Origin of the sequence: Minwuia sp. (assembly GCF_048007105.1) — a bacterium.
In the GTDB taxonomy this organism is placed as follows: Bacteria; Pseudomonadota; Alphaproteobacteria; order Minwuiales; family Minwuiaceae; genus Minwuia.
This window is the reverse complement of sequence record NZ_CP180352.1, coordinates 334,355-390,981: the sequence shown is the minus strand read 5'-3', so window position 1 is coordinate 390,981 and position 56,627 is coordinate 334,355. Positions and strand designations below refer to the sequence as shown.

The 56,627-nt window shown below is 65.6% G+C and carries 51 protein-coding genes (2 of these 51 running past the window's edge); 26 read left to right on the top strand and 25 right to left on the bottom strand.

Features of this window, described 5'->3' with window-relative positions; genetic code table 11:
- Positions 1-581 carry the beginning of an acyl-CoA dehydrogenase family protein gene (locus tag ACMVY4_RS01875; protein WP_416898511.1) on the bottom strand. Its footprint begins 658 nt before the window's first position, so only the first 581 of its 1,239 coding nucleotides appear in the window; it begins with the start codon at positions 579-581; its stop codon lies off the left edge, out of view.
- A 216-nt stretch (positions 582-797) separates the two neighbouring features.
- Between ACMVY4_RS01875 and ACMVY4_RS01870 the strand changes: the two genes are divergently transcribed.
- From ACMVY4_RS01870 to ACMVY4_RS01845, 6 genes are all read left to right on the top strand, one after another.
- Positions 798-1,457 (top strand): TetR family transcriptional regulator, encoded by a 660-nt coding sequence (locus ACMVY4_RS01870; RefSeq protein WP_416898510.1) that lies wholly within the window; start codon positions 798-800, stop codon positions 1,455-1,457.
- A gap of 126 nt (positions 1,458-1,583) precedes the next feature.
- Entirely contained in the window at positions 1,584-2,429 is an 846-nt protein-coding gene (gene tauD, locus ACMVY4_RS01865) for a taurine dioxygenase (RefSeq protein ID WP_416898509.1), read from the top strand.
- 16 nt (positions 2,430-2,445) lie between these two features.
- Positions 2,446-4,401, top strand: a complete 1,956-nt coding sequence (locus ACMVY4_RS01860) for a TRAP transporter permease (protein WP_416898508.1) — start codon at positions 2,446-2,448, stop codon at positions 4,399-4,401.
- A 44-nt stretch (positions 4,402-4,445) separates the two neighbouring features.
- On the top strand, positions 4,446-5,471 hold the full coding sequence (locus tag ACMVY4_RS01855; RefSeq protein WP_416898507.1) for a TAXI family TRAP transporter solute-binding subunit: 1,026 nt from the start codon (positions 4,446-4,448) through the stop codon (positions 5,469-5,471).
- Positions 5,472-5,553: 82 nt separating this feature from the next.
- A complete protein-coding gene (locus ACMVY4_RS01850; protein ID WP_416898506.1) occupies positions 5,554-7,653 on the top strand; it encodes an acetate--CoA ligase family protein in 2,100 nt (699 codons plus the stop codon).
- A gap of 1 nt (position 7,654) precedes the next feature.
- Complete coding sequence (locus ACMVY4_RS01845; RefSeq protein WP_416898505.1) at positions 7,655-8,728, top strand: NAD(P)H-dependent flavin oxidoreductase; 1,074 nt, start codon at positions 7,655-7,657, stop codon at positions 8,726-8,728.
- Position 8,729: 1 nt separating this feature from the next.
- Here ACMVY4_RS01845 and ACMVY4_RS01840 read toward each other — a convergent pair whose 3' ends face one another.
- Entirely contained in the window at positions 8,730-9,863 is a 1,134-nt protein-coding gene (locus ACMVY4_RS01840; RefSeq protein WP_416898504.1) for a DUF2336 domain-containing protein, read from the bottom strand.
- A 96-nt stretch (positions 9,864-9,959) separates the two neighbouring features.
- Between ACMVY4_RS01840 and ACMVY4_RS01835 the strand changes: the two genes are divergently transcribed.
- Positions 9,960-10,742, top strand: a complete 783-nt coding sequence (locus ACMVY4_RS01835) for an enoyl-CoA hydratase/isomerase family protein (RefSeq protein WP_416898503.1) — start codon at positions 9,960-9,962, stop codon at positions 10,740-10,742.
- A 6-nt stretch (positions 10,743-10,748) separates the two neighbouring features.
- Here the strand turns inward: ACMVY4_RS01835 and ACMVY4_RS01830 are convergent, their stop codons facing one another.
- Together ACMVY4_RS01830 and ACMVY4_RS01825 are read right to left on the bottom strand one after the other, a co-directional pair.
- On the bottom strand, positions 10,749-11,342 hold the full coding sequence (locus ACMVY4_RS01830) for a histidine phosphatase family protein (RefSeq protein WP_416898502.1): 594 nt from the start codon (positions 11,340-11,342) through the stop codon (positions 10,749-10,751).
- Positions 11,339-12,559, bottom strand: coding sequence for a serine hydrolase domain-containing protein (locus ACMVY4_RS01825; protein ID WP_416898501.1), 1,221 nt, complete (start codon positions 12,557-12,559; stop codon positions 11,339-11,341). The genes ACMVY4_RS01830 and ACMVY4_RS01825 overlap by 4 nt, the downstream gene beginning before the upstream one ends.
- Positions 12,560-12,702: 143 nt before the next feature.
- Here ACMVY4_RS01825 and ACMVY4_RS01820 point away from each other — a divergent pair, with 143 nt between their 5' ends.
- Entirely contained in the window at positions 12,703-14,529 is a 1,827-nt protein-coding gene (locus ACMVY4_RS01820; protein ID WP_416898500.1) for an SLC13 family permease, read from the top strand.
- 14 nt (positions 14,530-14,543) lie between these two features.
- Complete coding sequence (locus ACMVY4_RS01815) at positions 14,544-15,245, top strand: glutamine amidotransferase-related protein (protein ID WP_416898499.1); 702 nt, start codon at positions 14,544-14,546, stop codon at positions 15,243-15,245.
- Here the strand turns inward: ACMVY4_RS01815 and ACMVY4_RS01810 are convergent.
- Positions 15,242-15,802, bottom strand: a complete 561-nt coding sequence (locus ACMVY4_RS01810; protein ID WP_416898498.1) for a TetR/AcrR family transcriptional regulator — start codon at positions 15,800-15,802, stop codon at positions 15,242-15,244. The two genes, ACMVY4_RS01815 and ACMVY4_RS01810, sit on opposite strands and share 4 nt — an antisense overlap.
- A gap of 157 nt (positions 15,803-15,959) precedes the next feature.
- Here ACMVY4_RS01810 and ACMVY4_RS01805 point away from each other — a divergent pair, with 157 nt between their 5' ends.
- Complete coding sequence (locus ACMVY4_RS01805; protein WP_416898497.1) at positions 15,960-16,421, top strand: (2Fe-2S)-binding protein; 462 nt, start codon at positions 15,960-15,962, stop codon at positions 16,419-16,421.
- Positions 16,422-16,423: 2 nt separating this feature from the next.
- Positions 16,424-18,589, top strand: coding sequence for a molybdopterin cofactor-binding domain-containing protein (locus ACMVY4_RS01800; RefSeq protein ID WP_416898496.1), 2,166 nt, complete (start codon positions 16,424-16,426; stop codon positions 18,587-18,589).
- Between the two features lie 144 nt (positions 18,590-18,733).
- Here the strand turns inward: ACMVY4_RS01800 and serB are convergent, their stop codons facing one another.
- A complete protein-coding gene (serB, locus tag ACMVY4_RS01795) occupies positions 18,734-19,597 on the bottom strand; it encodes a phosphoserine phosphatase SerB (RefSeq protein ID WP_416898495.1) in 864 nt (287 codons plus the stop codon).
- Between serB and miaA the strand changes: the two genes are divergently transcribed.
- The 4 genes from miaA to ilvC all read left to right on the top strand — a co-directional run bounded on the left by miaA (position 19,596) and on the right by ilvC (position 24,195).
- On the top strand, positions 19,596-20,564 hold the full coding sequence (miaA, locus tag ACMVY4_RS01790) for a tRNA (adenosine(37)-N6)-dimethylallyltransferase MiaA (protein ID WP_416898494.1): 969 nt from the start codon (positions 19,596-19,598) through the stop codon (positions 20,562-20,564). The two genes, serB and miaA, sit on opposite strands and share 2 nt — an antisense overlap.
- Before the next feature lie 131 nt (positions 20,565-20,695).
- Positions 20,696-22,462 (top strand): acetolactate synthase 3 large subunit, encoded by a 1,767-nt coding sequence (locus ACMVY4_RS01785; RefSeq protein WP_416898493.1) that lies wholly within the window; start codon positions 20,696-20,698, stop codon positions 22,460-22,462.
- Positions 22,463-22,529: 67 nt separating this feature from the next.
- Positions 22,530-23,036 carry an acetolactate synthase small subunit gene (ilvN, locus tag ACMVY4_RS01780; protein WP_416898492.1) on the top strand — a complete coding sequence of 169 codons (507 nt, stop codon included), beginning with the start codon at positions 22,530-22,532 and terminating at the stop codon, positions 23,034-23,036.
- Positions 23,037-23,175: 139 nt separating this feature from the next.
- Positions 23,176-24,195: a ketol-acid reductoisomerase gene (ilvC, locus tag ACMVY4_RS01775; protein ID WP_416898491.1), complete on the top strand. Its 1,020-nt coding sequence runs from the start codon at positions 23,176-23,178 to the stop codon at positions 24,193-24,195.
- Between the two features lie 115 nt (positions 24,196-24,310).
- On the opposite strand, the gene ACMVY4_RS01770 is transcribed toward ilvC, so the two are convergent.
- Positions 24,311-24,886 carry a PAS domain-containing protein gene (locus tag ACMVY4_RS01770; RefSeq protein ID WP_416898490.1) on the bottom strand — a complete coding sequence of 192 codons (576 nt, stop codon included), beginning with the start codon at positions 24,884-24,886 and terminating at the stop codon, positions 24,311-24,313.
- Positions 24,887-25,029: 143 nt separating this feature from the next.
- The gene (locus tag ACMVY4_RS01765) at positions 25,030-25,656 is read right to left on the bottom strand and encodes a PAS domain-containing protein (RefSeq protein WP_416898489.1); all 627 of its coding nucleotides are present in this window, start codon (positions 25,654-25,656) and stop codon (positions 25,030-25,032) included.
- 151 nt (positions 25,657-25,807) lie between these two features.
- On the opposite strand from ACMVY4_RS01765, the gene ACMVY4_RS01760 reads away from it, so the two are divergent.
- A complete protein-coding gene (locus ACMVY4_RS01760) occupies positions 25,808-26,548 on the top strand; it encodes a tetratricopeptide repeat protein (protein WP_416898488.1) in 741 nt (246 codons plus the stop codon).
- Here ACMVY4_RS01760 and uvrC read toward each other — a convergent pair.
- Both uvrC and ACMVY4_RS01750 read right to left on the bottom strand, forming a co-directional pair.
- Complete coding sequence (uvrC, locus tag ACMVY4_RS01755; protein ID WP_416898487.1) at positions 26,545-28,425, bottom strand: excinuclease ABC subunit UvrC; 1,881 nt, start codon at positions 28,423-28,425, stop codon at positions 26,545-26,547. The genes ACMVY4_RS01760 and uvrC overlap by 4 nt on opposite strands.
- Before the next feature lie 177 nt (positions 28,426-28,602).
- Complete coding sequence (locus ACMVY4_RS01750) at positions 28,603-29,742, bottom strand: 2'-deoxycytidine 5'-triphosphate deaminase (protein ID WP_416898486.1); 1,140 nt, start codon at positions 29,740-29,742, stop codon at positions 28,603-28,605.
- A 103-nt stretch (positions 29,743-29,845) separates the two neighbouring features.
- Between ACMVY4_RS01750 and ACMVY4_RS01745 the strand changes: the two genes are divergently transcribed.
- From ACMVY4_RS01745 to ACMVY4_RS01735, 3 genes are all read left to right on the top strand, one after another.
- On the top strand, positions 29,846-30,472 hold the full coding sequence (locus ACMVY4_RS01745) for a hypothetical protein (protein WP_416898485.1): 627 nt from the start codon (positions 29,846-29,848) through the stop codon (positions 30,470-30,472).
- 1 nt (position 30,473) lies between these two features.
- Entirely contained in the window at positions 30,474-31,067 is a 594-nt protein-coding gene (locus ACMVY4_RS01740; protein ID WP_416898484.1) for a hypothetical protein, read from the top strand.
- A 77-nt stretch (positions 31,068-31,144) separates the two neighbouring features.
- The gene (locus ACMVY4_RS01735) at positions 31,145-32,767 is read left to right on the top strand and encodes an acyl-CoA synthetase (RefSeq protein WP_416898483.1); all 1,623 of its coding nucleotides are present in this window, start codon (positions 31,145-31,147) and stop codon (positions 32,765-32,767) included.
- On the opposite strand, the gene ACMVY4_RS01730 is transcribed toward ACMVY4_RS01735, so the two are convergent.
- The 11 genes from ACMVY4_RS01730 to ACMVY4_RS01680 all read right to left on the bottom strand — a co-directional run bounded on the left by ACMVY4_RS01730 (position 32,768) and on the right by ACMVY4_RS01680 (position 44,631).
- A complete protein-coding gene (locus ACMVY4_RS01730) occupies positions 32,768-34,306 on the bottom strand; it encodes a hypothetical protein (RefSeq protein ID WP_416898482.1) in 1,539 nt (512 codons plus the stop codon).
- The gene (locus tag ACMVY4_RS01725) at positions 34,276-35,379 is read right to left on the bottom strand and encodes a hypothetical protein (protein WP_416898481.1); all 1,104 of its coding nucleotides are present in this window, start codon (positions 35,377-35,379) and stop codon (positions 34,276-34,278) included. Before ACMVY4_RS01725 ends, ACMVY4_RS01730 begins: the two co-directional genes overlap by 31 nt.
- Positions 35,380-35,536: 157 nt before the next feature.
- A complete protein-coding gene (locus ACMVY4_RS01720; RefSeq protein WP_416898480.1) occupies positions 35,537-36,973 on the bottom strand; it encodes a glutamine synthetase family protein in 1,437 nt (478 codons plus the stop codon).
- An 11-nt stretch (positions 36,974-36,984) separates the two neighbouring features.
- A complete protein-coding gene (locus tag ACMVY4_RS01715) occupies positions 36,985-38,319 on the bottom strand; it encodes a Rieske 2Fe-2S domain-containing protein (protein ID WP_416898479.1) in 1,335 nt (444 codons plus the stop codon).
- A gap of 73 nt (positions 38,320-38,392) precedes the next feature.
- A complete protein-coding gene (locus ACMVY4_RS01710; RefSeq protein ID WP_416898478.1) occupies positions 38,393-38,755 on the bottom strand; it encodes a DUF1428 domain-containing protein in 363 nt (120 codons plus the stop codon).
- Complete coding sequence (locus ACMVY4_RS01705; protein ID WP_416900237.1) at positions 38,752-39,138, bottom strand: VOC family protein; 387 nt, start codon at positions 39,136-39,138, stop codon at positions 38,752-38,754. The genes ACMVY4_RS01710 and ACMVY4_RS01705 overlap by 4 nt, the downstream gene beginning before the upstream one ends.
- Before the next feature lie 105 nt (positions 39,139-39,243).
- Positions 39,244-39,723 carry an SRPBCC family protein gene (locus tag ACMVY4_RS01700; protein ID WP_416898477.1) on the bottom strand — a complete coding sequence of 160 codons (480 nt, stop codon included), beginning with the start codon at positions 39,721-39,723 and terminating at the stop codon, positions 39,244-39,246.
- On the bottom strand, positions 39,720-40,307 hold the full coding sequence (locus ACMVY4_RS01695) for a TetR/AcrR family transcriptional regulator (RefSeq protein ID WP_416898476.1): 588 nt from the start codon (positions 40,305-40,307) through the stop codon (positions 39,720-39,722). The genes ACMVY4_RS01700 and ACMVY4_RS01695 overlap by 4 nt, the downstream gene beginning before the upstream one ends.
- 262 nt (positions 40,308-40,569) lie before the next feature.
- Entirely contained in the window at positions 40,570-41,922 is a 1,353-nt protein-coding gene (gor, locus tag ACMVY4_RS01690) for a glutathione-disulfide reductase (RefSeq protein WP_416898475.1), read from the bottom strand.
- Positions 41,923-42,018: 96 nt separating this feature from the next.
- Positions 42,019-43,509 (bottom strand): NADP-dependent succinate-semialdehyde dehydrogenase, encoded by a 1,491-nt coding sequence (gabD, locus tag ACMVY4_RS01685; RefSeq protein ID WP_416898474.1) that lies wholly within the window; start codon positions 43,507-43,509, stop codon positions 42,019-42,021.
- Positions 43,510-43,602: 93 nt separating this feature from the next.
- Positions 43,603-44,631, bottom strand: a complete 1,029-nt coding sequence (locus ACMVY4_RS01680) for a TIGR03617 family F420-dependent LLM class oxidoreductase (RefSeq protein WP_416898473.1) — start codon at positions 44,629-44,631, stop codon at positions 43,603-43,605.
- A 128-nt stretch (positions 44,632-44,759) separates the two neighbouring features.
- Here ACMVY4_RS01680 and ACMVY4_RS01675 point away from each other — a divergent pair, with 128 nt between their 5' ends.
- Together ACMVY4_RS01675 and ACMVY4_RS01670 are read left to right on the top strand one after the other, a co-directional pair.
- Positions 44,760-45,761 (top strand): serine hydrolase domain-containing protein, encoded by a 1,002-nt coding sequence (locus tag ACMVY4_RS01675; RefSeq protein WP_416898472.1) that lies wholly within the window; start codon positions 44,760-44,762, stop codon positions 45,759-45,761.
- A gap of 114 nt (positions 45,762-45,875) precedes the next feature.
- Positions 45,876-46,667, top strand: coding sequence for a delta-class carbonic anhydrase (locus tag ACMVY4_RS01670; RefSeq protein WP_416898471.1), 792 nt, complete (start codon positions 45,876-45,878; stop codon positions 46,665-46,667).
- Positions 46,668-46,669: 2 nt separating this feature from the next.
- Here ACMVY4_RS01670 and ACMVY4_RS01665 read toward each other — a convergent pair whose 3' ends face one another.
- The 3 genes from ACMVY4_RS01665 to ACMVY4_RS01655 are packed head-to-tail and all read right to left on the bottom strand — an operon-like array spanning position 46,670 to position 49,582.
- Positions 46,670-48,217, bottom strand: coding sequence for an acyl-CoA carboxylase subunit beta (locus ACMVY4_RS01665; RefSeq protein WP_416898470.1), 1,548 nt, complete (start codon positions 48,215-48,217; stop codon positions 46,670-46,672).
- Between the two features lie 33 nt (positions 48,218-48,250).
- Complete coding sequence (locus tag ACMVY4_RS01660; RefSeq protein ID WP_416898469.1) at positions 48,251-48,547, bottom strand: hypothetical protein; 297 nt, start codon at positions 48,545-48,547, stop codon at positions 48,251-48,253.
- Between the two features lie 48 nt (positions 48,548-48,595).
- On the bottom strand, positions 48,596-49,582 hold the full coding sequence (locus ACMVY4_RS01655) for a DMT family transporter (protein WP_416898468.1): 987 nt from the start codon (positions 49,580-49,582) through the stop codon (positions 48,596-48,598).
- 123 nt (positions 49,583-49,705) lie between these two features.
- Here ACMVY4_RS01655 and ACMVY4_RS01650 point away from each other — a divergent pair, with 123 nt between their 5' ends.
- The 5 genes from ACMVY4_RS01650 (at position 49,706) to ACMVY4_RS01630 (ending at position 54,821) form a co-directional block, all read left to right on the top strand.
- Positions 49,706-50,368, top strand: coding sequence for a TetR/AcrR family transcriptional regulator (locus ACMVY4_RS01650; RefSeq protein WP_416898467.1), 663 nt, complete (start codon positions 49,706-49,708; stop codon positions 50,366-50,368).
- A 78-nt stretch (positions 50,369-50,446) separates the two neighbouring features.
- Positions 50,447-50,896, top strand: a complete 450-nt coding sequence (locus ACMVY4_RS01645; RefSeq protein ID WP_416898466.1) for a (2Fe-2S)-binding protein — start codon at positions 50,447-50,449, stop codon at positions 50,894-50,896.
- Between the two features lie 17 nt (positions 50,897-50,913).
- Positions 50,914-53,184, top strand: a complete 2,271-nt coding sequence (locus ACMVY4_RS01640; protein WP_416898465.1) for a molybdopterin cofactor-binding domain-containing protein — start codon at positions 50,914-50,916, stop codon at positions 53,182-53,184.
- Positions 53,185-53,265: 81 nt separating this feature from the next.
- Positions 53,266-54,405 carry an acyl-CoA dehydrogenase family protein gene (locus tag ACMVY4_RS01635; protein WP_416898464.1) on the top strand — a complete coding sequence of 380 codons (1,140 nt, stop codon included), beginning with the start codon at positions 53,266-53,268 and terminating at the stop codon, positions 54,403-54,405.
- Positions 54,406-54,437: 32 nt separating this feature from the next.
- Positions 54,438-54,821, top strand: a complete 384-nt coding sequence (locus ACMVY4_RS01630) for a hypothetical protein (RefSeq protein ID WP_416898463.1) — start codon at positions 54,438-54,440, stop codon at positions 54,819-54,821.
- Here ACMVY4_RS01630 and ACMVY4_RS01625 read toward each other — a convergent pair.
- Positions 54,818-56,627 carry the 3' portion of an adenylate/guanylate cyclase domain-containing protein gene (locus tag ACMVY4_RS01625; protein ID WP_416898462.1) on the bottom strand. It continues 5 nt past the right edge of the window, so the window shows 1,810 of its 1,815 coding nt (coding positions 6-1,815); its start codon lies beyond the right edge, outside the window — the gene reads right to left on this strand; the stop codon is at positions 54,818-54,820. The two genes, ACMVY4_RS01630 and ACMVY4_RS01625, sit on opposite strands and share 4 nt — an antisense overlap.

Here is a 56,627-nt window from a genome sequence, read left to right as displayed (position 1 = left end):
TTGCCGCGCGGTGCGTCGGGGTCCGTGACGCCGACGACGATCAGGAAGCTGCATCTAGGATTGGCGGCGCCGGTCGCGAACCACTTCCGGCCGTTCAGCACATAGGTGTCGCCCCGCCGCTCGATGCGGGTGGCGATGTTGTTGGCGTCCGACGAGGCCACGTCCGGCTCGGTCATGGCGAAGGACGAGCGGGTCCGGCCGTGGAGCAGGGGCTGCAGATATTCCTCCCGCTGCGCAGGGGTGGCGAACATCTGCAGGATTTCCATGTTCGGCACGTCGGGCGCGTGGCAGTTGAAGACCTCCGACGCCCAGCCGATCCGGCCCAGGATCTCGGCGACGGTGGCGAAGCCCAGATTCGTCATCCGCGTACCCGGCTCGTCATCGGCCAGCCGCGGCAGGGCAAGATTCCAGAGTCCCTCGTCGAAGGCCTGCCGTTTCAGATCGCCCAGAAAGTCGGGCTCCAGATCGCCGCCTTCGACGGCGTCGTTGTACTCGCCGTTCCGCGGCAGGATGTCGTTCTGAAAGATCTGCTCCACGCGGTCCGCGATCTCGCGCACTTGCGCATCCATCCCGAAGTCCATCGGCGGCTCCTCCCCCGTTTGTCGTTGTGCGGATAATTCGCTTGAATTAGCGTCGATGCAAGGGTCCGGCCTTTTCGAAATGCCCCGACAGCATGCGCGCGCCGACAATTCGCATAATTCACGTGAATTAGTTCTTGCGCACATAATACACCTGAATTATTGTCCGCATTAATCCAGCCTGCATGAATGGGCCGGAACGAATTTTGGGAGGGACGGGTGGACACCCGGGAAGCGCTGCTTACCACGGCAGAACGGCTCTATGGCGAACGCGGCATCAACGGCGTCTCGCTCAGGGAGATCGTGCGCGAGGCTGGCCAGCGCAACGCCTCGGCGGCGCACTACCATTTCGGATCCCGGGAAGGCCTGATCGAGGCCATCTTCGCAAAGCGCATGTCGGCGATCGACAAGCGGCGCATGGAGATGCTGGACACGCTGGAAGCAGAGGGCCGCACCGGCGACATCCGGGCGATCGCCGAATGCGTGACCTGGCCGATCGGCGAACTGATGATGAATGACGGCGACGGCGCCAGCTATATCCGCTTCCTCACCCAGATGTTCCTGACCTCCGATTTCGACGTCGAGGATTTCGTCGGCGGGCGCTGGAACCCGGGCATGAAGCGCTGCTTCTCGATGATCGAACAGATCCTGCAGGACATGCCGGCCGCCATCCGTCGCCAGCGCTTCCTGATCGTGATGCATGCGGGCACCTTCTCGCTGGCCGACATCGACACCGCACGCCGCCGGCGCGAGGCGGAGGGCCAACCCTTCGACATGGAGCGGGCGCTCCACAACCTGATCGACACATGGGTCGGCGCCATGACGGCGCCGATCAGCCGGGAGACGGCAGGCAGACTGCGCGGCAGGGCTGCCGCCTGACACACGCGGAACCTGGGGAGGAGACGCGACCATGAGGAGTGACGTGAAGACCGGGCCCCTCGCCGTGGCGGGGATTGAAGATGCGGCGCCGCTGCGGCGGGCCATTTTCGGGGAGGAGACGTGACCATGGGATACGATCTGATCAACGTCCGGCCGATCGCCGGATCCATCGGCGCGGAGATCGAGGGCATCGACATGTCGAAGCCGCTCGGCAACCAGGCCTTCAAGGAAGTTCATGACGCGCTGATGGCGCATCAGGTGATCTTCTTCCGCGATCAGGATATCACGCCGGGCGAGCACGTCGCCTTCGCGCGCCAGTTCGGCACGCTGCATGTGCACCCCTACGCGCCCAGCCACGAGGATCATCCGGAAGTTCTGATCCTGAAGTCGTCGAAGGCCAACCGGTCGTCCGCCAACATCTGGCATTCGGACGTCACCTTCCAGGAAGAGCCGCCGCTCGGTTCGATCCTGCTGGCCCGCGAGGTCCCGGAGGCTGGTGGCGACACGATGTGGGCCAACATGTACGACGCCTATGAGACCCTGTCGGATGCCATGAAGCGGTATCTGGAGGGCATGAAGGCGCTGAACACTTCCGGCCATGCGCGCTTCGAACGGGCCTATGACACGCTTTCCGACGACGAGAAGGAACGCATCCGGTTCGAACGGAAGGCGCAGGAGGGCGTCGAGCATCCGATCGTCCGCACGCATCCGGTGACCGGCCGCAAGGCGCTCTACGTGAACGGCATCTTCACCCAGAAGATCGTCGGCGTCTCCCGGCGGGAGTCCCGCGCGATCCTCGACTACCTGTTCGACCATCTGCACAAGCCGGAATTCACCTGCCGCTTCCGCTGGGAAAAGGGCTCGGTGGCCTTCTGGGACAACCGCTGCACCCAGCACTACGCGGTGGCCGACTACGGCGATGCGACCCGCGAGATGCACCGCGTGACCGTCAACGGCGACCGCCCCTTCTGAGGATCGACAATCCCCGATGAGCATTCCTGCCGATACGCCTGAAGAGGACCGCAAGGCGCCGCTTCTGACAGACCCCTTCTCTCGGGGCCTGCGCATGGTTGGCCTGGCCGCGGCCGCGTTGATCGCCGCCCACGCGATCTACGTGGCTTATGCCGGCCAGTATGTCAGCCCGGAGATGATCCGGGCCGGCGCCATGTTCACCTGCGCCCTGATCGTGGTCTGCACCTCGCCGCTGGCCGCCAATCTTGGCCTGAAGGCGCCGTTGCTGGTCGCGCTCTGCTGGATCGTCGATCTGGCATTGCTGGCCAACCTCGGGTTCTCGTGCTGGAACTTCCTCAAGAAGATCGACGACATCGAGAATCTGGTGGTCCAGTTCTCTTCCTTCGATCAGGCGACGGCGCTGATTGCGGTGCTGACGCTGCTGGAACTGACGCGGCGGTCCTTCGGTCTGGTGCTGGCGAGCGTGGGCCTCATCACGCTGCTCTACTGCCTGTTCGGTGAGAACCTGCCCTGGATCTTCCGTCATTCCGGGTTCAGCCTGGAACTGACCATGGAGATCCTGTGGTTCGGCGTACAGGGCATCTTCGGCGATCCCGCCGGTATCGTGGTGCTGCTGATCTTCATCTTCATCGTATTCGGGGCGCTGCTGGAGGCGACGGGTGCTGGCGCCGTCATGATCCGTATGGCGATCGCGGCGACGGCCGGCACCCGCGGTGGCCCGGGGCATGCGGCGATCATCGCCTCGTCGATCTTCGGCATGTCCTCGGGTTCGGTGGTGGCCAATGTGGTCGGCACCGGCGTCGTCACCATTCCGCTGATCAAGAAGCGCGGCTTCAAGGGGGCCTTCGCCGGTGCGGTCGAGGCTGCGGCGTCGACCGGCGGCCAGATCATGCCGCCGGTCATGGGCGCCGCCGCCTTCCTGATGGTCAGCCTGGCCGGCGTACCCTATCAGTTGATCTGCATCGCCGCCCTGATCCCGGCGCTGCTCTACTACGGTAACCTCTTCGTCTCCGTGGAACTCGAGGCGGCCCGTCTCGGCCTGAAGCCGACGCCGAAGGACCAGCGCCAGAAGCTCGAGCCGGGCGACTGGACCAAGTCGCTGATGTTCTTCGTGCCCATAGGCGCGATCATCGGCACGCTGGTTGCCGGCCGTTCGCCCTCCATGGCCGGATTCTGGGCCGTGATCGCCACCCTGGTCACCGGCTTCGCGCTGAATGCCGGCCTGCGCGGCGATCCGAAGCGGATCCTGAAGGGGCTGGCGTCCGGCGGCGTGGCGGGCGCGCGGATCATGATGGCGGTCGGCACCATCGGCGTGCTGGTCGGCGTCTTCAACCTGACCGGCCTCGGCCTGAAGTTCGCGACCCAGGTGGCCCTGCTGGGCGACCAGTCGCTGTTCATCGCGCTGCTGCTGGCGGCCGGTTCCTGCCTGATCCTGGGCATGGGCATGCCGACCCTGCCGGCCTACCTGATCATCGTGCTGGTGCTCGGCCTCGCGCTCAAGAAGCTGGGCGTCCCGGACCTGTCGATCCACCTGTTCGTCTTCTACTTCGGCGTGCTGTCGGCGGTGACGCCACCGGTGGCGCTGGCCGCGGTCGCGGCGGCGCCCATAGCGGACGCCGAACCCGTGAAGACGGGCATCAATGCCATGAAACTGTCGCTGGTCGGCTTCATCATCCCGTTCGTTTTCATCTTCGAGCCGCAGGTGCTGCTGGTCGTGGAAGAGTTCGACCTGATGGCCTTCCTCTGGATCATGTTCCGGCTGCTGCTGGCGATCTGGTTGCTCGGGACGTCGTTCATCGGCTTCGAGGTCGGCAGGCTCGCGCTGTGGTCGCGGGCGATTCGGCTGGCTGCGGGCTTCGCGATGATCATCAATATCTGGGAACTGCAGGTCGCGGGGGTTGCCGCCGGCATCGCCATGATCCTGTTCGAATCCGTCGCGGCGCGCCGACGGCTGGCCAACGATACGGCCTGATGCGCACCGCACGTCCAAGCGTCAAATTCAGGGAGGAACCATCAATGAAACGACGCTCATTCCTGGCCGCTGCAGCGGTCATCACCACGGCGCTCGCCGTGGGCGGGGCGCATGCCCAGGACAAGAAGTTCATCACGATGGACAGCTTTCCGGCCGGCTCGACCCCGGGCCAGTTCGGCATCGCCTTCACGCAGATCATCCAGAAGCATCTGCCCGTCGAGATCCAGGTCTCGGTCGGCAAGCCGGCGACGAAGTCCGCCGTCGATGCGGCGATGCAGAAGGTCGATCTGTTCCTGACCGCGCCGACGATCAACCAGTTCATGCAGACCAGGACGGCGATGTTCGCCAAGGTCGACAACGCACCGGAGATGAACAGCAATCTCCGCAACATCATGAACTACAACCTGGGCCCGTATCACATCGTCGTCTACGAGGACTCGGGCATCAAGACGCTGGCCGACTTCAAGGGCAAGAAGGTCTTCCTGGGCCCGCCCGCGGGTGCGGCGACCAAGGTCGCGACCCAGATCATGGAAGCGGCGACCGACCTGGTGCCGGGCGAGGACTACGAGGTCATGCGCTATGACTGGCAGTCCGCCGAGACGGCGTTCCTCGACCGACAGATGGACGTCTACATCGCCCCGACCACGCTGCCGAGCCCGTCGGTCCAGCAGTTCGCGCTGGTCTCGCCGATCCGGATCCTCGGCATCCCCGAGCACGCCTGGGACAAGCCGTCGATGAAGGCCGCGCTGGGTCTGCCGGGCCGGACCATCCAGGACATCCCCGTCGGCACCTATGAGAACCAGGTCAACAGCGAGGACGTGAGGACCATCGGCTCCTGGGTCGGTCTCGGCACCAACAAGTGGATGGACGAGGAAACGGTCTACCAGATCACCAAGACGCTCTGGGAGAACATCGCCGATCTGCATGCGACCGCTGCATGGATGAAGGGCATCAACAAGGAAACCGTCTTCTACGAGAGCAACATCCCGCTGCATATCGGCGCCTACCGCTACTACAAGGAAGCGGGCTTCAACGTCCCGGAGGACCAGATTCCGCCGGAGGCCAAGTAAGCGCCTGATTTCCAGTTGGGGGCGCGGCGAGGCCGCGCCCCCCTTTTTTGCCTTTTCCACACAAACCATTGAGTACGCGCCGATGTCCAAGTCCAAACAGAACCTGAAACGCATGTTCGAGGCGAAGTCCGTTGCGGTCATCGGCGCCTCCGGCGATCCGCTGCGCATCGGCGGCCGCCCGGTCGCGATGATCCGGGACATGGGCTACGAAGGCGCGCTCTACCCCATCAATCCGAACCGCGACGAGGTCCAGGGCCTGAAGGCCTATCCCTCCATCGCAGATGTGCCGGGTGAGGTCGATCTGGTGATCTGCGCCGTGCCGGGCGCTCTGGTCGAGGACATGCTGGGCCAGTGCGCGGCCAAGGGTGTCGCCGGCGTCATCGTCTTCGCCGGCGGCTTCGCCGAGGTCGGCGGCGACGGCGTCGAGGCGCAGAAGCGGCTGACGGCCATCGCGCGCGGCGCGGACATGCGCATGATCGGGCCCAACTGCATGGGCTTCGCGAACTTCGCCAACAGCATGCCGGCAAGTTTCCATCCGGCCTTCGCGCGGCCGATGCCGAAGGGCAATATCGGACTGGTCAGCCAGTCGGGCGCCTTCGGCGGCCTGTCGAGCCTGATGGCGATGGACCGCGGCGTCGGTTTCCGCCACGTGCTCACGACCGGCAACGAGGGCGATGTCGGCGTCGCCGATTGCCTCGACTACCTGGTCGACGATCCGGGCACCGAAGTGATCCTGCTCTACATCGAGGGCGTGCGCGACGGTCCGGCCTTCCTGGATGCGCTGGCCAAGGCGCGGCGAGCGAAGAAGCCTGTGGTCTGCGTCAAGCTGGGCCGCACGGAGGCCGGCGCCAAGGCCGCGGCCTCCCACACCTCCGCCCTGGCCGGCGCCGACGCAATCTATGACGCGGTCTTCAGCCAGTTCGGCGTCCACCGCGTGAATTCCATCGAGGAGTTCTTCGACACCGGCGCGGCGATTTCCGTCGGCGGCATGCCGAAGGGCGACAGCATTGCGCTGGTCACCGTCTCCGGCGGCGTCGGCGTGCTGATGGCCGACGATGCGGCGGCGCGCGGCATGACGGTGACCGAACTGCCGCAGTCGACGCAGAAGAAGTTCAAGGAAATCGTCCCCTATGCCGGCGTGAACAATCCGCTCGATGTCACCGGCCAGATCATCAACCAGCCGGAGATCTTCGAGCAGGCGATGCGCCTGGTGCTGGACGAGGGTGACTACGATGCCGTCGTCGGGTTCCAGGGCGCGAGCCTCAACGCGCCCGAGAACGTCGAATCCGGTCTGACGATGTGGAAATCCCTGAAGACCGATTATCCCGACCGCACCTTCGCAGTGGCCAGCCTCATTTCCGCCGAGGGGCAGAAGCGCTTCGAGGCCGCCGGCATTCCCACCTTCCGGGAGGCGACCCACGCCACCCGCGCCATGGCCGCCGGCGCCTATTTCACCCGCTGCTTCACGACGCCTTTCGACTGGAAGCCGGCGGCCGGCAGCGACGCACCGCTGGGCAATGGCACCTTCACCGAGCAGTCGGCGCTGGCGACCCTGTCCGCGGCCGGCGTTCCGGTGATGCCGACGCGTTCGGCGGCTTCGGCCGGCGAGGCGGCAGCGGCGGCCGAGGAACTCGGCTTTCCCGTGGTCATGAAGATCCTGTCGCCCGACATCGTCCACAAGTCGGATGTTGGCGGCGTGAAGCTGAACCTCGCGTCGAAGGCCGACGTCGAGCAGACATTCGGCGAGATGATGACGGCGGTCCGCGCCAAGGCGCCTGACGCCAAGCTGGACGGGGTCCTGCTGGCGCCGATGATCTCCGGCGGCGTCGAGACCATCATCGGCGTGCATTCGGACCCGGTCTTTGGCCCGGCGATCATGTTCGGCCTGGGCGGTGTCTTCGTCGAAGTGCTGAAGGATGTCAGCTTCCGTCTGGCGCCGTTCGACACCGCGGAGGCGCGGCGCATGATCGACGAGATCCGAGGCCGTGCGATTCTGGACGGTGTCCGCGGCGCGCCGGCGGCCGATGTCGATGCTCTTGCCGACGCGCTGGCCAGCCTCTCGCAATTCGCGGCGGCCCACCGCGACCGCCTGCTGTCGGTCGACGTCAATCCGTTCGTGGTGCTGCCGAAGGGGCAGGGTGCGATGGCGCTGGATGCGGTGATCGAACTGAAGGACGACTGACATGATGCGCAACGCCCTGACCGAGCGTTTCGGTCTCAAGTACCCGATCTACGGTTTCGCCCATTCCATTGACGTCGTCTGCGCCCTGGCCGAGGCCGGCTGCATGGGCGTCTGGGGCGCGACCCGCGAGACCCCGGAAGAGATCGAGGCGGGCCTGAAGGAGATCCGCCGCCGCGTCGGTTCGAAGGCCTTCGGCATTGATCTCGTGCTGCCACGCGGCATGCCGAAGACCGCCGACAAAGCGGCCATCGAGGCCGAGCTGCCGGAAGAGCACAAGGACTTCGTCAAGGGCCTCTACGAGAAGTATCAGGTGCCGGCGGCGACGCGGCCGGGCATGCGCTCGCGTTTCCTGCGATCCGACGAGGTTGCCGAACGGCAGGTCGCGGCAGTGCTCGCTTCCGATGTCGATCTCTTCGCCTGCGGCATCGGCGCGCCGGCGGACGCCGTCGCTCATGCCAAGTCCGACGGGAAGGTGACGCTGGCGCTGGTCGGCAGCGCACGACATGCGGAGGCTGCCATCCGCAACGGCGCCGAGATCATCGTGGCGCAGGGTTACGACGCCGGCGCCCATACCGGCCAGATCGGGACCTTCTCCCTGGTACCCCAGGTCGTCGACGTCTGCGGCGACGTACCGGTTCTGGCGGCTGGCGGCGTCGCGACCGGCAGGCATATCGCAGCCTCATTCGCGCTGGGCGCGCAGGGCGTCTGGCTGGGCACGGCCTGGCTGACCACGCACGAGCACGCCCTGGACGAGGTCCTTGTCCGCAAGCTGCTCGCCGCAGGGAGCGAGGACACGGTCATCAGCCGCGCCGATTCCGGCAAGACCCTGCGCCAGATCCGGACGGCCTGGTCAGAGGAGTGGGCCGCGCCCGGCGCGCCGGCGCCGTTGAAGATGCCGTATCAGGACATTCTGGTAGGCGACCTGCTCGGCGCCATCGACGAACACGGCGTCGAGGCGCTGATCCATCATCCGGCGGGCCAGTCGGTCGCCTATTCGACCGAACAGAAATCGGTCGCCGACGTGGTCAGGGATCTGGTCAGGGAAACCGAGGCTGCGATGAAGGGGCTGGGCTGACCTAGAGCCGTTCGGCGGCCTTGCCGCGCAGGCGCGTCAGCACCTGTTCCAGCCCGGCGGGGCTGATGGAGCGGTATTCCTCGGCGATACGTCCGACAACCCGGTCGATGAAGGCTTCCCGGCCGTCATGCTCGCCCTTGCGGGCCTCGATCATCTCGTCGCGCGCCACGCGGAAGGCGTGGAACAGCATCGGCTCCAGCCCGCTCTGTTCGTAGAGCTTCCGGAACGGATCGACGCCGGCCGCCTCGACCGAGCGCACGACACGGTCGCGCTGCCAGCCGGTCAACTGTGCCATCCCGGCGATGAAGAACTGGTAGTCGCCGCCGGCGAGGACGCGGAGCATCAGGCTGGTCGACAGCCGTCCCATGCGGTGCATGCGTTCGGCGAGCTTCTCGATCTCGGTCCAGTCGTCGCTCTGGCGAACCATGTCGACGACGGAACGCTCGCGGCCGTGCACGATCAGGTCCTCGGCCAGCACGGGCGGCAGGTCGTGACGGCGCACCAGGGTCTGCATCATCAGGTCGGAGACTGTCTGGATGCACTCCTCGGCGACGGTCAGCGAGACCAGTCGTTCGGCAATCTCCAGCGGCAGGCCGGGCCGGCTGGCGACGGCGCCCATCACGTCGGTGCTGTCCTGGAAGCGGTCGACGGCGCGGTTCATCGCATTGCCGCTGACTTCCGCACGGTCGTTGCGCATCAGCATGGCGACGGCCGTTTCGCTGGCAGTGTCCGCAAGCTGTTCCGACACCTTCGCCGTGACGTCAGTCCGGGCAGCGATGCCTTCCTGGAAGGCGGCGCCGCGCTCCATCTGCTGCAGAAGGTCGGCTTCGTCGAGCAGGGGCGAGAGCTGCACGATGGGCAAGGCCACCGCGTCCACGTCCGCCAGCAACCGCTCGATCATCGGGCGCGGCAGCATCGGCGATTCGGCAATGTGAGCGGCGAGACCCTTGCGGACGGTCTCGACAGATTGCGCCATCATGGTGTCGATCATCTGCAGCGCGGCCTTGAGCTCGGCCGGCGGCAGCCCGGTGCGCTTCAGCAACTGGCCGAGCTGTGCGCTGACGGCCTCGCGGTGTCCGTCTGACAGGGCGGCGACCAGGTCGCTCACATCGGTATCGGAAATCTGCTTCTGCATCCCAGCCTCCTGTCCGGAGGGTGGCAGATCAGCGTTAATCCGCACTTAACGGGCGCGCCGCCGGATGCTCCAATGCGGCCGTCAGGGGAGGACATGATGAGCTACGAACAGATCACCTACGAGACCGACGGACCGGTGGCGACGCTGACGCTGAACCGCCCGGAAAAGCTGAACGCCTGGACCTACACCATGCGCCGCGAAATGGTGGATGCCATCACCCTCGCCAACGAGGATCCGGCCATCGGCGCGGTGATCGTGACCGGGGCGGGCCGCGGCTTCTGCGCCGGTGCGGATATCGGCGCGACCTTCAACGCGCAGATCAAGGGCGAGAACGTGCGCAGCAAGGATGTCGCCGGCGGCATCGACTGGGTCGCCTTCGTGCGCGAATCGAAGCCGTTGATCGCGGCCGTGAACGGTGCCGCCGTCGGCGTCGGCCTCTCGCAGATTCTTTCCTTCGATGTGATCGTCGCCGCCCGTTCGGCGAAGATGGCGGCGCCCTTCGTCCGCGTCGGCGTGGTGCCGGAACTCGCCAGTTCGCATTTCCTGATCCAGCGCATGGGCTTCGGCCGCGCCAGCGAGTTCGCCCTGACAGCACGCTTCATGGAGGGCGAGGAGGCCGCGGCGACCGGGCTGGTCGACCGGGTGGTGGACGATGCGGCGCTGATGGAGACCGCGCGCGGCATCGCGGCGGCCATCTCGGCCAATCCGGACCGGCAGCTCCGCTGGGCCAAGCAGCTCTTCTCGCAGAACGGTTCCGAGACTGATCTGAAGCTGGTGCAGAAGCGGGAACAGGAACTGCTGGCCGAGGCCTACAAGAGCCCGGAACACAAGGAAGCCGTCGACGCATTCCTGAACAAGCGCAAGCCGGTCTTCCGCTGAGCGGCGTCAGACCGGCAGGTCGACCACCTGCCGGTTGACGTAGTCGATGCGCGCGCCGCCGCCGGCGAAAAGGCTGATACGGGTGACCGACAGCGGCGCGACCTCGAAGGCGATCCCCGATGCCGGCGCCGAAGCAAGCGCGTGCACCAGCGCCGCCCGTATGGGGCCGGCATGGGCGACGATGGCGATGGTGTTGCCCGCATGATCGCCGGCGAGCGCGGCAATGGCGCGTCCTGTCCGGGCGCAGACCTCGGCGAAGCTCTCGCCGCCCGGCGGGCGGAACTGGGCGATGCCGGCCGCGTCCAGGCCTTCCGGCATGGCCGTCTCGCCATGGGGCCGGCCTTCCCATTCCCCGAAGTCCTGCTCCTGCAGCCGGGCCTCGACCGCGATCATCTCGCCCGGAAACAGCGCACCGGCCGTCTGACGCGCACGGGCTGCCGGGCTGCTGACGAAGGTTCCGGCCTCCGCCAGCATGTCCCAGAGCGGCCCGAGCCGTGCCGGTTCGGGCAGTTTCGCCGACACTTCCGTGCGGCCGACATGGCGGCCGGTGACGCCGGTGGGCCCGTGCCGGACCCAGAGAAAGGTCGTCGCTGCGATCAATCCACCAGCGCCTGGTGCACCAGTGCGCGCAGTTCCTTGCGGATGGGGTAGAAGCTCGACGGCATCAGCTGGGTCATGAAGATGACCACCATATCCTCGACCGGATCGACCCAGAAGACGGTGCTGGCCATGCCGCCCCAGCCGAAATCGCCCGGGCTGCCCATGGTTTCCGACTTCGCCGGATTGAGCATCACCGCGAATCCGAGGCCGAAGCCGATACCGGCATAGGAGACTTCCGAGAAGACCGGCTGGCCATTGGCGGCCAGGTCGCCATCCAGGTGGTTGCTGGCCATGAATTCCACTGTTCGCGGACCGAGCAGGCGCTTGCCGTCGGCCGTTTCGCCGCCGCGGCGGAGCATCTCGGCGAATTTCCAGTAGTCGCCGATGGTCGACTGCAGGCCGCCGCCGCCGGACCAGGTCTTCACGCCGGCCTCGCGGTAGACGGACTTCTCGGCCGTGTCGACCAGCTTCAGCGGCGTCGTCTCGTCGGGCGTGTAGAGCTCCGCATAGCGGTCGAGCTTGGCGTCGGGAATGCCGAAGAAGGTGTCTTCCATGCCCAGGGGTCCGAGAATCTTCTCATCCAGATAGCTCTTCAGGTCCTGTCCCGAGATCACCTCGACCAGACGGCCGACCACGTCTGTGGAGACGCCGTAGTTCCAGCGCGAACCGGGCTGGAAGTTCAGCGGCAGGTCGGCAAGCTGCTTCACGCCGGCTTCGAGGCTTTCGCCCTTCGGACCGAAAGCGAGCTTCCGCTCTTCATAGGCCTCGCCCAGCACGCCGCCCTGGAAGCCGTAGGTCAGCCCCGACATGTGGGTCAGCAGATGGCGGACGGTCATGGTCTCGCGGCAGTCCTCGACATCCGAGATCGAGGTGGCGCCAGGGCGTAGCACCTTCAGGTCTGAAAGCTCCGGCAGGAACCTGGCGACCGGGTCATCGAGGTGAAACAGGCCGTGCTCGTAGAGCATCATAAGCGCGACCGAGGTGATCGGCTTGGACATGGAGTATGCGCGGACGATGGTGTCGCCTTCCCACGGCTTGTCGCGGGCGACGTCCCGCCGTCCGGTCCAGTCGCAGAAGGCGAGCTCGCCATGGCGCGCGATCAGTGTCACCGCGCCGGGCAGCCGGCCGCCCTCGACATAGCGCGCCATCCAGGCGTTCAGCCGCTCCAGACGTTCCGGGTCGAAACCCAGATCCGCACCGTTGTTCGTCTTCTCCATGCCCCTCTCCCCCTCTGCCGGACCGGTCCGCCGCTCGTATAACAGGCCGTGGGACGATCCGGAACGGGCCATCGCCGCCCTTGTTGCGGCCGGTTCCCCGGGTCGCCTAGTGTGGTGCCGGATTTCCCCGCCGCGGAGCCTTCATGACGACCGACCAGGTCCTGCTTTTTTCGCTCTTCGCCGTGATTCTGGGGATGCTGCTCTGGGGACGGCTGCGCCATGATCTTGTGGCGGCAGGCGGCCTTCTGATCGGCGTCACGCTGGGGCTCGTGCCGCAGGACGAGGCCTTCAGCGGCTTCTCCAACCCGGCGGTGATCATCGTCGCGCTGGTGCTGATCGCTTCCCGCGCGTTCGAGAATTCCGGTGTGCTCGGCCTGATCGCGCGGCTCGCCATCCGGGAGAGCCGTCCGGCCGGCACGCATATCACCATCTTCGGCGGCATTGCCGCGGCGCTGTCGGCCGTGATCAACAACGTCGCCGCGCTGGCGATGCTGATGCCGCTGGACGTCCAGGCCGCGCGCAAGGCCGGCCGGCCGCCGGGTCAGACCCTGATGCCGCTCTCCTTCGCCACGATCCTTGGCGGCATGGTCACGCTGATCGGCACGCCGCCCAACATCATCGCCTCGTCGATCCGCGAACGGCAGCTGGGCGAGCCCTATTCGATGTTTGACTTCGCCCCGGTCGGCGCAACGGTGGCCGTGGCGGGCATCCTGTTCATCGCCCTGGTCGGCTGGCGGCTGGTGCCAAGGCGGGAGGATCGCGCGGCGGCCATCGACCCGTCCTCCTTCGTGGCCGAGCTGCTGGTGCCGGAGGATTCGAAGCTCGCAGGGCGCGTTGGCGTGGAACTGGACGGCGAGGCCGAGGAGGCCGATGTCCGGCTCGTCGGTCTGATCCGCGACGGCGCGAGGCACCGCGGCGTTGTCCGCGCCATGACGATCCGGGCGGGCGACCGGCTGGTGGTCGAAGGTTCGACCGACGCCATCGCCGCCTTCATCAAGCTTTCCGATCTGCACAAGGCCGAGAAGGAAGAGGAGGACGGAGACCCGGAGGACGCACCGCACACGGAAGAGGTCGAAGGTGCTGACGAGGAGAAGGAAGACAGGCCCGTCGCGCGGGGTCCCGAGGTGATCGAGGCGGTGGTCCGCGCCGACTCGCGTCTCGTCGGGCAGAGCGCGGCGTCCCTCCAGCTTCGCCAGCGCCACGGGATCACCCTGCTGGGCATCGCACGCGCCGGCACGGTGTCGCGGACCGGAATCAGCCGGCGCACCATATCGGCGGGCGACGAGTTGCTGATCACCGGACGCCCGGCCGGATGGACCGTCATCCTGGACCAGCTCGGCCTGGTCGCCGTCAACCGGATCAGCGTTGCCGGGTTCAAGCCGTTCAACGCCGCGCTGGCGGTGGGCCTTTTTGCCGGGGCCATCGCCGTGGCGACGGCCGGACTGCTGTCCTTCACCGTCGCCATCGCCATCGCCGTCGCCGGCTACGCTGCCTTCGGTCTGGTGCCGGCGCGCGAGTTCTACAGCCGGATCGAATGGCCGGTTGTCGTCATGCTCGCCTGCCTGCTGCCTCTCGGCGCCGCCTTCGAGCAGGTCGGCGGCACGGCGCTGATCGCCAACTCCATCGCGGGATGGACGGCGGAGCATTCCGCGGTGGTGGCGCTGGTTGCGATCATGGTCGTGACGCTGACGCTCTCCGACGTGCTCAACAACGTCGCCACCATGGTCATCACCGGGCCGATCGCCATCGACCTGGCGCAACGGCTGGACGCCAATCCCGACACCTTCCTGATGGGCGTCGCGATCTCGGCCTCCTGCGCTTTCCTCACACCCATCGGGCACAAGAACAACACGCTGATCATGGGGCCGGGCGGATTCCGCTTCTCGGACTACTGGCGCATGGGTCTGCCGCTCGAGGCCGTGGTCCTGGCCGTTTCGGTGCCCATGTTGTTGATCGTCTGGCCGTTGTAGGAGAACGAGGCACCATGCAGATCGGCATTCTGGAAACGGGGCTGCTGCCGCCGGGGCTGAAGGACATCCACGGCGATTTCCCGTCCATGTTCCGCAACTGGCTGGCGCCGCACCTGCCGGAGGCAACGTTCCGCACCTGGACGGTGATCGAGGACGACTGGCCGGCAGGGGTGGGGGACGCCGACGCCTGGCTGGTTACCGGCTCCCGCTTCGGCGTCTACGATCCCGAACCCTGGATCGAGTCGCTGAAGGTCTTCATCCGCGAGGCCGCCGAGGCCGGCGTGCCGCAGCTTGGTATCTGCTTCGGGCACCAGATCATGGCCGAGGCGATGGGCGGCAAGGCCGTCAAGTCGCCGAAGGGCTGGGGTGCGGGCATCCACGACTACCGGCTGCAGGCGAACGGTGAGAGCGTGACCTGGCCCATGCTGGTCAGCCACCAGGATCAGGTCGTCGAGGTGCCGCCGGGCGCTCGGGCCATCGGCGGTTCCGACCATTGCCCCTTCGGCGTGATCGAGTACGAGATGCCGCTGCTGACCTGCCAGTTCCATCCCGAGTTCGATCCGGCGCTGTCGGCGGCGATCCTGCGCGAGCGTGCGGGTGTCACAATCCCCGAGGCGGTGGCGTCAAAGGCGCTTGCCTCCCTTGCGACGAGCCCGCGGAACCGGGAGGCTGGCGCCTGGATGGCAACCTGGTTGAAGACGAAGCTCGCGGGCTAGCCGCCGGCGACGCGCAGCACCATCGTCTTCAGGCTGGCCAGCAGGTTTTCCAGATGTTTGCGGTCGTGCGCCTTGTGCTTGAAGGCCTTGACCGAGGTCTGCACCAGATCGGCCAGCGCCCCGACCGTCATGCCGGATGACCTGATGGCGTCGGCCCGGGGCTTGAGGATCTGTTCCAAGGCCACCCGGTACCGGCGGTCGCCCTCGGCGATCTCCTCCATGGCCACATTCATGACGCCGCTGATCACGTCCTCGGCGTCGGGTGACGCATTGATCTGATCGTAGGGACGGAGCGCGAAGTGCTCGAAGGCGATATCCAGCTTGTCGCCCAGCGTCGCCGCGCCGGCCGTTTCGCATTCGACGGCAGCGACGGCGATGTCGGTCAGCCGGCGCATCGCGGCGCGCAGCACCGCCTCCTTGCTGTCATAGACATTGTATAGCGTCTGACGCACCACCCCCGCCGACGACGCGATGTCGTTCATCGTGGTTCGCCGGACGCCGTAGCGCATGAACTGCTCGATGGCGGCGTCGACGATCTTCTGTTCGCGGGGGTCCATGAATCCTTATTGACATATCGTGTCCAACTGTCAATCTGGACAAACGGACATTTTTTGTCGTATTGCACAAATCCATCTGCGTGTTTGGTCCGTATGCATGGGGTAATCGGCGGGCGCCTCCGGACGGGCGGCGCAGCGCCCCGACGGGAGAGGTTTCATGGCCATCAACTTCACACTCAACGGCAAGCCGGTGACGGTCGACGTCCCGGACGACACGCCGCTGCTCTGGACGATCCGTGACGGGGTCGGGCTGACCGGCACCAAGTTCGGCTGCGGCGTCGCCGCCTGCGGCGCCTGCACGGTCCACGTGGACGGCGTCCCCACGCGGTCCTGTCAGACCGCGGCCGGCGATGTCGCCGGCATGAGCGTCACCACCATCGAAGGGCTGGAAGGCAAGGCCGCCGCGGCGGTCCAGTCGGCCTGGCGCGAACTCGACGTGGTCCAGTGCGGCTACTGCCAGTCCGGGCAGATCATGTCCGCGGTCGGCCTGCTGACCGAGACGCCGAAGCCCACCGACGCCGACATCGACGGCTACATGTACGGCAATGCCTGCCGCTGCGCGACCTACCAGCGGATCCGCGCCGCGATCCACCGCGCCAGCGAAATCATGGAGGCCTGATCATGACCGTCCAGACATCCCGCAGAGGGTTCATGAAGGGTGCGATGGCCACCGCCGGCGTGGCGCTGGTCATCGGTTTCAATTCTAAGGGCGCGCTCGCCGCGGGCGGCGCCGACCTGAACCCCTTTGTCCGCATCGACGACGAGGGCCGGGTGACGGTCATCGTCAAGCATTTCGAGATGGGCCAGGGCACGACCACCGGCCTGCCGACGCTGGTGGCCGAAGAGCTCGACGCGAACTGGGAAGACGTGAAGCTGGAATTCGCGCCGGCTGACAACGAGAAGTACAAGAACCTCGCTTTCGGCATGCAGGGCACCGGCGGCTCCACTGCCATCGCAAATTCCTACATGCAGTACCGTCAGGCCGGCGCCGCCGCACGCGACATGCTGGTCCAGGCGGCGGCGAAGCAGTGGGGCGTCTCGCCTTCCGAGATGACGGTGGATGAAGGGCAGCTTTCGGCCGGCAGTCACAATGGCGGCTTTGGCGAGTTCGCGGCCGCTGCGGCGAAGATGACCCCGCCTGCCGAACCGAAGGTGAAGGACCCGTCGGCCTTCAAGCTGATCGGCCAGAACCGGCTGCCGCGTCTCGACAGCTTCGACAAGACCAATGGCCAGGCCCAGTTCGCCATGGACGCGAAGGCCGAGGGCATGGTGGTCGCGGTGATCCTGCGCTCGCCCAAGCCCGGCGGCATGCTGAAGAGCTTCGACGCCTCCGGCGCAGAGGGCATGAGCGGCTTCGTCCGCGCAGCCGGCATGCCGAACAAGGCCGGCGTCGTTGTCTATGGCACGTCGACCTGGAGCGCGATCTCGGCCCGCGACGCCATCACCGCCGAGTGGGACTTCTCGAACGCCGAGACCCGCTCGACCGATACGATGGTGGCCGAGCATCTCGCCCTGCTCGACAAGCCGGCCTACGAAGCAGTCAAGGGCGCCGAGGCGACGAAAGCTGCGATCGACGGCGCCGCGAAGGTCGTCGAGGCGGACTTCGTCATGCCGCAACTGGCCCACGCGCCGATGGAGCCGCTGGTCTGCATGATCGAACCGACCGAGACCGGCGTTCTCGTGACCGATGGTTGCCAGTTCCCGGGCCTGACCCAGCCCTACGTGGCCGGCGTCCTGCAGCTCGACCCGTCGAAGGTCGAAGTGAAGACGGTCTATGCCGGCGGCTCCTTCGGCCGGCGCGCCAACCCGGACAGCGACTATCATGTCGAGGCGGCCATCGCCTTCGCGCTGATGGGCGGCAAGACGCCGGTGAAGACGGTCTGGACCCGCGAGGACGATCTGGCCGGCGGCTACTACCGTCCGATGGCGGCGCACCGTGTCCGCATCGGCATCGGCGCCGACGGCAAGATCGCCGGATGGGATCACCGCATCGCCACGCAGTCGATCATGAAGGGCACGCCGTTCGAAAGCTTCGTGGTGCATGACGGCGTCGATCATTCGTCCGTCGAGGGCATCGCCGACACCCACTACGCCATCCCCGGCTATTCGGTCGGGCTGTCGGACTGGACATCGCCGATGAAGGTGCTCTGGTGGCGGTCCGTCGGCCACAGCCATACCGGTTACGCCATGGAAGTGGCGATGGACATGGCCGCCGAAGCGGCTGGCCAGGATCCGCTCGACTTCCGGCTGGCGCTGCTGGAAGGCGACGATCCGGACCGGCAGCGGCTGACCGGCGTGCTGAAACTGGCCGCCGAGAAGGCTGGCTGGGGCACGCCGCTGAAGGGCAATCAGGGCCGCGGCATCGCGGTCCACAAGTCCTTCAACAGCTATGTCGCCGAGGTCGTGGAGGTCTCCGTCAATGATGGTGCGGTGAAGATCGAGAAGATCACCTGCGCCGTCGATTGCGGCGTCGCCGTGAACCCCGATGTCGTCCGCGCCCAGATGGAAGGCGGTATCGGCTACGGGCTCGGCGCGGTGATGCGGAACAGGATCAGCTTCACCGACGGCGAGGTGGATCAGTCCAACTTCCCGGACTACGAGCCGCTGCGGATCACCGACATCGGATCCATCGACGTGCACATCGTGCCGTCGTCGGCGGCGCCCACGGGCGTCGGCGAGCCCGGCCTGCCGCCCGCCGGACCGGCGCTTGCCAATGCCATCCACGCGGCCACCGGCAATCGCGTGACCATGCTGCCGATGGCCGACAACGGCGTCACCTTCGCGTAGACGATCGGGGCGCTCTCCTGAACGGGGAGCGCCTTATTCCCGCCCGGATCAGGTCTGATACGGGTGGCCAACGTCTCGTCGTGTCCCGGATCGGGGTCCGGGACACGTCGGTGCTTTGGCGCTGCGCAGTGCTCTCTTGCCGCTCTAGACGCCCAGAAACCTCAGCAGCACGTCCAGCCCGCCATGGTCGATGGCACAGTCGGCGGCGTTCTTCGTGATCGGTTTGGCGCGGTAGGCGACGCCGAGGCCGGCCTTCTCGATCATGCCGATGTCGTTGGCGCCGTCGCCGATGCAGACGGCCTGATCGTGACGGATCCCGAGCCGGGTGCAGAGTTCGTCCAGTGACTCGATCTTCGCCTGCCGGCCCAGGATCGGCTCGGCGACCTTGCCTGTCAGAACACCTTCCTCGAACAGCAGCCGGTTGGCGCGGTTCTCATGGAAGCCGCAGAGCCCGGCGACGCGCTCGGTGAAATAGGTGAATCCGCCGGAGACCAGGGCGCAGTGCATGCCGGCGGCGCGGCAGCCCTGCACCATCTCCCGCGCGCCGGGCGATAGCTTCACCCGTGTGTCGAAGCATTCGGCCAGGGCGCTTTCGGGCAGGCCCTTCATCAGCGCGACGCGTTCGGCAAGGGCGCCCTCGAAATCGATCTCGCCGCGCATGGCGCGTTCGGTGATGGCCACGACCTGCTCGCGGACGCCGGCGAAATCGCCCAGCTCGTCGATGCATTCGACCGTGATCATGGTCGAGTCCATGTCGGCGATCAGCAGCTTCCAGTGGCCTTCGGGCGTCTCGCGGCGAATGCAGAAGTCGATGGGCCGCTCGCCGATGATGTTGGCCACCTTCGGGCGCAGCACCGCCGGGTCATCGGCATTGTAGAAGATCTCGAAAACACCTTTCGCGACCAGCTCCCGCTGGCGCTGAACGGGCGCGAGACCGGCGAGTTCCGCCAGCAGCGCTTCATCGCGCAGTTGACCTTCGCCCGCGACGAGCGTCAGAACGGTGGGCATGGTGGACACTCCGATCGATGGGGCGGGCGGTGACGGCGTCCTGCTGATACTGGGACCGACGGCCAGCGGCAAGTCGGGACTGGCGATCGATATTGCCGAAGCCCTCAACGGGGTGATCGTCAATGCCGATTCCATGCAGGTCTACCGCGATCTGCGGCTGATCAGCGCCCGGCCGTCCGATGCGGAAATGAGCCGCGCACCGCACCGGCTCTTCGGCTTTCTGGACGCCGCCGAGATCTGTTCCGCTGCGCGCTGGGCCAAGCTGGCGGGCGAGGAGATCGAGGCGGCGCGGCGGCGCGGCAAGCTGCCGATCGTGGTCGGCGGCTCGGGCCTCTACGTGCGGGCGCTGACCGAGGGCTTCTCCCCCATTCCCGACGTCGGGCCCCTGCACCGCCAGCGCGCCCAGGGCATGCTGAAGAAGATGGGGGCCGAGAAGTTCCACGCCCGTCTGGCAGAGCACGACCCGGACATCGCGGCGCGGCTGGAGACCGGCGACAGCCAGCGGCTTATCCGGGCGATGGAGGTGTATCTCGCGACGGAGAAGCCGCTGAGCTGGTGGCAGGCCCTGCCGCCGGAACCGCCGATGCTGAAGCTGCCGGCCTTCCGGCTGGTGCTGCTGCCGGAGCGGTCGACGCTCTACGAACGCTGCGACCGGCGCTTCGAGGAGATGGTCCGTGAGGGCGCGGTGGACGAAGCCATGGCGCTGGGTGCGCGCGGGCTGGACCCGGACCTGCCGGCCATGAAGGCGTTGGGCGTGAAGCAGCTGATCGCCGCCGGCCGGGGGCAGATCCTGCTCGAACAGGCAGTCGCCGATGCGCAGACGGCCACCCGCCGCTATGCCAAACGGCAGATGACCTGGTTGAGGCATCAGATTGTTGCGGACCATGTTTGCGACACGCAAGATATGGAAAGATTGAAGGCAGATATCTTTCCAAAAATAAGGGAATTTCGGTTGACCGCGTCCTGATCCTTCCCTATGGTCCGCGCGCCCTGTAACGGGCCGTGTTCCGCACTCTCCGGCAGCGCCGGCGGGAGCGGTGCGGCTTCGGCGGGGCGCTTTCGTTTTTGATACCCACCCCACGGAAGAAAGACAGGACCATGTCTACGAACGGAATGACCGGCGCCGAAATACTGATCAAAGCACTCGTTGATCAGGGCGTGGACACCGTATTCGGCTATCCGGGGGGCGCGGTACTACCCATCTACGACGCGCTGTTCCAGCAGAACTCCATCCGCCACATCCTCGTCCGTCAGGAAGGCGGCGCGGTGCACGCGGCCGAGGGCTATGCCCGCTCGACCGGCAAGCCCGGCGTCGTTCTGGTGACCTCTGGACCCGGCGCGACAAACGCCGTCACGGGCCTGACCGACGCGCTGATGGATTCCATCCCCGTCGTCTGCATCACCGGGCAGGTTGCGACGCACATGATCGGCAACGACGCCTTCCAGGAGTGCGACACGACCGGCATCACCCGGCCCTGCACCAAGCACAACTACCTGGTGAAGTCGTCCGATGACCTCAGCCGCGTTGTCCACCAGGCCTTCTATGTCGCCACCAACGGCCGTCCCGGCCCGGTGGTCATCGACATTCCGAAGGACGTGCAGATCGCGGCGGGCAAGTACCAGACCGCCGAGCAGACCCGGCACAAGACCTACCGTCCGCGCGTGAAGGGCGATCTGGAGGCCATCCGGGAGGCGGTCGAACTGATCGCCAATGCCGAGCGGCCGATCTTCTACACCGGCGGCGGCGTCATCAATTCGGGGCCGAAGGCGGCAATGCTGCTGACGCAGTTCGCGCACATGACCGGCTATCCGGTGACCTCGACGCTGATGGGTCTCGGCGCCTTCGCGGCCTCGGATCCGCAGTTCCTGGGCATGCTGGGCATGCACGGGGCTTACGAGGCCAACATGGCGATGCACGACTGCGATGTCATGATCTGCGTCGGTGCGCGTTTCGACGACCGGGTGACCGGGCGGCTGGACGCCTTCTCGCCCTATTCGAAGAAGATCCACATCGACATCGATCCCAGCTCGATCAACAAGAATGTCCGGGTCGACGTCCCGATCATCGGCGACGTGGCGCATGTCCTCGAGGACATGATCCGCATCTGGAAGGCCGGCGCCCGCAAGGCCGACAAGGGCCGGATCGCCCCGTGGTGGGCCGAGATCGAACGCTGGCGCGCCCGCAACGGCTTCGCCTATGGCGAGAGCGCCGATGTGATCAAGCCGCAGAAGGCGATCGAGCGCCTCTACGAGAAGACCAGGCATCTCGATCCGATCATCGCGACCGAGGTCGGGCAGCACCAGATGTGGGCGGCCCAGTTCTTCAAGTTCGAGGGGCCGAACCGCTGGCTGACGTCGGGCGGCCTGGGCACCATGGGTTACGGCCTGCCGGCCGCCATGGGCGCGCAGATCGCCAATCCGGACCGGCTCTGCATCGACATCGCCGGCGAGGCGTCGATCCTGATGAACATCCAGGAGATGTCGACGCTGGCGCAGTACCGTCTGCCGGTGAAGGTCTTCATCCTGAACAACCAGTGGATGGGGATGGTGCGCCAGTGGCAGGAACTGCTGCACGGCAAGCGCTACTCCGAGAGCTATGTCGACAGCCTGCCCGACTTCGTGAAGCTGGCCGACGCCTTCGGCGGCGTGGGCCTGATCGCCGAAAAGCCGGACGATCTGGACGGCGTCATCGACGAGATGCTGAAGGTGGACAAGCCGGTGATCGTCGATTGCCGCGTGGACCGGGAGGAGAACTGCTTCCCGATGGTGCCGTCCGGCGCCGCCCACAACGAGATGATCCTCGGCAACGAGGCCAACCCCGACGACGCGCCGAAAGTCACCGACAGCGGCTTCGCGCTGGTCTGATACCCGATCCGGGCACTTTTTGAGGGGGACCGCCCGGCCGGGTTCCGCAGGGCGTCCTTTTGGGAACATGAGCGACATTATCGAAACCCACACGATGGCCGTCCTGGTCGACAACGAGGCCGGCGTGCTGGCCCGTGTGATCGGCCTGTTTTCCGGCCGCGGCTACAATATCGAGAGCCTGACCGTGTCCGCGGTGGACAAGGCCAACAATCTCTCCCGCATCAACATCGTCACCTCGGGCACGCCCATGGTGATCGAGCAGATCAAGGCGCAGCTGGACCGGCTGGTGCCGGTGCACCGCGTCGCCGACCTGACCGTGGACGGCGAGCATATCGAGCGCGAGCTGGCGCTGCTGAAGGTGCGATGCTCGGGCGAGAAGCGGGTCGAGGCGCTGCGCATCGCGGACATCTTCAAGGCCAAGGCCGTGGATGCCACCGACCGCAGCTTCGTCTTCGAGATCACCGGTTCGACGGCCAAGATCGACGCCTTCGCCGATCTGATGACGCCGCTCGGTCTGGTCGATATCAGCCGCACCGGCATCGCAGCGATCAGCCGCGGTCCCGACGAGCTGTAGGAGCCATTCGGCCACCACATGACACCCCGGCCTTGTGCCGGGTTCCGGTGCGGCGTAAATCGCGCACCACAACCAGATGCAGGGGCGTAACGGCGCGAGCCGGATCTGCCCGGAAGCTACCCGGAGGGAGAACAAGAAGATGCGCGTTTACTACGACCGCGATGCGGACCTGAACCTGATCAAGTCGAAGAAGGTGATGGTGGTCGGCTATGGCAGCCAGGGCCACGCCCATGCGATGAACATGCGCGACAGCGGCGTGAAGGACGTCGCCATCGGCCTGCGCGAGGGTTCGTCGACCCGGAAGAAGGCCGAGGAAGCCGGCTTCAAGGTGATGACCGCCGCCGAGGGCGCGGCCTGGGCCGACGTCGTCATGGTCGCCACGCCGGACGAGCTGCAGGGCGATCTCTACCGTGACGAGCTGGAGCCGAACCTGAAGGAAGGTTCGGCGATGATCTTTGCCCACGGCCTGAACATCCACTTCAACCTGATCGAGCCGCGCGCCGATCTGGACGTCTTCATGATCGCGCCGAAGGGCCCGGGCCACACCGTGCGCTCCGAGTATCAGCGCGGCGGCGGCGTGCCCTGCCTGGTTGCGGTGCATCAGGACGCGTCCGGCAACGCGCTGGATGTCGGCCTGTCCTACGCCTCCGCCATCGGCGGCGGCCGCGCCGGCATCATCGAGACCACCTTCCAGGAAGAGTGCGAGACCGACCTGTTCGGCGAGCAGGTCGTCCTCTGCGGCGGTCTGGTGGAGTTGATCCGCGCCGGCTACGAGACTCTGGTCGAGGCCGGCTACGCGCCGGAGATGGCCTATTTCGAGTGCCTGCACGAGGTGAAGCTGATCGTCGATCTGATCTACGAAGGCGGCATCGCCAACATGAACTACTCCATCTCCAACACGGCGGAGTATGGCGAGTACGTGACCGGCCCGCGCATCATCACGTCCGAGACCAAGGCCGAGATGAAGCGCGTTCTCGACGACATCCAGTCGGGCAAGTTCACCCGCAACTGGATGCTGGAGAACAAGGTCAACCAGACCAGCTTCAAGGCGACCCGCGCCCGCAACGCGTCTCACCCGATCGAGGAAGTCGGCGAGAAGCTGCGCGGCATGATGCCTTGGATCAGCGAGAAGGCCCTGGTGGACAAGTCGAAGAACTAGCCGCGGCTGACGGCACGGGGATGGCCGGTCCGGCCATCCCGCCGTCTCCGCCGGTATTCGTTCGGTCGGAAGGCGTGTCGGATCGTCCGGCGCGCCTTCTTTCGTTCTGGGGGTGTCAGACCGGCGGCGCCAGGGCGGGCACGCCGGCGCCGATGTCGATCCATGTGGATGCGGCGGCGCCCATGCTCTCCACCTTGCCGAAGGCGGGGATCGCCGGGCCGCTCATGTAATCGCTGACATGGATCGAGTGGGTGACGCGGCCCTCGTCGTCCGTCAGCGGCAGGCCGAAGGCGCGGAACTCGCCCTCGCGCCCCTTCTCGAAGCGGTTGGTGTTGGTGGTGAGGATGCCGCACGGGTGCTCGACCATCCGGAACAGGCGCTCCGCCGCCTTCCGGCGGTCGTCGCCGCGCATCAGGTCGAGATAGTTGCTGCCCGTCAGATCGCGGCCGTGGATGCTGCGGAAATAGGAGCCGGCCAGACGGAACCGGATCATGTCCCGGTGCTCGAAGTCGTAGATGATGACGCGGGCGAGCGCCCGGCCCAGCCGTTCCGGCCGGATGTCGCGCTTGCGGGGCAGCAGGCGTCCGCCCGCCGCTTCCAGCCAGTGACGCGCAAGGGCGTCGGCATGACTGGAGCCGGGATTGGCGGCGCGAAGGGCCTCCAGCCGCTGATCCGGATCGCCGGTGGTCATTGGACCGTCTGTATTCGGGCACATGCGTTGCACCCTATACAGTCAGTCCGAAGAAAATATGAATACGAATTCGGGCGCGGGGAATGCGAAAAGTGCAGGGCCGCAGCCCGATACTGGTATCGAGAAACGCGAGTCCTGTGTGTCTAGTAAGGCGCAGATACCGCGGGTATGCCGAAGCCGATATCGATGTAGCGCGCGTGTTCCACGCCCATCGACCGGAGGCGGCCGTGAGAGGGCAGGTGTATCTGCCCGTCATACTGAGTGACATGTATCGAATGCGCGACCTGTCCGTCATCGTCCAGCAGCGGCAGCGCGACGATGAGATAGCGGCCGCACTGTCCGGACTCGAACAGGGTCGAGTTGACCGATGCAATCCCGCAGGGGTGTTCCAGCATGCCGAACAGCCGCCGCGACGCCGCTTCCCTGGATCCGTCTTCCTGAAGGTCCAGGAAGTTCCGGCCCGTCAGTTCGCCCTCATGGTGTTCCCAGAACGAGGTTCCGGCGAGTCTGAAGGTGATCGTGTCCCGATCCGTGTAATCGAAGATCACGAGATAGGGCAGCGAGCGGCGCAGGGCTTCGGGTCGCAGATCCCGCCGGCGCGGCGCCGGCAGGTCGCCGGCCATTTCGCACCAGTGCGCCACCAGTTCGTCCGCATGCCGCCAGTCCGGCAACGCTCCGGTGATGTGCTGGAATCGCCGTCCTGCGGCCTCGCCTGACGGCCGGACAATGTCATCCTGTCGGATGACCTGCGCTGCGGATGACTGATTCACTGGACTCATGCACGGAAGCTAGCAGATTTGGTGCCAGCCTGCAGGACCCCGGATGCGAAATGAGTCCGGTGCGGCAGCGATCACATCTTCGCGCCGCGGCTTGAGCGAGTTGGCTGGCGCGCCTATACCGCTCGGGAAAAGGGGGACCGCCATGCTCCGCAGACTGCTCGCCGTTGCCGCCGCATTCGCCTGCCTCGCCGCCTTGCCGGCGCTGGCCGACGCCGATCCGCGCTACGAGAAACTCTGCGGCGCGGCCGGGCATCCCGACTGGGCCTTCGGCGACGCCAAGACCACGCCCTACGAATACCGTCCGCTGTTCGGCTGCGACGACCGTCCCGGCTTCTGGCACAAGCGCGACCGCACCTATGTGAACCGCCTGCGCAAGCTGGGCTACAGCGACGCCGATCTGGGCACGCTGCTGGCGGAGCAGGGCTGGGTCTGGCTGAAGAAGAAGGAGCCGGCGCTGGCCATGCGCCGCCTCAACCTGGCCTTCGAATACGCGCCCTGGAACGGCGACATCTATCACGGCATCGCGCTGGCGATGTCGCAGGGCGGCCTGCCGCACGACATGGTCGGCTACTGGTACGCCGTGGCGGCGAACCAGAAGGCGGGCCGTCCCGAGCGCTTCGCCGATTACGGCCGTTTCCTGATCGCCACCGGGCAGTTCGAGAAGGCGGTGCCGGTGCTTGAGAAGTCCCGCGGCCTGCTGCCCGACGATACCTGGACGCTGATGAATCTGACCCAGAGCTATTTCGCGACCAAGCGGAAGCCGGAGGCCTGCGGCGCGGTGAAGCTGCTCGGCAGGTCCGAACCGCCGGAAGGCTATGACGCCACGCGCTACGGCATCGTCGTCGACCACTGGGAAGAGCGGGCCGAGAAAGAGGGCTGCTAGCGCTCTCCCGCGTTGAAGTGGTCGTAGATCTGCTGCGCCATCGCTTCTGAAATCCCGTCGACCCGTTGCAGGTCCGCCAGTCCGGCGCGGGCGACTCCCTTGGCCGAACCGAACTTCAGCAGCAACGCCTTCTTCCGCTTCGGGCCGATGCCCTCGATCTCGTCCAGCGGCGACTGGCCGATGGCCTTCGAGCGCCGCGCGCGGTGGGTGCCGATGGCGAAGCGGTGCGCCTCGTCGCGCAGGCGCTGCAGATAATAGAGCACGGGGTCGCGCTCCGGCAGCATGAAGGGGGCCTTGCCGGGCAGGTAGAAATCCTCCCGGCCGGCGTTGCGGTCCGGCCCCTTGGCGATGGAGACCAGCGCCACGCCCTCGACCTCAAGCACCTTCAGCACCTCTTCGGCGATGCCGAGCTGGCCCTTCCCGCCGTCGATGACGATCAGGTCGGGCCACGTCTCGTCCTTCTGCGCGGTCTCCTTCTTCAGCCGCTTGAAGCGCCGCGTCAGCACCTCCCGCATCATCGCGAAATCGTCGCCCGGCGTGAGCTCGGTGTCCTTGATGTTGAACTTGCGGTAGGCGGCCTTCCGGAAGCCCTCGGGCCCGGCGACGATCATGCCGCCGACGGCGTTGCTGCCCTGGATGTGGCTGTTGTCGTAGACCTCGATCCGCTGCGGCGGCTCGGCCAGCCCGAAGGCCTCGGCGACGCCCTTCAGCAGTTTGGCCTGCGCCTGGGTCTCGGCCTGCTTGCGGCCCAGCGCCTCCTCGGCATTGCGCACGGCCTGTTCGACCAACTCCTTCTTGGCGCCGCGCTTCGGGGTCAACACCTCGACCTTGCGGCCGGCGCGGACGGCCAGCGCCTCGCCGATCAGGTCCTGCGACGGGACCTCGTGGGACAGCAGCACCTGCCGCGGCGCCGGGCGGCTGTCGTAGAACTGGCCGACGAAGGCCGCCAGCACGTCGGCGGTCTCGTCGTCCTTGGAATGCGTCGGGTAGTAGGCCTTGTTGCCGTAGTTCTGGCCCGCCCGGTAGAAGAAGACCTGCACGCAGGTCTGTCCGCCGGCCTCGGCCGCGGCCATCACGTCGGCCTCTTCCAGCCCCTCGACATTGACGCCCTGCTTCTGCTGGATCTGCGCCATGGCCCAGAGCCGGTTGCGGTACATCGCGGCGTCCTCGAAGGCGAGTTCGTCGGAGGCTTTCTGCATCTTCCGGCCCAGGTCGTCGCGCACGTCCTGGCTGCGGCCGGCCAGGAAGTCGCGGGCCTGATCGACCAGTTCGCGGTATCCGTCCTTCGAGACGTAGCCGACGCAGGGAGCGACGCAGCGCTTGATCTGGTACTGCAGGCAGGGCCGGGTCCGGGTGGCGAAATCGCCGTCGGAACAGCTGCGCAGCGGAAAGGCCCTCTGCAGCGCGGTCAGGGTGTGGTTCACCGCCGTGGCCGAGGCGAACGGGCCGTAATAGTCCCGCGCCTTTTCCCGTGCACCGCGGTGCTTGGCCAGCATCGGATAGTCGTGGTCCAGATTGACCTCGATATAGGGGAACGACTTGTCGTCGCGCAGGATGATGTTGAAGCGCGGCTTCAGCTTCTTGATCAGGTTCGCTTCCAGCAGCAGCGCCTCGACCTCGGTATGGGTCGTGATGATCTCCAGCTCGCGGGTCATCTGGACCATGCGGGCGATGCGGATGGAGAGGCCCCGGGCGCGGGTGTAGCTGGTCACCCGGTTCTTCAGGTTCCGGGCCTTGCCGACATAGAGCACATCGCCCTTCGCGTTGAGCATGCGGTAGACGCCGGGGCTCTCCGGCACCGATCTCAGCTTCGCCTGCAGGATGGCGAAGCCGTCGGGTTCGGGTGCTTCGGTCGCGATGTCGGGTTCTGTCGTCAATACGGCTCCGGCGCTTCGCTCCCTCCCCCTTGAGGGGGGAGGGCCGGGGTGGGGGTGAAACCGAAGGGCAGGGGCGGGGCCGGTGCGCCCGAATTCGGCTTCGCCGATTCATCCCCATCCTAACCTTCCCCCCTCGAGGGGGAAGGGCATGATCCGGCGGGGGTGCTACCTAGGTAGTCAGCTCTGCGGCTGAATGAAGTGCTTGGAGAGCTTCAGACCCTGGCCCTGGTAGTGACTGCCGATGCCGGCGCCGTAGAGGGTCTCGGGGGTTTCGATCAGGCGTTCGTAGACCAGCCGGCAGACACGCTGGCCGTGTGCGATCTCGAAGGGGACCTCGTGGCTGCGGACCTCGAGCACCGCCGGGGTGCCGCTGCCGCCGCCGGCGGAGGTGTGGCCGAAGCCGGGATCGAAGAAGCCGGCATAATGGATGCGGAACTCGCCGAAGGAGGTGTCGTAGGCGACCATCTCGGCGGCAGAATCCGGGGGCACGGCGATCCGTTCCCGGCTGACCAGAATGTAGAACTGGTTCGGGTCCAGGATCAGCGTCTTCTCGGCATTGGCGTGGATCGGCTCCCAGAAGTCCTCGACCGGGTAGTGGCCGACGAGATCGAGATCGATCAGCGGCGCATGCCGTCGCGCGCGGTAGCCGATCAGCCCGCCATAGGCGTCGCCGGAGAGGTCGACCGAGACCCAGAGCCCGTCGCGGATGGTGGGTTCGTTGCCCTCCAGGCTGGCCGGATCGACCAGGCTCTCGCGCTGATGCAGTTCGCGGTGCAGGCTGTCCGAGGTGCCCGGCCGCCCGCGCCAGAGCCGGAGCTGGTTCAGGCGCAGCCCTGCCTTCGCCTTCACCGAGAAGGTGCGGGGCGCGATCTCCAGATAGAGCGGGCCGTCATAGCCGGCCTCGACGGTCTCGAAGCTCTCGCAGCCGTCGGTGACCAGCCGGGTGAAGACGTCCAGCCGCCCGGTGGAGCTTTTCGGGTTGGCCTTGGCCCACATGTCGCGCGGCAGGTCGAGCCGCTCCTGCAGTTCGACGATGTAGACGCAGCCGCGCTCCAGCACCGCGGCCTCGGCCAGGTCGAGCTCGTGCATGGTCAGCCGGGCAAGCTTGTCGGCGACGCGCACGCCCTTGCCCGGCAGGAAGCTGGTGCGCACCCGCCAGGCGCGTCGGCCGAGGCGGAGGTCGATGCTGGAGGGCTGGATGATCTCGTCCGGCACGCCGCCATCGGCCCGGATCATGCCGTCGGTCACGGCGCGGCGCAGCGCCTGCGACGGCAGGATGCCCGTGGTGCGGGCGCGGGTGGCGGCTTCGGCAGTCATGGCGACATCACTTATCGGTTTCGCCAGCGCCCGACAATCAATTGATCGGTTCCGGGCCGTTCCGGCTTGATCAACCGGGAGCCCCCGGTGTGAGATGAAGGTCATGCGACGTTCCGGGCCCCACATGCTCGCGGCAAAAGCGGCTCTTCTCGGGGCGGTCCTGTTCTGGTGCGCGCCAGCCGCGGCGGTCGAGGACTGCGAAACCGCCGCAAAACTCAACGATGCCGCCTTCACCGAGGCGCGGCGGGCGGTTCGGGAATCGCGGCTCGCCGTCAACGAGCTGAATTCCAGGCTGATCCTGCGCACCGCCGCGCTGGAGGAAGAGAACGGCAAGCTGCGCGAGGTGATCGGCGAGTATCAGGCCCGCGGCGGCACGCTGTTCTTCGACCCGCCCGAGGGTACGGCGCAGTTCCTGATCCGGATCCGGCCGATCAACCGGGAGATCGTGGTCCACCACTACAAGCAACTGGCGCTCTACGACCAGCAGCAGACCCATCATCTCAGGATGCAGCAGATGGTCCGCCTGTTCCTGGAACAGATGGAAGGCCGGAAGGAGAGCTGCCCCGGCATGGCCGTGGGCACAGCCTGGGAGTGGACCGGGCGGCAGGGCGACAGCGCGAACCGGGCCGTCAAGCGGACCGAGCGGCTGATCGACCTGGTCGACAAGCGCATGGAGTGGCTGCGCCTGCTGGAGACCTGGGCGCTGCAGTCGGCGCAGGCGGCGCAGTAGCTTGCGATGGCTGATCCTTCTCTCGACGCTTGCAATGCTCGCTGCAACGCCGGCGCGTGCTGACTGCGAGATCGACATTGCCGCGTTGAAACAGGACTATCGCCTGGCCCGCGAGGATGTCACCGAGGTGCGTGGCGAGTTGCTGTCGCTCAAGGGCGAACTGGAGGAGCCGGAGCGGCGTCGCGAGAAGCTGCATGCCTGGTTCGACAGCCAATGGGTGTCCGACGGCGACGGCGTGATCAAGCCCAGACACCGCCTCACTCCGAACCTTGTCGAGGACACCATCGACTGGGCGAGCGAGATGATCGGCATCCACGGAACCCATATCCGCGTCTACAAGGCGCAATTGCCGCTGAACCATCGACTCTCCGGCTTCGGCCTCGAGATCGCCTCCACTGCAGAGCATCTTCAGGCCCGTTGTCCGTCGGAGGAGGTCCGCCGCATCGCGGCATGGGGCCGGAAGAATGTCGATGACGGGAAGCGGACGCACACGATCCGTGAAGACGAGATCGGGCACCATCAGGACCGGATCGGATACCTCCAGATACTGAAGGCGATACTCGGCCGGATACAGGAGCGGATGCGCGGCAGTTAGACAGTTGATAACCCCCGGCCATCTGGTGTTAATCATCGGCCACGAAACGAGAGACGCCGCCCCGGAGGAAACCGCCCATGAGCGCCGATGCCTATGCCCGCGATCTGGACATGCAGCCCGCCAACTACGCCGCGCTGTCGCCGCTGAGCCTGATCCGCCGGACGGCGACGGTCTATCCCGAGTTCACCGCCATCATCCATGGCGACCTGACCCGGACCTGGAAGGAAACCTACGACCGCTGCGTCCTGCTCGGCTCGGCGCTGGCGAAGCTGGGCATCACCAAGGACGACACCGTCGCCATCATGTGCCCCAACATCCCGGAGATGTACGAGGCCCATTTCGGCGTCGCCATGGCCGGCGCGGTGCTGAACCCGCTGAACTACCGCCTCAGCGCCGGCGAGATCGCCTTCATCCTGAACCACGGCGAGGCCAAGGTGCTGATCACCGACACCGAGTTCTCCGACATCGTGAAGGAGGCGCTGAAATCGGTGGAGCGGGAGATCACCGTGATCGACGTGGTCGACCCGCAGGGCCCGGGCGGCGAGACGCTGGGGTCCATGGACTACGAGGCGCTGCTGAAGACCGGCGATCCGTCGATGCAGTGGTCGCTGCCGGACAACGAGTGGGACAAGATCTCGCTCAACTACACTTCCGGCACCACGGGCAATCCGAAGGGCGTCGTCTACACCCACCGCGGGGCCTATCTGAACGCCATCAACAACGCCGTCACCTGGGGCATGGGCAACCACGCGCGCTATCTCTGGACGCTGCCCATGTTCCATTGCGACGGCTGGTGCTTCCCCTGGACGGTCGCCGCCATCGCCGGCGTGAACATCTGCCTGCGCCGCGTCGAGGCGGCCACGATCTACGACGCCATCGCCACCCACAGGGCCACCCATCTCTGCGGCGCGCCCATCGTCATGCAGATGATCACCGGCGCCTCGGACGCGCAGAAGAAGCCCTTCGAGCAGACCGTCAACATGATGACCGCCGCCGCGCCGCCGCCGGCCTCGGTGCTGGCCGAGATGGCGGAGCAGGGCTTCGAGGTCACCCATGTCTACGGCCTGACCGAGACCTACGGCCCCTGCGTGGTCTGCGCCTGGAAGGAGGAGTGGGACAGCCTCGACGTCCAGCCCAAGGCGAAGATGAAGGCGCGCCAGGGCGTGCATTCGGCGATGCAGGAGGACCTGATGGTCGCCGACGCCGAGACCCTGCAGCCGGTGCCGAAGGACGGCGAGACCATGGGCGAGGTCTTCATGCGCGGCAACATCGTCATGGCCGGCTATCTGAAGAACCCGAAGGCCTCGGGCGACGCCTTCAAGGGCGGCTGGTTCCACTCGGGCGATCTCGGCGTCTGGCACCCGGATGGCTATATCGAGCTGAAGGACCGCTCCAAGGACATCATCATCTCCGGCGGCGAGAACATCTCCTCGATCGAGGTGGAGGACACGCTCTACAAGCACCCGGCGGTCGCCGCCTGCGGCGTGGTCGGCAAGCCCGACGAGAAATGGGGCGAAACCCCCGTCGCCTTCATCGAGCTGAAGCCCGGCAAGGAAGCGACGGCGGACGAGATCAAGACCCACTGCCGCGACAACCTCGCCCACTACAAGTGCCCCCGCGAGGTCGTCTTCGGCGAGATCCCGAAAACCTCCACCGGCAAGATCCAGAAGTTCAAGCTGCGTGATATGGCGAAAGGGTAGTCAGCCATCAAATTTGGAATTCAGTTCGAAGAATTCTCTAGCAGAATCAGCTAATTCTTCGAATTTCTGCGAAATATATTCTGCTGAAGTGGTGATTGTATACTCATTAGTCACCAAATCTTGACGAATTAGCTCGCCATGAATTTTCTGTGAAATGGGCGATGTAGAACTTAAGATTCCGTCGGCGCTACGTTTAAAATTTGCGATAACACTTCGGAAGTAATGCGGTTCACTAACATCAGGAAGCATGCCTACAACCAGCCTAAATGTCCTATCACATTCGCGCTCATCGAAGTTCGCAATAAGTAAGAATAATATTTCTTCCGTGTAGTCATTTACGCCCGATCGAGAAATAGACGTGTATATGCGACCGGTGATCCTGTCAGGTTCATTAATCCGCTCAATTTTTTCGACGCTATCCCAGGGAGATTGGAGATGTTCGTGCTGCTCACCTCTGAGCATACCTCGAATGGCGCCAATCAAGATTTCGGAAAATGCTGACCTGGAGCCGTCTCTTGCAAAGAAATTCGACTTCGCAACCGCACTGATCGTATTATTTATTTGTTCTAAAGATGTCTTCTCGCCAGTGTTGTTGCTTCGCAGTGTCCATGAAACGCACACGACTGACGCAACTATTACAAAGTCGCGCCATAGATTCGAGAAAACTATCCCAGACAATAGTCTGGGATCCATGGGTATGTGGTATAGCGTGTCCAAGATTGGTTGTAGTTTCGCGATGGTTTTGTCCCAGTCACTCGATATGTTAGCGACCGAAAAGTGTGGATTTCGATAGTAATTATGGGAACTGAAATTGTATTCAAAATTGTCATCAAGATTACTGATATGTTCCTGAAGGGCATCATATAGTGCCGGCTGGTTCTTATAGAATGACAAACAAAGAAAGAAACACCAGGTTTCGAAATAACCTCTCAATATTGGAAAGGTGGAGTAGATTGCTTTCCAATTTGCGGGCGCGCTGTCCTGATTCCTATCACTCCGTCGAATTGGGGATACGATTTCTGTTCCAAGGCTTTCCCACGCGCCTATAAAATCCCTAGACGCGGATGCATCGAGGACAGAGCCAGTCCGTTCACTGTAGTCTGTGTTTGAATCAGTGGCCTGGTAGCCCAGCCTTATTGCGAGATCAAACAGGCTTTTCCAGCTAGTGTCCTGTTCTGATCCGATGTAGTTTCTAAAAAGAACTGGCAAAACTCTACAAATCGAGCTGAAATATTCACTCTGATATGGAACACGTTTCACAGATTCAATTGTCATTTCGTTGTATGCTCTTATCCAATCTTGATGCTCGGAGAACCAGCCGCCGAGCAATGAAAGAGATCGGATAACACCTTCTTCGTCTACAAAGCGATGTGATTGAATCAAGAAACTGTGAAAATCTATGAACTCCCGTAGGTTGCCCGAAAATTTATTTGGCGAGTTATCACGAATTGATTCGACAACTATCTGTGATAGCTCCTCCAGTATCGCGCTTGATGTAGGATATTTTGTCATAATCTTGTCTTCCGAAACCGAAAACATCTTGAAATAATTAATCTTTCAAATAATGAAAAGCTACCTCCACCCGTTCTTTGGCATAAGACGAATTCTTTCTTGTGTTTGCTTTCAAATGACGCCGGAAACTCCAATGAAATTGTTTTTGGAGCGCCCGCGCCTGAATTATCAATCGACCGCTTTATCCAGCCGCATATTACGATTTTGAGTGGTGTTGCCCAGACGTCATGGAGTTCATAGCCGGAAGTCGGGAACTGTTTCAATATCTCGACATTTCCGGGCTGCCCCAAATTGTGGCCGAACAAAATATTAATGTTGTTTCCTGGAAAGCGATTATTTAATATTTGAGAAAGCCTATTTGATTGACCTTGATATTCTAAGCTTTTCCAATAGGGTAAAAGATTTTCGATCATTCCTTTGTTCATTGTATAAGCTTTTCGAATTCGCATCCTCTCGTCAGCGTCCAAAAATCTCAAACTTGTCGAAAAAAACTTCCACAATCCAAATATATTTATAAGCAACCAAGTCGATAGTGTAAAAATTGAGGCTAAACGGCAGTGAGATACTAACGGACTTCTGTCTGAAAGAAGAATGTAAACTGAGATCCAAAGGACATTGACTCCGCAAAGAGCTAGGCTGCTAGCGCCAAGTGAGAAGGAATGTGATTCAATATGGTAAATTTTGATTTCGGGTGAGCGACCGACTCCGCCAGTATTTTGTCTAATTGTCGATGTTGTCAAGGAAACGGCAATTGGAAAAATGATGCCAATCAATACTGCCTGAGTTGCCAGTATGTAAATTTCGATCGAAGTTCCGAGGGTCAATTGATGAACATTTCTCAATAACGTGTCATTTTGACCTGTATTTATGACAAAACTCAAAATAAAAGAAAAAAGCCAAAAAATAAAGAAAGAAAGAATAAAGAAAGAAGGTCTATCGGATTGAAAAAGTATTTGAAAAAATTTGTCGGAAGCCTGATATTTTGCGTCGCTTTCTTTCACTTTTTGATGAATTATTTTGCGCAAGGTTTGGCGCACATCGAAGTGAACGCTGCCAAAAATGTCTTTCCCATAAGTGAGATGGAGTAGCTGAAAGAGCATTGTCTCAGTTCAGAATGTGCTGTCGATCGAGGGCAGTAAATTTCGTACGCTACCACTATAAGCAGTATATGCGATTTGTGAGTACAATAAAGCTGTGTCGTTTGGAATATTGGTTTTTTGGCGCTATTGGTCGGTCTATGCGCGTAGTTGACTACTGCTACAACCCCCCGAAATACTCCCGCTGCTCCCACTCCGAGACCTCCGCCAGGTAGCGCTCCCACTCCGCGCGTTTGAGGCGGGCGTAGAAGCTGGTGAACTCGGCGCCGAAGGCGCTGCGGAAGAGGTGGCCGGTCTCGAAGGCCTGGATGGCCTCGCCGAGATTGGCGGGCAGGCGCGGGGCGGCGTCCGCGTAGGGGGCCTCGACCGGGGGCGGGGCGGGGACGCCGGCGGCGAGGCCGCTCAGGCCGCCTGCGATCTGGCTGGCGAAGACGTAGTAGGGGTTGGCCGCGGGCTCGGCGACGCGGTTCTCGATCCGGCTGGCGGCGTCGCCCGGCCGGGTCAGCGCGCGGATCATCGCCCCGCGGTTGTCGTGGGCCCACTGGATCCGCGTCGGCGCGAGCTGGAAGTCCTGGTAGCGCTTGTAGCCGTTCACCGTCGGCGTGGTGATCAGGCAGGTCTCGCGGGCGTGGCGCAGCAGACCGGCGATCCAGCAGTCGGCGGTGTCCGACAGCGCCGCGCCGCCGCCGGGCGTGAACAGGTTCCGGCCTGTCGTCGCGTCCAGCACCGACTGGTGCAGGTGCCAGCCCGCCGCGGCGGCGTGGTCCAGCCGGGGCCGCGACATGAAGGTGGCGTGCAGGCCGTGCCGCGCCGCGACCTGCTTCGCCATGGAGCGGAACAGCACAATGGCGTCGGCCTGCTCCAGCGGCGCGCCGGGATCGAAGACGAACTCGAGCTGGCTCGGCCCGAACTCGGCCTCGACGGCGCGGAGCGGCAGGCCGAGCCCGTCGCAGGCCCCGCGCAGCAGCCGGATCACCTCGTCCAGCGCATTCGTGCGCTCCTCGCCCAGCAGCCCGTAGCCGCGCGTCAGGTATTCGACCTCGGGCGGCGCGGCGGGCATGCCGGAGTCCGCCGGTGACAGCTTCGGGTCGGTGACCTGGAAGACGTGGAACTCCACCTCCAGCCCCACCTGCATGGCGAGGCCCTGCGCCGCCAGCCGCGCCAGCGCCGCCTTCAGCACCGTGCGCGGCGCGAAGGCGAGGGGCGCGCCGTCGCGGCGGGCCACGTCGCAGAGCATCCAGCCGGTCTTCTCCGCCCAGGGCAGGGTGCGGAAGGTCGCCGGGTCCGGCGCCAGCAGCAGGTCGCCCGAACCGGTCAGCGCGCCCGCACCGAAGCCGGCATCGGCCTGCCAGACGGGGAAGGCGGTGCGCTGGGACGTGTCCTTCAGCATCACCGTCGAGGGCGCGGTGACGCCGTCGGCCAGCGCGCCGGCCAGCGCGCCGGGCATCAGCGTCTTGCCGCGCAGCACGCCATGCGGATCGGGGAAGACGAGGCGGACGCTCTCCAGCCCCTCCGCCTCGACGCGGGCCAGCACCTCGGCAGCCTGGCGCCGGGCGTCGTCGTCGGTCAGGCCCGCTTCCGACAGATAGCCGCTCATGCCGCCGGCGTTCATGCCGCGTCGGGTTCGCGGGCGGCGTCCCAGGGGCAGGCGGCGCGCCGTTCGCGGTCGCCGCGGCGCCAGACGGCCTCCCAGCCTTCCTCGGCCGAGCCGATGGCGTCGATCGAGACGGGGCCGAAGATGCGCTTGGGGTCGGTCTTGCCGTACATGGGCAGCTGGTCGGCCTGACCAGCCTGCAGCTGCCGGATCGCGCGGCGCAGCATGCGGCGGTAGCGCATGATGCCGACATCGGTGGTGCCGAGGTTTTCGGCCGTCCGGTCCTGGATCGCGCCCATGCTCTCGACCGCCCACTGGTCGTGGACGTTGATGTCCTCGCCCATGCCGGTCCAGGTCTTCGTCCGCTGCTCGGCCGGGTCGTAGCCGTAACTGTTCGCCGCGTTCTTCAGCGGCGCGTAGTCGGGCAGGCGGTGCTCCTTCAGGCGCTGTTCGCGCATCCTGTCCCTGTCCACCGGATTCCCGAAGCTGGTGAACATGGAATACCAGTAGCAGGTCGTGTCATCGACCGGCACGTGCCACTGGGTGATGGTCATCTCCCGCGACATAGGAATGCAGATCGCCTCGGGGAAGATCTGGTTGGTCACCCGGACATGGGTGCGGCCGTCGCCGAGATGCCGCAGCGCCACCAGCCGGAGGCCGAAATCCGTCTCCTCGACCTGCAGTTCGGGCCGCGGATAGTCGCGCAGCAGCTCGGTCATGGTCAGTTCGGTGTTGGTGGCGGTGTCGCGGAACTGCTTGCCGTAGCCGTCCGCCGGGTCCTCGTCTTCCAGGAAGCGGTGCAGGAAGCTGGCATGCGCCGGGTCGATGCCGATCTCGAGCGCCTGCAGCCAGTTGCAGGACCAGAGGCCCTTGAAGGCGAAGACGTGGCTGTCCGGTGCCGCGAAGCAGTCCAGTTCCGGGAAGGCGGGCGGCTCGCCCTCGCCCATGTAGGCGAAGACGATGCCGTTCCGCTCGACCACCGGATAGCCGGCGGTGCGGATGTTCTCGTGCAGGCGGCTGCCCTCCGGCTCGGCGGGCTGTTCCAGGCATTGGCCGGTGCGGTCGTAGAGCCAGCCGTGGAAGGGGCATCGCAGGCCGCCATCCTCCAGCCGGCCGTAGCAGAGGTCGACGCCGCGATGCGGGCAGCGCCGGCCGATCAGGCCGAGTTCGCCGTCCTCGCCGCGGAACAGCACCAGATCCTCGCCCATCAGCCGCACGGGCGCGACCGGCCGCTCACCCGCCAGCTCGACGGCCAGCGCCGCAGGCTGCCAGTATTGCCGCAGCACAGCGCCGGCGCTGCTGCCCGGCCCGACGCGGGTCAGTTCGTCGTTCTGTTCCTGGCTCATCATGGCGGCGGCTCCGTCACATCTGCGCTCGCCGCATCGTACCCGCAACCGGCGCGGGCTGCATAGGTGGGGCCGTCTAGCCGCCGGCGCCGACGTCCATGATGGGAACGAAGCCGCCGAAGATCATGCGCATTCCGTCGAAGGGCATTTCCTTGAACTGTTCCATGCGGGGATCGCTCATCATCTTCTCATGCGCCGCATCCCGCGTCGCCTTGTCCGGCCATTCGATCCAGGAGAACACCACGGTCTCGTCGGCCTCCATCTTCACCGCCATGGGGAAGGACGTGACCTTGCCGTCCGGGACGTCGTCGCCCCAGGTCTCGACCTGCCGGATCGCGCCCCACTCGCGGAACATGGAGGAGGCGAACTCCGCCATCTCCCGGTACCTGTCCTTGTTGGCGGTCGGCACCGCCAGCAGAAATCCGTCGATATAGCTCATTGGCCGGTCTCCTCCCTGCCTTCGAACGCGGCGGTCAGCGCCGCGATGTCGATCCGGTTCATCTGCATCATCGCCGCATGGGCGCGGCCGGCGGCGATCTTGTCGTCCGAGGCCATCATGATCGGCAGCGCCTCCGGCACGATCTGCCAGTGCATGCCCCAGCGGTCCTTGAGCCAGCCACAATCCCCTTCCTCGCCGTCCTCGGTCAGGGCGTCCCAGAGCCGGTCGGTCTCGTCCTGGTCCCGGGTCAGCACCGAGATCGAGACGGCGGGCGTGTGTTCGAAGGCCATACCGCCGTTCAGGATCATGTAGGGGGCGCCGGCCAGGGTGAACTCGACCACCAGCGGCGGGCCGTTCGGATCGGGACGGTAGACTTCCTCGATCCGGCTGCCGGGCAGCAGGCCGACATAGAACTCGCCGCGGCTTCGCCGCCGCTCTCGAAGAACAGGCAGGTGCGGAGCTTCGCCTTCGGTCCGGTCGTCATCGCCTCAGAGCCCCTTCGCCACGTCCTGCAGCTGCAGGGCGCAGATCTTCCAGCCTTCGTGGAAACCCATCTCGGCATGACGGGCGCGGGTCTCGGCGTTCCAGTGCCGGGCCTCGGCGCGGTAGAGGGTCCGGCCGTCCCCGTCGTCCGCCAGCGTCACGACCGCGGTGAAGAAGGGTTCGGGCGTGGGCCGCCAGCCCTTGGTATAGGCGTCGGTCGTGACCAGCTTCCGGCCCTCGTCGATATCCAGCACGACGCCGTCCGCCGGCATCTCGTCGCCGTCCGGGCTGACCATGGTGAAGCCGTGACGGCCGCCGACCTCGGGCTCCACCACGGCGTTCTTCACGGTCCAGGGGCGGGGGCACATCCACTGCTCCAGCAGCGCCGCCTCGGTCATGCATCGCCAGACCTTCGCACGCGGGGCGTCGAGCACCAGCTCCAGTTCGAGGTCGCGTTCGGGGTCGAATTCGGGAAGTGCGGTCATTCTACTGAATCCTCTTCTGTTACCCGGCCGAACAGCAGTTCGACGTAGCGTTTCAGGTGGTCGATGGAATCGATGGCGGTCTGCGGGTCGCCGCTCGCCTTGGCGACGATGAAGGCGCCCTGAAGCACCGCCTGGGTGTGCAGCGCCAGGCTTTCGGCAGTCCAGCCGGCGGGCGCGCCGTACCGGTCCATGGCGGCCTGGATGTCGGCGACAAGCGTTTCCGCGTGCCCGGTGATGACCCCGCCACAGGCCTTCCGGATGGCGGGATGCGACTGATGCAGTTCCTGCACCATGGTGCCCGCCATGCAGCTGAAGTCGGCCGGCTCGCCCTGGATGAGAGACCGCCGCAGGTCGAGATAGCCCAGCACCCGGTCCAGCGGATCCGCGTGCCGGTGATAGGCATGCTCGGCGAACATCCGGCCCGTGCTCTCCCCCCACAGCGCTGCGGCGGCGACGGCCAGCGCCTGCTTGTCCTTGAAGTGGTGGAAGAAGGCGCCCTTGGAGACGCCGGCGGCGGCGCAGACCTGATCGACCGAGGTCGCGGTGTAACCCTGCTGCCGGACAAGGCCGAAGGCGGCCATCATGATCTTCTCTCGCGCCGACATGCCGAGACCATACCGACTGGTTGGTATGTAATCAAGTGGTTAAATTATGCGACGCCCGGGTTCATCGTGATTGCGGATTTTCCCGACGGTCCCGCCGGTCACCCCAGATGGCCCGTTGGGCCACACGGGGGTCCGGAGCGGCTTCGCCGCCAGGTCAGCTGTTCAACCGGATGCCCGCGCAAGGCGGGCATGACCATGGATACGGCGCGCGTCCGAAGACGATGCAGGGGCGCCTGAACGCCTAGGCCGCCGTCTCCCGCATCGTCACGAATTCTTCCGCCGCGGTGGGGTGGATGCCGATGGTGCGGTCGAAGTCCTGCTTGGTTGCACCCATCTTCACCGCGATAGCGATGCCCTGGATGATCTCGCCCGCGTCCGGACCGACCATGTGCACGCCGACGACCTTCTGGCTCTTCTGATCGACGATGATCTTCATCAGCGTCTTCTCGTCCCGGCCGGTCAGCGTGTGCTTCATCGGCGTGAAGGTGGAGCGGTAGATGTCCAGTTCGCCGTGGGCCTCGCGGGCCTGTTCCTCGGTCAGGCCGACCGAGCCGACCGGCGGCTGGCTGAACACGGCCGAGGGGATGTCGGCGTGGTCGACCGGCGTCGGATCGCCCAGGAACTCGGTGCGATAGAAGGCCATGGCCTCGTGGATGGCCACCGGAGTCAGCGCCATGCGGTGGGTGACGTCGCCGATGGCCCAGACATTGTCCAGGCTGGTGCGGGAATAGTCGTCGACCTTGATCGCGCCCTGCTTCGTGATCTCCAGGCCCAGCTTCTCGAGCCCGAAACCGTCGATGCGGGGATGGCGGCCGGTGGCGTACATGATGCAGTCGGCGACGATCTCGGTCCCGTCGGTCAGCTTGGCGAGCAGGGTGCCGTCATGCTTCTCGATCTCCCAGATGTTGACGCCGGTCCTGAGGTCGATGCCCTTCTTGCGCACTTCACTGGCGACCGTCTCCCGGACATCGCCGTCGAAGCCGCGCAGGATCTGTTCGCCGCGGTAGATCTGGGTCACCTCGGCGCCCATGCCCTTCATGATGCCGGCGAATTCCAGCGCGATGTAGCCGCCGCCGACGACGACGAAGCGCTTCGGGAAGCTTTCCAGATAGAACACCTCGTTCGACGAGACCGCGTGCTCGATGCCGGGCAGGTCCGGCATGGTCGGCCAGCCGCCGGTTGCGATCAGCAGCTTGTCGGTCGTGATCGTGCGGTCGCCGACCTGGACGGTGTGGCGGTCGATGATCTCGGCATGGGTCTCGAACAATTCCACGCCCGCATTGTCCAGCAGCCGGCGGTAGACGCCGTTCAGCCGTGCGATCTCGGTGTTCTTGTTCTCGATCAGCCGCGACCAGTCGAAGCCCTCGATCTTCAGGTCCCAGCCATAGGCCTTCGCGTCCTCGACGTCTTCCGAGAAATGGCTGCCATAGACCAGCAGCTTCTTCGGCACGCAGCCGACATTGACGCAGGTGCCGCCGAGCCAGCTCGATTCCGCCGCCGCCACGCGGGCGCCGGTCGATGCGGCCATCCGGGCTGCGCGCGTGCCGCCGGATCCGACGCCGATGACGAAAAGGTCGTAGTCGTAGGTGCTCATGGGGGTCCCCGCTGGTTTGTCCTGCCAGCGGAAATAGTCGCCCCAGCTGCCCGGCCAAGTCCAGCCGGGTTCACGGCTGCGGCAACGCGGCCCCGGCTACTTGTCGATGCCGGCCATCAGCAGGTACTTGATCTCCATGTAGTCGTCGATGCCGTACTTGGAGCCCTCGCGGCCGAAGCCGGATTCCTTCATGCCGCCGAACGGCGCGACTTCGGTCGAGATCAGGCCGGTGTTGATGCCGACGATGCCGTACTCCAGCCCCTCCGACATGCGCCAGATCCGGCCGATGTCGCGGGTATAGTAATAGGTGGCGAGCCCGAATTCGGTGTCGTTGGCCATCTTCAGGACCTCGTCTTCGGTCTCGAAGCGGAAGACCGGCGCCAGCGGGCCGAAGGTTTCCTCCTTCGCCACCTTCATCGCCGGCGTCACGCCGGAGATCACGGTGGGCTGGTGGAACAGGCCGCCCAGCTCATGCGGGGCGCCGCCCTGGACGACGGTGCCGCCCTTGGACGTGGCGTCCTCGATGTGCTCGCGCAGCTTCTCCAGTCCGGCCTTGTCGATCAGCGGACCCTGGTCGGTCTCGCCTTGCAGCCCGTCGCCGACGCGCAGCTTCGCGACCGCTTCGCCCAGCTTCTTGACGAAGGCGTCATGGATGCCGGCCTGGGCGTAGATGCGGTTGGCGCAGACGCAGGTCTGACCGGTGTTGCGGAACTTGGACTGGATGGCGCCCTCGACCGCGGCGTCCAGATCGGCGTCGTCGAAGACGATGAAGGGCGCGTTACCGCCCAGTTCCATCGACAGCTTCTTCATCGTACCGGCGCACTGTTCCATCAGCTTCTTGCCGATGTCGGTGGAGCCGGTGAAGGTCAGCTTGCGCACGATCGGGTTCGAGGTCAGTTCGCCGCCGATCTCCGACGACGAGCCGGTCAGCACCGACATCACGCCCTTCGGCACGCCCGCCCGTTCGGCCAGTTCGGCCATGGCGAAGGCGGAATAGGGCGTGGCGGTGGCCGGCTTGATCACCATGGTGCAGCCGGCGGCCAGCGCCGGGCCGGCCTTCCGGGTGATCATCGCGGCCGGGAAGTTCCACGGCGTGATCGCGGCGCAGACGCCGACCGGCTCCTTGGTGACGACGATGCGGGCGTCGGCGCGGTGGCTGGGGATGGTGTCGCCGTAGACGCGCTTGGCCTCTTCGGAGAACCATTCGATGAAGCTGGCGGCATAGGCGATCTCGCCCTTGGATTCGGCCAGCGGCTTGCCTTGCTCGGCCGTCATCAGCCGAGCCAGATCGTCCTGGTTCGCCATCATCAGGTCGAACCACTTGCGCAGGACGGCGGCGCGCTCCTTGGCGGTCTTCGCCCGCCATGCCGGCAGGGCGGCGTTGGCGGCCTCGATGGCGCGCTTTGTTTCGGCGGCGCCCATCTTCGGCACGGTGCCGATCGTCTGGCCGGACGCCGGATTGGTCACGTCGATCGTGCCGCCGCCATCGGCGTCGCACCAGGCGCCGTCGATGTAGCACTGCTCGCGGAACAGCTTCGCGTCCTTGATGCCCAGCGCGGCGACGCCCATCGGTGATTGTTCGTTCATGGCTTCCTCCCGTTCCCGGACAATGATTGGGATCATTGTCTCAGGTGGGGTGGCGCTTGTCGCGAACAATGACCGGACGGGCCGGGTGCGCGGTCAGGCCGTGTGCTTGACCGCGTCCGTGAAGGCCTTCCAGTTGCCGATCTCGGCGTCCTTCGGGATCGGGTAGTAATAGGCCACACGGTCCAGCACGCCCTCGTAGCGCTCCCGCACCTTGGGGCCGACTTCGGACAGCTTCCCGATGACGGCGACCTGCTCGACGATGGCGTCCGGGATCTTCTTCGGCATCTCGGCCATCTGGCCCGAGCGCATCATCTGGCTCAGTTCCTTGCCGAGATCGCCGTAACCCATGTGTTCCAGCACGCCGCGGTAGTTGGGCGTCGAGCCGTAGAAGGAGATCTGCATCCGGACATCCTCGACGGCCTTGTCGATCTCGGCCTGGGTCTCGCCGGCGGCGATCAGCACCATGGTCTGCACATGCAGATCCTTCACCGACTTGCCGCGGGTCTTTGCGCCCTCGTCGATGGCCGGCAGCACAACTTCCTTGAGGTAGCTCATGTTGTGGATCGGGTGGGCGTGGAAGCCGTCGGCGACCTCACCCGCGGCGCGGCACATGCGCGGGTTCACGCCGGCCAGATAGACCGGAATGTCCGGGTGGTCGATGGCGCCGGGGCTGAACAGCGGGTTGTTCAGCGTGAACTGGTAGAATTCGCCCTTGTAGTCGGGCTTGGTGCCGTTCTGGAAATTGTCGAAGATCGCCTTCATGCAGCGCACATAGTCGCTGATGCGCCGCGCCGGATGATCGAAGGGCATGGAGAAGCGCCGCTCGATATGCGCCCGCACCTGGGTGCCGAGGCCGAGATGCATGCGTCCGCGCGACAGCTTCTGGATATCCCAGGCCTGCTGCGCCATGGCGAAGGGGCTGCGGCCGAAGGCGACGGCGATGTTGGTGCCGAGATGAATGTTCTTCGTTGCCGCGGCGGCCAGCGTCAGCGGCGTGAAGGCGTCCTGGCCGGCCTCGAAGGTCCAGGCGGCGTCGAAGCCCATCTCCTCCATCTTCTGCGCATGGGTGCCGACTTCGGTGAAATCCAGATCGCGAAGCTGGCAGTCGATTTTCAGTGTCATGGCGCTTTCCTCCCCAAAGCGGCTAACGTAGTGGTGAACGTAGAATAACGGCGCTGCAATAGGAAACGGGGATCGTCACCCGGCTCTCGACGATCTCTCTCCACGGCACCAAACACATGGAAGCACCAGTGGAGAAAGAGATCCGGGAAGCGTACGCCAGTGGCGAACTGAAGGGGTTGCATGGCGTCGTCGTCCGCCGTCACGGGGCGCTGCTGGCGGAGGCCTATTTCGATGGGGCCGACCAACGCTGGGGCCGCGACCTCGGTGTCCGGACGCATGGGCCGGACGAACTGCACGACATCCGCTCCGTTACCAAGTCCGTCGTCGGCATGCTCTACGGCATCGCGCTGTCGGAAGGCATCGTTCCCCCGATCGATGCGCCGGTCATCGGACAGTTTCCGGAACTTGCCGACCTCGCCGAGGATCCGGCGCGCTGCGCCATCACCATCGAACACGCCCTGTCGATGCGGATGGGCACCGAGTGGGACGAGGAGATGCCCACGACCGATCCGCGCAATACCGGCATGCAGATGGAACGGTCGGACGACAGATACCGCTTCGCCCTCGACCGCAGGATGGTTCACCGGCCGGGGACGGTCTGGACCTATGGCGGCGGCGCCACCGAACTGGTCGCCGGGATCATCGCCAGAGGCGCCGGCATGCCCATCGACGAATATGCCCGGAAGGTGCTGTTCCAGCCCCTTGGCATCGACGAATGGGAGTGGGTGCGGGGCAGGGACGGGCACCCTGTCGCTGCGTCCGGCCTGCGGCTCAGGATGCCGGATCTCGTCGTCATCGGCGAGATGGTCCGCCAGGGCGGCCGTCACGCCGGCCGGCAGGTGGTTCCGGAAGACTGGTTGAAACGGAGCCTGGTGCCCCGGTCCGAAATTCCGGGCGGGCAACGCTACGGCTATTTCTGGTGGCTGTCGGTGGAAGGCGATCCGCCCGGCGCCGCAATGGGTATCGGCAATGGTGGGCAGCGGCTCCATGTCGGCCTGCGCAGCGGCGTCACGCTCGCTGTTCTTTGCGGCAACTACAACCAGTGCGACGCGTGGGTGGTTCCGACAAGGATACTGGTGGACATCGTTCTTCCTGCTATCGGTCTCGCCTCGTGGCGCCCTCGTTCCTGACCGGTCAATCTCCTGTCGTTCCGGTACCGGATTTCTGGATCATGGCCGCTGCCGACAGTTCATGGCATCATTGACGCTGCGGCATGTGATTGCCGCCGACAGAGGGGGTCGGGAATGAAACTATCCGGATATTCGGCGGCGTTTGCCGCTGTCTTCGCCATCGCCGCGCCGGTCGCGGCCAGCGAGACCTGCGTCGGCTTCGGGCCGCAGACGCCGAGAGACATCGCCGCGGCGGCGGGCAGCAACACACAGGTCTTCCCGCTGGCGCCCGCCGCGTCGTCGATGAACCTGTGCAACATCCACACGCACACCAACGCCGAGCACAAGGGACCGGGCTTCTCGGTCTTCGCCGGGCCGGGGGATCATGGCGGCTACAAGTGCAACAACAGCGATACCCTGACCGAAGCCGAACTCAAGGATCCGGCTGACGGTCACGGCGCCTATCACGGGGTGAAGCCGGGCGACACGATCGAGGTGCACTGGGTGCACACGTCCTGCGCCATCTCGCCCGGGCCGGGACTCGGCTCCTGTCTCAGCGACGCCTGCGCCAACCCGACCCTGCGGGTCGAAACCCAGGTCTTCCTGGTGGTGAACGACCCCGACGCGCTCGACTTCGGCGACTTCGCCTATCAGGGCAACGTGGTGAAGGGACGGCATCAGCCGAAATCGCTGCCGACAGGCACCGGCGAGCCGGTGGTCTTCGGCGGCTCGACCACCGGGCCGAAATACACCCAGAAGATCTGCTCGCCGCTGCAGGTCACCTGGAGCGTTCGTCCGCAATGCGCGAGGCTGGATATCGCATCGCTGCACCGCTGGGCCGAGAACGGGAACGTCTTCAAGGAAGACCATTCCCACGGCGTCCGTCAGCTGGTCACCGCGCCGGAACTGCTGTCGCCCATCGAGTAGGCCTAGGGCAGAACCCCGTGACGGAGCGTCGGCGACGGTGCTTCGGCGCGGCGGTTCAGCGCCCGCTCCAGCGCCCGGATCAGTCGCGGCCGGGTCTCCCGAGGGTCGATCACATCGTCGACCTTCATCATCGCCGCTGCCGGAATTGCGCCGCAGAGCCGCTGGTATTCGGCGGTCAGATCGGCGTGCAGCTTCTTCGGATCTTCCGACGCCGCCAGTTCCGCGCGGTAGGCGGCGGTGATGCCGCTCTCCAGCGGAATGGCGTTGAAATCCGCGGTCGGCCAGGCGAGCACCGCGGACTGGTCGGCCCCGTAGCCGCCCATCGCCGCCGCGCCGTAGCCGAAGCCCTTGTGCACCACCACGGTCAGGATCGGCACATCGCAGAAGGCGAAGCTGTGGGCGACCTGCATGCCGACCCGCAGCGCCGCTTCCTTCTCGGACTTCGGGCCGGTCATCACGCCGGGCGTGTCGGTGAGGAAGACCAGTGGCACGTGATAGGCGCCGCAGATGTCCATGAAGTGCCGCAGCTTGGTGCCGGCGGCCGCAGTGATGGCACCCGACAGCACCTTCGGCTGGTTGGCGCAGATGCCGACGGGATGGCCGTTGAGCCGTGCGAAGCCGGTGATCATCATCTTCGCGTAGTCCGGCTTGACCTCGAAGAAGCTGCCGCGGTCGACCACCGCATGGACGATCTTCTTCATGTCGTAGGGCCGGCGGCGGTTCTCCGGGATGATGTCCAGCAGTTCCTCGTCGCCGCGTTGCGGATCGTCGTCCGGCACGATCGAAGGAGGGTACGCCCAGGCATTGGTCGGCAGATAGGAAAGCCAGGCCTTCAGGGCCGCCACGGCTTCCTCTTCCGTATCGACGGCATTGTCTCCGACGCCGGAAATCGAGCAGTGCAGATCGGCCCCGCCGAGTTCTTCCTTGTCGACGGTCTCGCCGGTGCCGGAGGCGACCAGCGGCGGACCGCCTGCGGCCAGCATCGAGGTGCCGCGGACCATGACGATGAATTCCATCATCGCGGCCAGCAGCGAGGAATCGCCGGCGCTCGGCCCCATCACCGCACAGATCTGCGGTGACATGCCGGATAGCTTCGCCTGCACCATGAAGTGATGCATTGGCGCCAGGCCCTGACCGATATACTCGTCCGTCCGCGCCCCCGCGCCGTCGAACAGCCAGACCATCGGCACCCGGTCCCGGGTGGCGAGATCCATCATCCGGCACTTCTTCTCGAAGTTGATCAGGCCCAGCGAGCCGCCGATGACGGTGAAGTCCTCGGACACGACGCCGACCGGACGGCCGTCTACGGTGCCGAAGCCGGTGACGACCCCGTCCGCCGGTGTCAGCTTGTTCTTGACCGGGGTGACGGGCGTGTGCGCGTGGTCGGCAAGCCCGCCAATCTCCTCGAAACTGCCGTCATCGAGAAGCATGGCCACGCGCTCGCGGGCTGTCTTCTTGCCCGCCGCGCGCTGGCGTTCGACCTTGGCGGGGCCGCCGTGCCCGGCCAGCGCCGCGCGCCGGCGGTTCAGATCGTCTATCAGATCCCGCATGGCGCCCGGCCCTCCCCAGCCGGCGGCCGGAGCCTACTTCTTGGTCTTGGCGTCCGTGTCCGGCAGTGTGTCCGCGGTCGTGCTGGCGGCGCCGTCCTTGCGCTGCACCAGACCGCGTTCCTCAAGCTGGCGCACCAGCTGGTCCATGGCGGAATAGGTCTGCAGGAAACCCTGCGGCGACATCACGAGCCGATGGGCGAACTGCCGGGCCGGCTTGCCCTCTGCATCGCGCTGGGTCGGCGACAGCTGGAAGAAGTCGACGCGCACGGCGCCGTCCTGGATCGCGACGTTGAAGACGCCGTCGACGAAAAGCTGGTTCTGGTCGGCCATCAAATGCTCCCTGGACTGTCCCCCGGGGCGAACCATAGCCACTGAGGCTCAGGCCGCAACAGCTTCCGCCGCTTTCTCGCGTTTCCGGGTCGCGACCTCGCGCTGGGCGATATAGGTCGCGGAGCCGACGATGACGGCGCCGCCGATCCAGATGCCCAGCGTCGGCGTCTCGCCGAACATGTAGATACCGATCAGCGAGGCCCAGACCAGCTGCAGGAACTCGGCCGGCTGAGTCACCGAGATGTCGGCGGCGCGCCAGGCCCGGGTCATGCAGATATGCGCGGTAGTCGCCATGCCGGCGACGACGGCGAGCCAGAACCATTCCTCGGGGCTGGGCCAGCGCCAGACGGCCAGTGCGGGGACGAACAGCACGACGGTGACGGTCATCGACAGCCAGGCGACGATGGCCGTGGTGCTTTCGGTTTCCGTCAGCCGCTTGGTCATGACCTTGGAACACGCGAACAGGGGCGCCGAGACCAGGATCGCGGCCTGGCCGAGGCCGAGCGCGCTCAGGTTGGCGGAAAGTTCCTCCATGCTGGTCGGCAGGCCGAACAGGACGATCATCGCCCCCAGCAGTCCGATCAGGACCGCGATGACGCGGCGCATGCGGACATCCTCGCCGAGGAACAGGAAGGCGCCGATCGTCGCCCAGACCGGCGAGGTGAAGGCGAGCGCCGTGACCTCGGCCAGCGTGATCTTGGAAATGGCGTAGAACCAGAGCAGCACGCCCGTGCCGTGGATGATGCCGCGCACGATATGCATGACCGGGCGCTTGGTCCGGAGTTCGCGACGCCGGCCCCCGAGGAAGATCGGAAGCAGGATCAGGAAGCCGAACAGATAGCGGATGAAGGCGGTCTCGGCCGGATGCAGGTCGCTCGAGAGCCAGCGGATCACGGCGGTGAAGGCGGCGAAGATCAGGCCCGACAGAACCAGATAGCCCATGCCGACGAGAACGCCGCGGCGGCGCTTCTCGGCAGCAGCAGCCGCTTCCGCATCGACATGCGGTGTCGGCTTGGGATGATCGTGTGCGGCCATGAGCCGCAAACTAGGCCGCAAACCGTTCTAGTTCCATTGCGCTCTCTGCAGCGGCATATGCGCCATGCTTGCCCGACAAGGCGGCTTGACACTATCCCCGGCTTTGCTGACTTTGGGTCAGCTATGCCCGACACGACATCCACAGCCCGTCCCCGGCGCGCCCGCGGCGACGAAGAGAAGGCCGCCCGGCGGCAGGCGATCCTCGAGGCCGCCCGCGATCTGTTCGCCGAATCCGGCGGCGAGGTGCCGTCCGTCGATCAGGTTGCGCGCCGGGCCGGTCTCGCCAAGGGCACGGTCTATCTCTATTTCGGCGCCAAGGAAGAGATGTTCCTTGCGCTGTTGACCCAGGAACTGGGCGACTGGATCGGTTCCATCGCCGAGGCGCTGGAGACCGGCGCGCTGGATGCCGAGAAGATCGCCGACTGGATGACCCGCGACCTGCTGGAGCGCACCGTCATGCTGCGGCTGGCGGCGCAGTGCCACGGTACGCTGGAACGGCAGGTGCCCGAGGCCGCCGTGGTCGCCTTCAAGCAGGCGACCTCGGGCGGACTTTCGCAACTGGGTGAACTGGTCGAGGACCGCTTCCCCGGTCTGAAGCCCGGCGAAGGGCCGACACTGCTGCTGCAGACCTACGCGCTGGTGATCGGCCTCTGGCAGCTGGCGGATCCGCCGAAGGCGGCGCGCGCCGTTGTTTCCCGGCCCGAGTTCGCGAAGTTCCGGCCGGATTTCGCATCCTCGGTGCGTCCGGGAATCGCCGCGTTGCTGAAGGCTGCGCTTGATAACTGACCAGCGGTCACTTATTATCTTGACGATCATCTGAAGGCGGGCGCAGGCGCCCTGCCGGCCATTGTTCGGGAGGTTCGGATGGCTCGGTTCAGGCTCAACGGCAAGGACGTCAGCGTCGATGTCGAGGGCGACACGCCGCTGCTCTGGGTGCTGCGCGACACGGTGGGCCTGACCGGCACCAAGTTCGGTTGCGGCGTTGCCGCCTGCGGCGCCTGCACCGTCCATGTGGACGGCGTCGCGACGCGGACCTGCGTGCTGCCAGTCGAGGCTGTCGAGGGTTCGGAGGTCACGACCATCGAGGGGCTGGGCCAGGGCGACGCCAACGGCCGTCTGCAACAGGCCTGGATCGACGAGCAGGTGCCCCAGTGCGGCTATTGCCAGTCGGGCATGATCATGGCCGCGGCTTCGCTGCTGGCGGACAATCCGGCGCCGAGCGACGCCGAGATCGACGAGGCCATCACCAATATCTGCCGTTGCGGTACCTACAGCCGCATCCGCCGCGCGATCCATCGCGCCGCCGGCGCCTGAACCGGGAGAGCTGGATCATGGCCAGGCCCAAACGCCGTTCCCGCCGCGCCTTCCTGATCGGCGGCGCCGTCGCCGCCGGCGCCCTGGTCGTGGGCTGGCGCTTCCTAACGCCGTCCGAGGGCGCAAGCGCCGACGAACTGATGAACCCGGGCGACGGCGAGACCGCGCTGAACGCCTGGGTGAAGATCGCCGCCGACGGCACCACCACGATTGCCGTCCCGCGCAGCGAGATGGGGCAGGGAGTGCAGACCTCGCTGCCCATGATTCTGGCCGAGGAACTCGACGCGGACTGGTCGAAGGTCCGCATCGTCGATGCCGAAGTCGACCCGGTCTATGTCAACGAGGTGATGCTGCCCGAAGGCTTCCCCTTCGGCCCGCATGACGAGAGCTTCATGGCGGAGAGCGCAAGGGATGCCGGCCGCTGGCTGTCGAAGCTGATCGGCGTTCAGGCGACCGGCGGTTCGACCAGCGTCCGGGCGGCCTGGGGCCCGATGCGGGAGGCCGGTGCGGCGGCGAAGGCGATGCTGCTGGCCGCGGCGGCGGAGCAACTGGATGTCTCGGCGGGCGAACTGAAGGCGGAGAATGGCATCGTCACCCATGCGGCGAGCGGCCGCTCGGTCGGTTATGGCGAGGTATCGAAACGGGCGGCGACCAAGAGCCCGCCCGAGACGCTGGTCCTGAAGCAGCCTTCGGCGTTCCGGCTGATCGGCACGCCGGTCGCCCGTCTGGATGTTCCCGCCAAGGTCGATGGTTCGGCCGTTTTCGGCGCCGATGTGAAGCTGCCGGGCATGCTCTACGCGACGCTGCGCCATACGCCGGTCGTCGGCGCCACCGTGAAGCGCTTCAACCCCGCCGATGTCGCCCGGATGCCGGGCGTGCACAAGGCGACGGCGGTGCCGGGCGGCATCGCGGTGATCGCCGACAGCTACTGGCGGGCGAAGAAGGCGGTCGATTCGCTGGCCATCGACTGGGAAATGGCCGAGGCCTGGCAGGGTTCGAGCGACGACATCTTCCGTCAGTTCGAGGCTGCCCTGGGCGAAGACGGTTTCGTCTATCAGGACGACGGCGATGCGGTCGAGCGGCTGGAGACGGCGTCGGACGTGTTCGAGGCGACCTACCGCGCACCCTTCCTCGCCCACGCGACGATGGAGCCGATGAGCTGTACCGCGCTGATGCAGAACGAGACGCTTCAGGTCTGGGCGCCGACCCAGGCGCCGGGCGTGATGCGCTGGATCGCCGCCGGCGAGGCGGATCTGGACGAGGCAAACGTGACCGTCCATGTCACCTATCTGGGCGGCGGTTTCGGCCGTCGCGGGGAGCCGGACTTCGTGCGCCAGGCGGTGAAGCTGGCGATGGAGGCGCCGGGCCGTCCGGTGAAGCTGATCTGGTCCCGTGAAGAGGACATGAAGAACGACACCTACCGCCCGGCGGGCCTGTCCCATTTCCGGGTGACGCTGGATCCCGACGGCTATCCGGCGGCGTGGCGGAACAAGGTGGTCGGCCCCTCGGTTTCCGGCCAGGCGACGCAGCGCTACCTGCCCTTCGGCTCCGACGCCGGTCCGGACCGGACCACGGTCGATGGCGCGGCATGGCTGCCCTACCGGACACCGGATATCCGGGTCGAACATATCCTCAGCCGGGTGCCGATGCGGATCGGGTTCTGGCGGTCGGTCGGGCACTCCCACAACGCCTTCTTCACCGAGAGCGTCATCGACGAACTGGCGCACAAGGCCGGGCAGGACCCCTACCGGTACCGCCGCCATCTGCTGCGCGACCATCCGCGCTATCTGAAGGTGCTGGACGAGGCCGCGGCGAAGGCGGGCTGGGACAGGCCGGCCGCCGAGGGGCGGGCGCTCGGTATCGCCCTGCACGAGAGCTTCGGCGCGATCGTCGCGCAGGTGGCTGAGGTCTCCATCGAGAATGGCGCCCCCCGCGTGCACCGCGTGGCCTGCGCCATCGACTGCGGCATCGTCATCAATCCCGATACCCTGGTGGCCCAGATGGAAAGCGGCATCGTCTATGGCCTGTCCGCGGCGCTCTGGGGCGAGATCACCTTCGAGAACGGCGAGCCGCAGCAGTCGAACTTCCCCGACTACGAGGTCATCCGGATGGCGAACATGCCGGAGATCGAGACGGTCATCATGCCCTCGGCCGAGGCGCCGGGCGGCGCCGGCGAACCGGGCACGCCGCCCATCGCGCCGGCGGTCGCCAATGCCCTGTTCCGGCTGACCGGCCGGCGGGTGCGCGAACTGCCGCTGATGAAGCAGGACTGGTCGGCGGGGGTCTGAGGCGTCCTGGCTCTTCCGGTGATGCGCCGGGCTGCTCTATAAGGACAGGCAGCAAGACGCATCCGACCGGGGAGAAAGACGATGGGCCTGCAGCGCGAGCTGTTCACCGAAGATCACGAGATCTTCCGCAACTCCATCAGGAAGTTTCTGGCCGACGAGGTCGCCCCTCACCACGAGAAGTGGGAGGAGCAGGGCTATGTCGACCGCACCGCCTGGACCAAGGCCGGCGAGCTCGGCTTCCTCTGCATCTCGATGCCCGAGGAGTATGGCGGGGCCGGAGCGGACCGGCTCTACAGCATGATCCTGTTCGAGGAGGTGCAGCGCCAGAACCTCACGGGCCTGGGTTTCGGGCTGCACAACGAGATCGTCGCCCCCTACATCCTTCGCTACGGCTCCGAAGAGCAGAAGCAGAAGTACCTGCCGAAGATGGCGACCGGCGAGATGATCGGCGCCATCGCCATGTCGGAGCCGGGCACCGGATCGGACCTGCAGGCGGTCAAGACCACCGCGCTGAAGGACGGCAACGAGATCGTCGTCAACGGCCAGAAGACCTTCATCACCAATGGCTGGCACGCCGACGTTGTCATCGTGGTCGCCAAGACCGACCCGACCAAGGGCGCCAAGGGTACCTCGCTGGTAATGCTCGAGCGTGGCGACCAGGGCTTCGACAAGGGCCGCCGGCTGAAGAAGCTGGGCTTGAAGGCGCAGGACACCTCGGAGCTGTTCTTCGAGAATGTCCGCATCCCCGCCGACCGAATCCTCGGCGAGGAAGGCAAGGGCTTCCAGTACCTGATGCAGGAACTGGCCTGGGAGCGCCTGCAGGTGGCGATCTCGGCGGCGCAGGCGATCGAGACCGCACTGGACCTGACAGTCGAGTACTGCAAGGAGCGCAACGCCTTCGGCCAGCCGCTGATCGAATTCCAGAACACCCGCTTCAAGCTGGCCGAGGTGAAGACCATTGCGCAGGTCGCGCGGTCCTTCGTCGATGACTGCATGTCGAAGCTGCTGCGTGACGAACTCGACGCCGAAACCGCGTCGATGGCCAAGTGGTGGGCCTCCGACATGCAGAACAAGATGATCGACGAATGCCTTCAGCTGTTCGGCGGCTACGGCTTCATGACCGAGTATCCGATCAGTCGCATGTATGCCGACGCCCGCGTGCAGCGGATCTATGCCGGCACCAACGAGATCATGAAGGAAATCATCGCGCGGAAGCTCTGATAGCGGAGCGGCTGGCCGCGACAGGTGCCATCATGCCGATTGAAACCGTGGAACATGGCGACTTCGTCGAGTTCAGGGTCTCGACCGCTGTTGCCAGTTCCGAGATCATCCGTCATGTCCACGACTACTACAGCGTCCACGCGACGCCGCTGGTCCTCTGGAGCTTCGCGCCGGGGACGCTGGTGAACATCCCGGCGGCCGATTTCAGGGAAATCGCTCGCGAAACCGGTCTACACTATGCCGCTCGCGGAGACCGGGCCCGCACCTCGATTGTTGTCGCAACCGAGGCGGAACTGCTTCTCGTGAAGGCCTTCATTGCCTGGGCGGAGGCAGATCCGACCATGCCCATCGACTGTTCGACCGACCGGGACCAGGCGCTCGCCTGTCTGCTCGAAGAGACCGGCAAGACGCCCTAGAACGCGTTCGGCGGATCCTTCGGCCAGACGATGCGCCAGTAGGAGATCTCCGCACCGATGCCGCGGAGCGGCGCGGTCTCGTGGACGGCGTCCCGCTCCTGCGCGATGGGCTGAATGGTCGGGTCCGCATACATGCCCTCGGAGAAGGCGATGTCGCCACCCTGCGACTGGCCTTCCAGACGTGCGGCGAGGTTCGGCGTGTGGCCGAAATAGTCCAGCCGTCCGTTCAACGTCACCGCCAGCGCCGGCCCGGCGTTCAGCCCGATCCGGATGGTCAGGTGCGAGCCGTTGCGGCTGTTGAAGGCGGCGATCTCCTCCTGGATGGCGAGCGCCGCGTAGAGCGCGCGCCGCGGGTCCGAGAAGGCGGCCAGTACCGCGTCGCCCATGGTCTTCACGATGCCGCCGTCGTGCCGGCGGACGATGCCGGCGATCCACGCGAAGTGCTCCCGGACCAGGGCATAGGCGGGGCCGTCACCCTGCCGTTCGAACATCTCGGTCGAGTTCTTCAGGTCGGTGAACATCAGCGCCACCTGGCTGACGCCGGCGCTGTCGCCGGGCCGCAGCGCCTGGGCCGCGCAGAGATCGCGGAAGGCCTGCAGCGTCGCCACTTCGGCGGCGGTCAGCGCATCGGCGGCCCAGTCGCGGCGTTCGATCACGGCGTAGCGGCGCGCGCGGTCGCGGTTGTCGAATCCGAGCGCGCCGGGTTCGCCGCGCCCGCCGAGCCGGACGGCGTCCTCGGTCAGCACCACGTCGGGCCAGGCGCCGCCGTCATGGCCGATCTCGGCATAGGGGCCGCCGCGCAGATCGCGCACGCGGTAGGGGCCGGGCGGCAGGTCCCCGGGCCATTCCGTCCGCGCATTCGGCTCCAGCCGGACCTGGGCCATTACGTGCGGCGTCGTCATCGGGCCGCCGAGACAGTATTCGCCGTCATAGACCGGACGCAGCATCTCCGCCGGTGTGAAGGTCAACTCGACGTTGCGGTCGAAGTCGCGGGCGTAGTCGATCGCGCAGGAGGTGCAGTGCGCCTCTTCGGGCAACTGGTCCAGCCCGTCGACCGAAACCTTGGCGCCCCGGCAGCGCGGACAGAGCAGATCCCAGCGCTGCTGCAACAGGCCGGTGCGGACGGCCTGCAGCATGGTCTCGACCATCTGCCGCTTCTCCACGCCCAGTTCACGGGCCAGGCTGTAGGGGCGGATGCGCACCAGATCCACTTCCTGCACGGCCAGCACCCAGTCGACAAGCCGCCGCCCCAGCCCGTGGCCGTAGTCGGATTCGTCCAGCCGGCGGATCATGTCCTCGATGCGGCTCATCTCCACAGCGCCCGGTCTGTAGGGCTCGACCGTGTAGGGGACGGGCTGGACGCCGTCGGCCCAGGCGCCGACCTGACCGCAGAGCCGCCGGAAGTCCTTCTCCGCCCTCGGGAAGAAGCCGGTGTTCAGGATCAGGTGGCCCAGCGCGGTCCGCGCGGTGGCGCTGACCTCGTAGTGGCAGAGACAACCGGCATCCGTCCTCTCGAACTCGACCATGGCGCCGATGGTGGCGAAGGGGCCCTTCGAGAACTCGCGCCAATGCCAGAACCAGCGGCCATAGACCCATTCGACCGGAAATTCCTCCCAGGCCAGTTCGGTGCCGGAAACCGTTCCCTCGGCGAACAGACGGACGCTGCCGTCTTCCTGCTCGACCTCCTCGATTCGGTGCTTGGGAAAGCCCGCCGCCTCGTTGAAACGCGCGGTGTCGGCCAGCGCCGGCCACACGGTCTCGACCGGGTGGGCGAACTCGAAGGTGAAGCGTCTTCGGTAGGTGCGG

Excerpts from the sequence above, each read along its gene's own strand:
- tauD (WP_416898509.1), top strand. The coding sequence starts at position 1,584 with ATGGGATACGATCTGATCAACGTCCGGCCGATCGCCGGATCCATCGGC.
- ACMVY4_RS01860 (WP_416898508.1), top strand. The coding sequence starts at position 2,446 with ATGAGCATTCCTGCCGATACGCCTGAAGAGGACCGCAAGGCGCCGCTT.
- ACMVY4_RS01855 (WP_416898507.1), top strand. The coding sequence starts at position 4,446 with ATGAAACGACGCTCATTCCTGGCCGCTGCAGCGGTCATCACCACGGCG.
- ACMVY4_RS01850 (WP_416898506.1), top strand. The coding sequence starts at position 5,554 with ATGTCCAAGTCCAAACAGAACCTGAAACGCATGTTCGAGGCGAAGTCC.
- ACMVY4_RS01845 (WP_416898505.1), top strand. The coding sequence starts at position 7,655 with ATGATGCGCAACGCCCTGACCGAGCGTTTCGGTCTCAAGTACCCGATC.
- ACMVY4_RS01840 (WP_416898504.1), bottom strand. The coding sequence starts at position 9,863 with ATGCAGAAGCAGATTTCCGATACCGATGTGAGCGACCTGGTCGCCGCC.
- ACMVY4_RS01835 (WP_416898503.1), top strand. The coding sequence starts at position 9,960 with ATGAGCTACGAACAGATCACCTACGAGACCGACGGACCGGTGGCGACG.
- ACMVY4_RS01825 (WP_416898501.1), bottom strand. The coding sequence starts at position 12,559 with ATGGAGAAGACGAACAACGGTGCGGATCTGGGTTTCGACCCGGAACGT.
- ACMVY4_RS01820 (WP_416898500.1), top strand. The coding sequence starts at position 12,703 with ATGACGACCGACCAGGTCCTGCTTTTTTCGCTCTTCGCCGTGATTCTG.
- ACMVY4_RS01815 (WP_416898499.1), top strand. The coding sequence starts at position 14,544 with ATGCAGATCGGCATTCTGGAAACGGGGCTGCTGCCGCCGGGGCTGAAG.
- ACMVY4_RS01810 (WP_416898498.1), bottom strand. The coding sequence starts at position 15,802 with ATGGACCCCCGCGAACAGAAGATCGTCGACGCCGCCATCGAGCAGTTC.
- ACMVY4_RS01805 (WP_416898497.1), top strand. The coding sequence starts at position 15,960 with ATGGCCATCAACTTCACACTCAACGGCAAGCCGGTGACGGTCGACGTC.
- ACMVY4_RS01800 (WP_416898496.1), top strand. The coding sequence starts at position 16,424 with ATGACCGTCCAGACATCCCGCAGAGGGTTCATGAAGGGTGCGATGGCC.
- miaA (WP_416898494.1), top strand. The coding sequence starts at position 19,596 with ATGGTGGACACTCCGATCGATGGGGCGGGCGGTGACGGCGTCCTGCTG.
- serB (WP_416898495.1), bottom strand. The coding sequence starts at position 19,597 with ATGCCCACCGTTCTGACGCTCGTCGCGGGCGAAGGTCAACTGCGCGAT.
- ACMVY4_RS01785 (WP_416898493.1), top strand. The coding sequence starts at position 20,696 with ATGTCTACGAACGGAATGACCGGCGCCGAAATACTGATCAAAGCACTC.
- ilvN (WP_416898492.1), top strand. The coding sequence starts at position 22,530 with ATGAGCGACATTATCGAAACCCACACGATGGCCGTCCTGGTCGACAAC.
- ilvC (WP_416898491.1), top strand. The coding sequence starts at position 23,176 with ATGCGCGTTTACTACGACCGCGATGCGGACCTGAACCTGATCAAGTCG.
- ACMVY4_RS01770 (WP_416898490.1), bottom strand. The coding sequence starts at position 24,886 with ATGACCACCGGCGATCCGGATCAGCGGCTGGAGGCCCTTCGCGCCGCC.
- ACMVY4_RS01760 (WP_416898488.1), top strand. The coding sequence starts at position 25,808 with ATGCTCCGCAGACTGCTCGCCGTTGCCGCCGCATTCGCCTGCCTCGCC.
- ACMVY4_RS01750 (WP_416898486.1), bottom strand. The coding sequence starts at position 29,742 with ATGACTGCCGAAGCCGCCACCCGCGCCCGCACCACGGGCATCCTGCCG.
- ACMVY4_RS01745 (WP_416898485.1), top strand. The coding sequence starts at position 29,846 with ATGCGACGTTCCGGGCCCCACATGCTCGCGGCAAAAGCGGCTCTTCTC.
- ACMVY4_RS01735 (WP_416898483.1), top strand. The coding sequence starts at position 31,145 with ATGAGCGCCGATGCCTATGCCCGCGATCTGGACATGCAGCCCGCCAAC.
- ACMVY4_RS01730 (WP_416898482.1), bottom strand. The coding sequence starts at position 34,306 with ATGTTTTCGGTTTCGGAAGACAAGATTATGACAAAATATCCTACATCA.
- ACMVY4_RS01725 (WP_416898481.1), bottom strand. The coding sequence starts at position 35,379 with ATGCTCTTTCAGCTACTCCATCTCACTTATGGGAAAGACATTTTTGGC.
- ACMVY4_RS01720 (WP_416898480.1), bottom strand. The coding sequence starts at position 36,973 with ATGAGCGGCTATCTGTCGGAAGCGGGCCTGACCGACGACGACGCCCGG.
- ACMVY4_RS01715 (WP_416898479.1), bottom strand. The coding sequence starts at position 38,319 with ATGATGAGCCAGGAACAGAACGACGAACTGACCCGCGTCGGGCCGGGC.
- ACMVY4_RS01710 (WP_416898478.1), bottom strand. The coding sequence starts at position 38,755 with ATGAGCTATATCGACGGATTTCTGCTGGCGGTGCCGACCGCCAACAAG.
- ACMVY4_RS01700 (WP_416898477.1), bottom strand. The coding sequence starts at position 39,723 with ATGACCGCACTTCCCGAATTCGACCCCGAACGCGACCTCGAACTGGAG.
- ACMVY4_RS01695 (WP_416898476.1), bottom strand. The coding sequence starts at position 40,307 with ATGATGGCCGCCTTCGGCCTTGTCCGGCAGCAGGGTTACACCGCGACC.
- gor (WP_416898475.1), bottom strand. The coding sequence starts at position 41,922 with ATGAGCACCTACGACTACGACCTTTTCGTCATCGGCGTCGGATCCGGC.
- gabD (WP_416898474.1), bottom strand. The coding sequence starts at position 43,509 with ATGAACGAACAATCACCGATGGGCGTCGCCGCGCTGGGCATCAAGGAC.
- ACMVY4_RS01680 (WP_416898473.1), bottom strand. The coding sequence starts at position 44,631 with ATGACACTGAAAATCGACTGCCAGCTTCGCGATCTGGATTTCACCGAA.
- ACMVY4_RS01670 (WP_416898471.1), top strand. The coding sequence starts at position 45,876 with ATGAAACTATCCGGATATTCGGCGGCGTTTGCCGCTGTCTTCGCCATC.
- ACMVY4_RS01665 (WP_416898470.1), bottom strand. The coding sequence starts at position 48,217 with ATGCGGGATCTGATAGACGATCTGAACCGCCGGCGCGCGGCGCTGGCC.
- ACMVY4_RS01660 (WP_416898469.1), bottom strand. The coding sequence starts at position 48,547 with ATGGCCGACCAGAACCAGCTTTTCGTCGACGGCGTCTTCAACGTCGCG.
- ACMVY4_RS01655 (WP_416898468.1), bottom strand. The coding sequence starts at position 49,582 with ATGGCCGCACACGATCATCCCAAGCCGACACCGCATGTCGATGCGGAA.
- ACMVY4_RS01650 (WP_416898467.1), top strand. The coding sequence starts at position 49,706 with ATGCCCGACACGACATCCACAGCCCGTCCCCGGCGCGCCCGCGGCGAC.
- ACMVY4_RS01645 (WP_416898466.1), top strand. The coding sequence starts at position 50,447 with ATGGCTCGGTTCAGGCTCAACGGCAAGGACGTCAGCGTCGATGTCGAG.
- ACMVY4_RS01640 (WP_416898465.1), top strand. The coding sequence starts at position 50,914 with ATGGCCAGGCCCAAACGCCGTTCCCGCCGCGCCTTCCTGATCGGCGGC.
- ACMVY4_RS01635 (WP_416898464.1), top strand. The coding sequence starts at position 53,266 with ATGGGCCTGCAGCGCGAGCTGTTCACCGAAGATCACGAGATCTTCCGC.
- ACMVY4_RS01630 (WP_416898463.1), top strand. The coding sequence starts at position 54,438 with ATGCCGATTGAAACCGTGGAACATGGCGACTTCGTCGAGTTCAGGGTC.